Annotated in this window: 45 protein-coding genes and 3 pseudogenes; 23 read left to right on the plus strand and 25 right to left on the minus strand. The window is 41.7% G+C overall.

Annotated elements, in window-relative coordinates; translation table 11 throughout:
• Positions 1-25: 25 nt before the first annotated feature.
• Both WA1_RS38610 and tnpC read right to left on the minus strand, forming a co-directional pair.
• Positions 26-413: pseudogene (locus WA1_RS38610) on the minus strand (four helix bundle protein).
• Positions 410-1,913 (minus strand): annotated as a pseudogene (gene tnpC / locus WA1_RS53950) (IS66 family transposase). Before tnpC ends, WA1_RS38610 begins: the two co-directional pseudogenes overlap by 4 nt.
• Before the next feature lie 221 nt (positions 1,914-2,134).
• Here tnpC and WA1_RS38625 point away from each other — a divergent pair.
• The gene (locus tag WA1_RS38625) at positions 2,135-2,602 is read left to right on the plus strand and encodes an RNA-guided endonuclease InsQ/TnpB family protein (RefSeq protein WP_272819321.1); all 468 of its coding nucleotides are present in this window, start codon (positions 2,135-2,137) and stop codon (positions 2,600-2,602) included.
• Here the strand turns inward: WA1_RS38625 and WA1_RS58365 are convergent.
• On the minus strand, positions 2,561-2,710 hold the full coding sequence (locus tag WA1_RS58365) for a hypothetical protein (protein ID WP_169886881.1): 150 nt from the start codon (positions 2,708-2,710) through the stop codon (positions 2,561-2,563). The genes WA1_RS38625 and WA1_RS58365 overlap by 42 nt on opposite strands.
• A 208-nt stretch (positions 2,711-2,918) precedes the next feature.
• On the opposite strand from WA1_RS58365, the gene WA1_RS38630 reads away from it, so the two are divergent.
• From WA1_RS38630 to hisC, 3 genes are all read left to right on the plus strand, one after another.
• Positions 2,919-4,142 (plus strand): aminoglycoside phosphotransferase family protein, encoded by a 1,224-nt coding sequence (locus WA1_RS38630; RefSeq protein WP_026135361.1) that lies wholly within the window; start codon positions 2,919-2,921, stop codon positions 4,140-4,142.
• A gap of 109 nt (positions 4,143-4,251) precedes the next feature.
• The gene (locus tag WA1_RS38635) at positions 4,252-5,385 is read left to right on the plus strand and encodes an HAD family hydrolase (RefSeq protein ID WP_017749901.1); all 1,134 of its coding nucleotides are present in this window, start codon (positions 4,252-4,254) and stop codon (positions 5,383-5,385) included.
• Between the two features lie 12 nt (positions 5,386-5,397).
• A complete protein-coding gene (gene hisC / locus WA1_RS38640) occupies positions 5,398-6,489 on the plus strand; it encodes a histidinol-phosphate transaminase (protein WP_017749902.1) in 1,092 nt (363 codons plus the stop codon).
• Positions 6,490-6,536: 47 nt separating this feature from the next.
• Here the strand turns inward: hisC and WA1_RS38645 are convergent, their stop codons facing one another.
• Entirely contained in the window at positions 6,537-7,493 is a 957-nt protein-coding gene (locus tag WA1_RS38645) for a hypothetical protein (RefSeq protein WP_017749903.1), read from the minus strand.
• On the opposite strand from WA1_RS38645, the gene WA1_RS38650 reads away from it, so the two are divergent.
• Positions 7,407-7,718 carry a helix-turn-helix domain-containing protein gene (locus WA1_RS38650; protein WP_148662862.1) on the plus strand — a complete coding sequence of 104 codons (312 nt, stop codon included), beginning with the start codon at positions 7,407-7,409 and terminating at the stop codon, positions 7,716-7,718. The two genes, WA1_RS38645 and WA1_RS38650, sit on opposite strands and share 87 nt — an antisense overlap.
• A 177-nt stretch (positions 7,719-7,895) precedes the next feature.
• Here WA1_RS38650 and WA1_RS38655 read toward each other — a convergent pair whose 3' ends face one another.
• Positions 7,896-8,885, minus strand: coding sequence for an aspartate carbamoyltransferase catalytic subunit (locus WA1_RS38655; RefSeq protein ID WP_017749905.1), 990 nt, complete (start codon positions 8,883-8,885; stop codon positions 7,896-7,898).
• A gap of 241 nt (positions 8,886-9,126) precedes the next feature.
• Between WA1_RS38655 and WA1_RS38660 the strand changes: the two genes are divergently transcribed.
• On the plus strand, positions 9,127-10,134 hold the full coding sequence (locus tag WA1_RS38660; RefSeq protein WP_017749906.1) for a tetratricopeptide repeat protein: 1,008 nt from the start codon (positions 9,127-9,129) through the stop codon (positions 10,132-10,134).
• Positions 10,135-10,142: 8 nt separating this feature from the next.
• On the opposite strand, the gene WA1_RS38665 is transcribed toward WA1_RS38660, so the two are convergent.
• Both WA1_RS38665 and WA1_RS60725 read right to left on the minus strand, forming a co-directional pair.
• A complete protein-coding gene (locus WA1_RS38665) occupies positions 10,143-11,642 on the minus strand; it encodes a PPC domain-containing protein (RefSeq protein ID WP_066613167.1) in 1,500 nt (499 codons plus the stop codon).
• 137 nt (positions 11,643-11,779) lie between these two features.
• Positions 11,780-11,908: a hypothetical protein gene (locus WA1_RS60725; protein ID WP_017749908.1), complete on the minus strand. Its 129-nt coding sequence runs from the start codon at positions 11,906-11,908 to the stop codon at positions 11,780-11,782.
• Between the two features lie 257 nt (positions 11,909-12,165).
• Here WA1_RS60725 and WA1_RS38670 point away from each other — a divergent pair, with 257 nt between their 5' ends.
• On the plus strand, positions 12,166-14,175 hold the full coding sequence (locus WA1_RS38670) for a serine/threonine-protein kinase (RefSeq protein WP_026135363.1): 2,010 nt from the start codon (positions 12,166-12,168) through the stop codon (positions 14,173-14,175).
• 78 nt (positions 14,176-14,253) lie between these two features.
• Here WA1_RS38670 and WA1_RS38675 read toward each other — a convergent pair whose 3' ends face one another.
• The 3 genes from WA1_RS38675 to WA1_RS38685 all read right to left on the minus strand — a co-directional run bounded on the left by WA1_RS38675 (position 14,254) and on the right by WA1_RS38685 (position 21,079).
• Entirely contained in the window at positions 14,254-17,541 is a 3,288-nt protein-coding gene (locus WA1_RS38675; RefSeq protein WP_017749910.1) for a serine protease, read from the minus strand.
• Between the two features lie 107 nt (positions 17,542-17,648).
• Complete coding sequence (locus WA1_RS38680) at positions 17,649-18,167, minus strand: COP23 domain-containing protein (RefSeq protein ID WP_017749911.1); 519 nt, start codon at positions 18,165-18,167, stop codon at positions 17,649-17,651.
• Positions 18,168-18,427: 260 nt separating this feature from the next.
• Positions 18,428-21,079 carry a chloride channel protein gene (locus tag WA1_RS38685; protein WP_026135364.1) on the minus strand — a complete coding sequence of 884 codons (2,652 nt, stop codon included), beginning with the start codon at positions 21,077-21,079 and terminating at the stop codon, positions 18,428-18,430.
• A gap of 272 nt (positions 21,080-21,351) precedes the next feature.
• On the opposite strand from WA1_RS38685, the gene WA1_RS38690 reads away from it, so the two are divergent.
• On the plus strand, positions 21,352-22,269 hold the full coding sequence (locus WA1_RS38690; RefSeq protein WP_272819466.1) for an MFS transporter: 918 nt from the start codon (positions 21,352-21,354) through the stop codon (positions 22,267-22,269).
• Positions 22,270-22,372: 103 nt separating this feature from the next.
• Here WA1_RS38690 and WA1_RS38695 read toward each other — a convergent pair whose 3' ends face one another.
• The 3 genes from WA1_RS38695 to WA1_RS38705 all read right to left on the minus strand — a co-directional run bounded on the left by WA1_RS38695 (position 22,373) and on the right by WA1_RS38705 (position 26,658).
• Positions 22,373-23,683, minus strand: coding sequence for a TldD/PmbA family protein (locus WA1_RS38695; RefSeq protein ID WP_017749915.1), 1,311 nt, complete (start codon positions 23,681-23,683; stop codon positions 22,373-22,375).
• 136 nt (positions 23,684-23,819) lie between these two features.
• The gene (locus WA1_RS38700) at positions 23,820-24,683 is read right to left on the minus strand and encodes a Tab2/Atab2 family RNA-binding protein (RefSeq protein ID WP_017749916.1); all 864 of its coding nucleotides are present in this window, start codon (positions 24,681-24,683) and stop codon (positions 23,820-23,822) included.
• A 130-nt stretch (positions 24,684-24,813) separates the two neighbouring features.
• Complete coding sequence (locus WA1_RS38705) at positions 24,814-26,658, minus strand: sensor histidine kinase (protein ID WP_017749917.1); 1,845 nt, start codon at positions 26,656-26,658, stop codon at positions 24,814-24,816.
• Positions 26,659-27,243: 585 nt separating this feature from the next.
• Here WA1_RS38705 and WA1_RS38710 point away from each other — a divergent pair.
• Positions 27,244-28,878, plus strand: a complete 1,635-nt coding sequence (locus tag WA1_RS38710) for an iron uptake porin (RefSeq protein ID WP_026135365.1) — start codon at positions 27,244-27,246, stop codon at positions 28,876-28,878.
• A gap of 32 nt (positions 28,879-28,910) precedes the next feature.
• Here the strand turns inward: WA1_RS38710 and WA1_RS38715 are convergent, their stop codons facing one another.
• A complete protein-coding gene (locus WA1_RS38715; RefSeq protein WP_017749919.1) occupies positions 28,911-29,798 on the minus strand; it encodes a phosphate/phosphite/phosphonate ABC transporter substrate-binding protein in 888 nt (295 codons plus the stop codon).
• 50 nt (positions 29,799-29,848) lie between these two features.
• On the minus strand, positions 29,849-30,739 hold the full coding sequence (gene phnD, locus WA1_RS38720; protein WP_017749920.1) for a phosphate/phosphite/phosphonate ABC transporter substrate-binding protein: 891 nt from the start codon (positions 30,737-30,739) through the stop codon (positions 29,849-29,851).
• Between the two features lie 464 nt (positions 30,740-31,203).
• Here phnD and WA1_RS38725 point away from each other — a divergent pair, with 464 nt between their 5' ends.
• On the plus strand, positions 31,204-32,805 hold the full coding sequence (locus WA1_RS38725) for a tetratricopeptide repeat protein (RefSeq protein WP_017749921.1): 1,602 nt from the start codon (positions 31,204-31,206) through the stop codon (positions 32,803-32,805).
• Between the two features lie 150 nt (positions 32,806-32,955).
• Here the strand turns inward: WA1_RS38725 and WA1_RS38730 are convergent, their stop codons facing one another.
• Positions 32,956-33,960, minus strand: coding sequence for a PRC-barrel domain-containing protein (locus WA1_RS38730; protein WP_017749922.1), 1,005 nt, complete (start codon positions 33,958-33,960; stop codon positions 32,956-32,958).
• A gap of 57 nt (positions 33,961-34,017) precedes the next feature.
• Positions 34,018-37,698, minus strand: coding sequence for a chromosome segregation protein SMC (gene smc, locus WA1_RS38735; protein WP_017749923.1), 3,681 nt, complete (start codon positions 37,696-37,698; stop codon positions 34,018-34,020).
• Positions 37,699-38,383: 685 nt separating this feature from the next.
• Here smc and WA1_RS38740 point away from each other — a divergent pair.
• Positions 38,384-38,701: a hypothetical protein gene (locus WA1_RS38740; RefSeq protein WP_017749924.1), complete on the plus strand. Its 318-nt coding sequence runs from the start codon at positions 38,384-38,386 to the stop codon at positions 38,699-38,701.
• Positions 38,702-38,786: 85 nt separating this feature from the next.
• On the opposite strand, the gene WA1_RS38745 is transcribed toward WA1_RS38740, so the two are convergent.
• The gene (locus tag WA1_RS38745) at positions 38,787-39,428 is read right to left on the minus strand and encodes a hypothetical protein (protein ID WP_017749925.1); all 642 of its coding nucleotides are present in this window, start codon (positions 39,426-39,428) and stop codon (positions 38,787-38,789) included.
• A 290-nt stretch (positions 39,429-39,718) separates the two neighbouring features.
• Here WA1_RS38745 and WA1_RS38750 point away from each other — a divergent pair, with 290 nt between their 5' ends.
• Both WA1_RS38750 and WA1_RS53955 read left to right on the plus strand, forming a co-directional pair.
• Positions 39,719-40,006: a type II toxin-antitoxin system TacA family antitoxin gene (locus WA1_RS38750; protein ID WP_017749926.1), complete on the plus strand. Its 288-nt coding sequence runs from the start codon at positions 39,719-39,721 to the stop codon at positions 40,004-40,006.
• Between the two features lie 133 nt (positions 40,007-40,139).
• Positions 40,140-40,562, plus strand: coding sequence for a DUF433 domain-containing protein (locus WA1_RS53955; protein ID WP_081403024.1), 423 nt, complete (start codon positions 40,140-40,142; stop codon positions 40,560-40,562).
• Here WA1_RS53955 and WA1_RS38755 read toward each other — a convergent pair.
• Positions 40,471-40,785 (minus strand): annotated as a pseudogene (locus tag WA1_RS38755) (Uma2 family endonuclease); the annotation flags it as partial. The gene WA1_RS53955 and the pseudogene WA1_RS38755 sit on opposite strands and share 92 nt — an antisense overlap.
• A 126-nt stretch (positions 40,786-40,911) precedes the next feature.
• Between WA1_RS38755 and WA1_RS57615 the strand changes: the two are divergent.
• Positions 40,912-41,067, plus strand: a complete 156-nt coding sequence (locus WA1_RS57615; RefSeq protein WP_158516751.1) for a hypothetical protein — start codon at positions 40,912-40,914, stop codon at positions 41,065-41,067.
• Between the two features lie 392 nt (positions 41,068-41,459).
• Here WA1_RS57615 and tnpA read toward each other — a convergent pair whose 3' ends face one another.
• Positions 41,460-41,864, minus strand: coding sequence for an IS200/IS605 family transposase (gene tnpA / locus WA1_RS38760; RefSeq protein WP_017750192.1), 405 nt, complete (start codon positions 41,862-41,864; stop codon positions 41,460-41,462).
• Positions 41,865-41,947: 83 nt separating this feature from the next.
• Here tnpA and WA1_RS38765 point away from each other — a divergent pair, with 83 nt between their 5' ends.
• From WA1_RS38765 to WA1_RS38800, 8 genes are all read left to right on the plus strand, one after another.
• Positions 41,948-43,267: an RNA-guided endonuclease InsQ/TnpB family protein gene (locus tag WA1_RS38765; protein ID WP_017750191.1), complete on the plus strand. Its 1,320-nt coding sequence runs from the start codon at positions 41,948-41,950 to the stop codon at positions 43,265-43,267.
• Positions 43,268-43,350: 83 nt separating this feature from the next.
• Positions 43,351-43,701: a DUF433 domain-containing protein gene (locus WA1_RS38770; protein WP_017745980.1), complete on the plus strand. Its 351-nt coding sequence runs from the start codon at positions 43,351-43,353 to the stop codon at positions 43,699-43,701.
• Positions 43,679-44,041, plus strand: a complete 363-nt coding sequence (locus tag WA1_RS38775) for a DUF5615 family PIN-like protein (RefSeq protein ID WP_017745981.1) — start codon at positions 43,679-43,681, stop codon at positions 44,039-44,041. Before WA1_RS38770 ends, WA1_RS38775 begins: the two co-directional genes overlap by 23 nt.
• Before the next feature lie 641 nt (positions 44,042-44,682).
• The gene (pruA, locus tag WA1_RS38780) at positions 44,683-47,715 is read left to right on the plus strand and encodes an L-glutamate gamma-semialdehyde dehydrogenase (protein WP_017745982.1); all 3,033 of its coding nucleotides are present in this window, start codon (positions 44,683-44,685) and stop codon (positions 47,713-47,715) included.
• Between the two features lie 108 nt (positions 47,716-47,823).
• A complete protein-coding gene (locus WA1_RS38785) occupies positions 47,824-48,174 on the plus strand; it encodes a DUF433 domain-containing protein (protein WP_017745983.1) in 351 nt (116 codons plus the stop codon).
• Positions 48,152-48,532 (plus strand): DUF5615 family PIN-like protein, encoded by a 381-nt coding sequence (locus WA1_RS38790; protein ID WP_017745984.1) that lies wholly within the window; start codon positions 48,152-48,154, stop codon positions 48,530-48,532. The genes WA1_RS38785 and WA1_RS38790 overlap by 23 nt, the downstream gene beginning before the upstream one ends.
• A gap of 31 nt (positions 48,533-48,563) precedes the next feature.
• Positions 48,564-51,122: a phospholipid carrier-dependent glycosyltransferase gene (locus tag WA1_RS38795; protein ID WP_017745985.1), complete on the plus strand. Its 2,559-nt coding sequence runs from the start codon at positions 48,564-48,566 to the stop codon at positions 51,120-51,122.
• Between the two features lie 111 nt (positions 51,123-51,233).
• A complete protein-coding gene (locus WA1_RS38800) occupies positions 51,234-51,587 on the plus strand; it encodes a DUF6717 family protein (protein WP_017745986.1) in 354 nt (117 codons plus the stop codon).
• Between the two features lie 40 nt (positions 51,588-51,627).
• On the opposite strand, the gene WA1_RS38805 is transcribed toward WA1_RS38800, so the two are convergent.
• From WA1_RS38805 to WA1_RS38815, 3 genes are all read right to left on the minus strand, one after another.
• On the minus strand, positions 51,628-51,894 hold the full coding sequence (locus WA1_RS38805; RefSeq protein WP_017745987.1) for a hypothetical protein: 267 nt from the start codon (positions 51,892-51,894) through the stop codon (positions 51,628-51,630).
• Between the two features lie 22 nt (positions 51,895-51,916).
• Positions 51,917-52,240, minus strand: a complete 324-nt coding sequence (locus tag WA1_RS38810; RefSeq protein WP_017745988.1) for a hypothetical protein — start codon at positions 52,238-52,240, stop codon at positions 51,917-51,919.
• Positions 52,241-52,331: 91 nt separating this feature from the next.
• Complete coding sequence (locus WA1_RS38815; protein ID WP_017745989.1) at positions 52,332-54,944, minus strand: PAS domain S-box protein; 2,613 nt, start codon at positions 54,942-54,944, stop codon at positions 52,332-52,334.
• Positions 54,945-55,079: 135 nt separating this feature from the next.
• On the opposite strand from WA1_RS38815, the gene WA1_RS38820 reads away from it, so the two are divergent.
• Positions 55,080-56,009: a cobalamin-binding protein gene (locus tag WA1_RS38820; protein ID WP_017745990.1), complete on the plus strand. Its 930-nt coding sequence runs from the start codon at positions 55,080-55,082 to the stop codon at positions 56,007-56,009.
• Between the two features lie 150 nt (positions 56,010-56,159).
• On the opposite strand, the gene WA1_RS38825 is transcribed toward WA1_RS38820, so the two are convergent.
• Positions 56,160-56,447 carry a protealysin inhibitor emfourin gene (locus tag WA1_RS38825; RefSeq protein ID WP_026134947.1) on the minus strand — a complete coding sequence of 96 codons (288 nt, stop codon included), beginning with the start codon at positions 56,445-56,447 and terminating at the stop codon, positions 56,160-56,162.
• Between the two features lie 12 nt (positions 56,448-56,459).
• Positions 56,460-57,491, minus strand: coding sequence for a M4 family metallopeptidase (locus tag WA1_RS38830; RefSeq protein WP_051077085.1), 1,032 nt, complete (start codon positions 57,489-57,491; stop codon positions 56,460-56,462).
• Between the last annotated feature and the right edge of the window lie 180 nt (positions 57,492-57,671).

A 57,671-nucleotide genomic window follows, 5' to 3' on the forward strand; every position in this document is an offset into this window, starting at 1 on the left:
GGGATGCAGGGGATGCAGGGGGAGATTAATGATTTATTAACCAAGGGGATGGATTATTAATCATATTGACAAGACCAGATAAAACTTGATTGTAACGTCCAGAAAGTTCTCGTCCGGTTTCCACATCCATATAATTGCATTTAACAGCAAATTTAATCCAAGTCTGAGTTTCAGCCGCTTCGGCTTCACAGTCATTCAATGAACGCAACAAATGCTGCTTCATAACGACGTTTGCGCCAAGCTTCTGCCATGTTGGCACACACAGAACGTGAAGCACGACGAATTTGGTCGGTTAAAGAATATCGTTCCTCCACAGGAAATGTCTTTGAGATCTCAAAAATGCTCATTGCTACTTCAAAAGCTATTTTATAAATACCTAAGTCTTGATGGTCTTTGATGGCTTCTTTAGTCATTGTTTTGCCGAAAGGATTGAGATGTAAACTTGAGGAATTAATGAAGGGGTCTGCACGACTGGGTTAAACATCGCTTTTATAGCTTGAATAAAAAATTCAATTGACTTACGTCCTTGACGACGGCACGTTTGTATCACTGTCAATAAATTGGCGGTATCTTGAAACCGCTCCATAGAACGGGAACCGCCACTAACTTTTCTTTTTGTGACTGCTAAACGTAACGAACGTTGGTGCTAAATTATTATCAGGCGGGATCTCCGGATGGTTTAAGAAATACCACCATTGATGAGATTTATTTTGTAAGGAGCGTAAAAGTTTCCCGGCTTCCCCTCCAGCTTTATCAATCCACAAATCAATCGAAGATTCAACTATACGTCGAAACTCGTTAGCCCAACTCAAAAATTCATCAGTGTTTTGGCTTTGTTGGAATAAAGCATAGTGTTTAAAGGCTTCGTCTATCAGTTCGATAAATTTTGTGCCAATGTCTTGGTTATGTAAACCGGGAAGTTGGACGAGCTTTTTGAAATGACGGCGTAAATGTGCGCTCACATTTCTGTTGAGCTTTCACCGGATAACCATTATATGCACTATAGTCATCAGAACTCAGTACACCATCATAGTTTGAACCCAAAACAGATTCTAATTCGCTTCGAGAACGTGTATCAGCAGCATGAAACAGAGCATGCATCAGTATTGGCAAAAATCCACAACCATTCTTTTACTCCTTTGACTACCCAAGGCGTTTCATCCGAATGGATATTTGGCTGAGTTTGCTTTATCCAAAGTTTCACGCAAGTCAATACTTTGAGCCACTGCTCCATCTATTCGTTCATTCGTGGCTACTAAGGTTCCCACCCCGATTTCTATTTCACCGAGCTCCCACAATAGTTCTTGTTGTTTAGAGTAAGGTAAATGCCCGTAATTATTTATCCATCCCAAAAAAGCTTGCAGTCTGATTCCAATATCTTGTCCTGGTACTATCTCTGGTGACCAGTCTGCTGTTTGAGTTTCACCACATATGGTGCAAATGCACGTATATCTTTGATATTCTACTATTTCAATTGGCCGTTCCACTAGCTGTGCTACTTGTTGTGTTTCTATTTTTATGGGTTGGCTACCGAATTCCCTTTGCCCACAACATCTACACTCAAGTGGTCGTAATATCTCAAATCTATCGACTCTCCCAAATCCCTTTCTCGTTTTTCCCGGATGCCCTGGTTGTCCTCCTGGTTTCCGTTTCGCTGTCTCGCTTTCAACGGATTTATCAACTTGTTTGTTTTCGGTTTTTTTGAGGATGTCTCCTGACGGGGGTTTCGATGATATTGTGCTATCTAAATCTCTACTAACTTTCAGTTTCTCTATTTCCTGTTCCAGTTTTATGACTCTGGATTTTAGCTGCTCTATAGCTTTCGCTTGCTCAACAATTATCTCTACCAGCTGCGTTGTCCCCAACTGTTTCAACATATTACTGTCTATTTTTGGCGGCTGGTTTTTTTCCATACCTCTGATGCTCCCCCTTCTATGTCACACTTGTCAATACCCCCTGATCTGAATCTTGACGATTATTCATCCATCTCCAATGCTGATGAATCATTCATCTCCCCCTGCGTCCCCTGCATCCCCTGCTCCCCCTGCTTGCCTCTTTTTTTACACCTGAATCCTTACCCTCTGAGTACAGAGTGAATGAGAGGCTTCTCTTGGATTAAGCTAAATTAAGCCGATTGCAGTGGCTACATCGTAACAAGGTTAAGGGATCTGCGAATTGGAAGAAAGCAAATATGCAGATTGCGCGGTTACATAGAAAAATTGCCAATCTCCGAAAAGACTACTTGCATAAAATGACTACTTACATCGCCAAAAACCACAGCGAAGTAACGATAGAAGATCTGAATGTCAGCGGAATGATGGCAAATCACAAGCTAGCAGCTGCGGTGCAAGACCAAAGTTTCTATGAGTTCCGCAGACATTTAACCTACAAGTGTAAACTTGTCAATACAAAATTGGTAATTGCGGATAGATGGTATCCAAGTTCAAAGACCTGCTCAAAGTGCGGCACAGTAAAAAAAGAACTCAAATTAGATGATCGGATATTCCATTGTCATGCCTGTAATTTTACTTTGGACAGGGATCTGAATGCCGCAATTAACTTAAAATGCTATGCGTTCAACACCGAAAGCTCTTCGGAGTGAGCCTGTGGACTGGAGGGTGCCGACATCACCAGGACGAAGCAGGAAGAAAGCAGCAAAGAAGCGTGTTAGGTAAATAACGCAACCACCTAGTACTGAATAGCTTTGCATAGGTATTTCGGAGCGGATTCATTGATTTGTTCCCAGAACTTGAGAATGCGTTCTTCGGGGCTGCTGCCTCGCGTGGTAGTATCAAGACGGGAGGCGGAGCCTCCGTTAAGGCATTCCCAGGTAGAACCTGGGAACGAGAGTGTCAGAGGCTGGGAATGAGACAATGCTTCTTCCCTACTCCCTACTCCCTATTTTCAAGGAGGAAAATTTGTCAGACAAAAATTTGCAATATATTCAAACTCTCCAATTTTCTGATGTAAAGGCTGCAAACGCATTAATGCAAGAATTCCTTAATGCAATTCTGCCTTTTAAAATCAATGAAGTCACAATCCGACCATTAGCTGTCTCTCTTAATTCACTCAATGGATTTTTACTGGCAGATGATGGACGAAAACTATTTTTTAAAACCCATGTTGAGCCAAAAAGTATCATCAACGAGTACTATAACTCGACTATTTTAGCAGAAGCAGGTTATCCAGTTATTCAACCTATATTTAGTTCCAATGAATGGGGAAAGCAACTCCTGATTTACGAATATGTTGAATATCCGTCCCTGTTTGATACAATTCGGAATTTAGAACTAGATAACAAAAAAAATCCTGATTTTATTATTTCTCTGCAACAAAAATCTGATGACGATCTCTGGAAAATTTATTTAAAAACACTCCAGCCTTTAACAGCAGAGGAACATGAAAAAGCCCCGATTCACCAATTGTTTTCTCACAGGCTGACTGGCGGACGCTTTAAAACTTTCTACGAAAATACAGATATTGTTTTGCCCGGACACACCATTCATTTTGCTTCACTGGCAAAAATGAAATGGATTGTGAATGGAGTGGAATTTAAAGAAACTATTGATAGTCTTGTAGAGCAAGCCATAGAGGTATTAGACCCCTCTCGATGCGAAACTCCATCCATAGTTGGACATGGAGATGCTCACAATGGTAATGTGTTTGTCGATCGCGAAAATTCTTCCTTAATCTACTTCGATCCAGCTTTTGCAGGTCGTCATTCACCCTTTTTAGATTTAGCGAAACCACTGTTTCATAATGTTTTTGCTATTTGGATGTACTTTCCCAATGAGGTGGCAAAGACACTTTCTATTCATGTAGAAATTCAAGACAATACTATTATTGTAAAACATAACTTTGCACCTTCAGAAGTTAGACTAGCTTTATTACACTCAAAAATTCAAAGAGTTCTTACTCCTTTAGTAAAAGAACTGAAATCTAGAGAATGCCTGAATCCGCATTGGAAGAAGTATTTAAAGTTAGCTTTATTCTGTTGTCCTTTTCTAACAATGAATCTGAGCGATACTCAAAAGTTTCCTCCTGAAATTACGCTTTTAGGGTTAGCTATGGCGGTTGAAATGGGAAGCAATATTCAGGGAAAAACAAAAAGCTTAATAGATTCGGAATTAGATGCTGTCTGAAAAAATGTGAGAGAATGTCATGGGAACATCCCAGTTTCGTAACAATACCAAGCGAATAGAATTCGCGTCTATACAAACAAAGTCCGCCTGCGCGGACTAGTGGAAAACTATGTACCAGCAACTCACAACTCTCATCTTTGATTTGGATGGAGTTATTACTAGCGAAAAAAAGTATTGGAATACAGCCCGTCTCACTGTCTGGGATTTGATAACTAGTGACAGCTACCTTGGTTTGAAAAATTACTTTGATGAATGTGATGATTTTTTAAGTAGATTGCTCTTGGCTGGTGAAAAGGTTATATCCAGTCAGTTTGTTTATGAATTAAAAAGGCGGGCTGTTAACTCGAACTGGGACTTAACATTTTTTGTCATGTCTCTGCATTTGCTGGGAATTCTCACTGCAGTAAAAGCAAATTATCCTGAGACTTGGTCTAGTATTCTCAGCAATCCTCTCCTTGTCAAAGAGGAATTAGCAAGATTGAGAAATCTATTACAAAATAATAAGTATAACTCAGTAATGAGCAATGCTTTAATCGCGAGATTTTGGGAGGAAACTCAACTTATAGCAGGAACAGATGTTGTTGAATATGTCAGTTCGTTCTCAGAAAAAATTTTGGGAGCAAAGTTAAATTACCTTCAACCTAAAGGAGATTTGTGGTGGCTTTGCTATTATAACTTCCAAGAATGGTATGAAACAAAAGGTAGCGGAGTTCTTCCTGATGATGATACAGTCTTAGACTTAGGAAGTATTAGGTCAGTCCTGGAAAATCTACGCGATCGCTATAACTATACTTTAGGAATCGCAACAGGAAGACCGAGAAATGAAGTGATTCAGCCCATGTCCAAGCTAGGGTTACTCGAATACTTTGACCAAAAACGTATTGTTACATATGACGAAGTTTTAGAAGCTGAGGCAATTCTATCTCGTTCGGGTAACAGTCAGAAACTCGGCAAACCCCACCCGTTTGTCGTCCTTAAAGCACTTTATCCTGAGGAAAACGTTGAAGTTTTCTGTTCAAAAGAATTTCAATCTTTAGACCGTAAATATGCAGCTTATATTGGAGATGCGACGAGTGATGTTGTTGCTGCTAAACAAGCTGGATGTCTATCTATAGGGGTATTGACTGGCGTATTTGGGGATAAGATGGCAGACAAGCAGCAAAGTATGCTCAAAGATGTAGGATGTGATGTTATCTTAAACAGTGTACTGGAGTTACCAATGCTACTGGGGGATATCCCTTAAATATTTGAAACAATGGATTATCTAGTTAACGAACATATTAAGGGTATCGGTCAGAAAGAAGCTAGATTGGCGAAAGGGAGTGATGCTATTCGTTTGGATAAAGGTGAGTTACCTTACCCACCCTCACCTCATGTTATCGAAGCGATCGCAGATGCAGTGATGACAATCAATCGGTATCCAGAGATACTTGGAGGAAAGCTACGAGAAGCATTAGCCAAGTATACTGGTGCAAAGGAACAGCAAATTTTTATCGGTAATGGCTCGGACGATCTGATCGAACTGATTGCTAAAGTCTTTGTCAAGCCGGGAGAAGAAGTCATCATTCCAGTTCCAACCTTTTTTGTGTATTTTCTCAGTACGCAAGTTGTTAACGGAAATCCGATTGTAGTTCATAGAACTGCGGACTTTGGACTTGATGTTGAGACAATAGTGCAGAAAGTCACACCCAAAACGAAGGTTTTGTTTATTGCTAACCCCAACAATCCCACAGCTAACCTGATTTCACGAGAGATTATCCAAGAAATTCTGGAGCGTGTAGAGTGCATGGTGGTTGTGGATGAGTGTTACTATGAAATTTGCCAGGAAACTGTAGCCGATCTTGTCGATCGCTATCCGAATCTCATCATTTTACGCAGCTTATCGAAAAGTTTTGGATTGGCTGGACTTAGGGTGGGTTACGGAATTGCCAATGAGACTGTGGTGGATTATCTCTATCGAGCAGCCCAAATGTTTCCTGTAAATAAGTTAGCCATAGTAGGCGCGATCGCAGCACTAGAGGACATGGAGTATGTCCATTCTAATATTAAGCAAATTTGCCAAGATAGGGAGTACCTAGCTAGGGAACTGGAAAACCTTGAGTTTTTTGTTTGTCCTTCCGCCACCAACTTTCTTTTAGTCCATACAAAACCACTTGGAATTCCCTCAAGAGATTTGGTTCAAGCACTCCAAGCCAGAAATATTTTTGTACAGGATTTTGGTTTAAAACCAGGATTAGATGCTTACTATTTTAGAACATCTGTTGGTACTCCCGATGAAAATCAGGCATTACTGACACAGATAAAGGAAGCTGTCAACCCATTGCTAGATAAGTCTTTGCCATATTGAGAATAGTTTCTCCACCCACCAGTAATCAGCGATGAAACTTGCGCGACTCAAATCTTTCTTCCAAGGACTTCTAAAATTTCGGTCACCGAAGCTTTTTGTGCCTCTAGCTCCTGAATTTTGGTAAGGAGTCGCTTGGGAATATACTTGCTTTTTTTGGTAATGCGATCGCCTTCAATCCAAACTTCATAGTGATACCAAGGTTGGGAATAATCTTTACCATTGAGGGTAATGGTCTTCCATTGAAGAGAACCAGTGCCTAAGCCTTTGTTTCGCCGTGTTTTACTAGGGCTATTTTTACTGGTGGGTATTTGCTGTTCCTTGGTGTTACTAGGGCTGTTTTTACTGGTGGGTATGGGCTGTTCCCGGACGTTACGGGGGCTGTTTTTACTGGTAGATATGGGCTGTTCCTGGGCGTTACTAGGGCTATTTTTACTGTTAGATAAGAATTCTTGTCCAAGTTTACTAGGGCTGTTTTCCTTATCCACCAGTAAAGTTTCTTTTTTACTAGGGCTGTTTTCCTTACCCACCAGTAAAGTTTCTCCACTCAGTATTGCCAGAATTTCTATTACTGGGCGTTTCTGCTCCTCTGCCTGTTCAACCAGTTCTAGTAACTGTTTGGGAATGTACTTGCTTTTTTTTTGACCTTTCTCCTTCCAGTGATAGTAGGCTTGCGGGTACTCTTTTCCATTCTTGCTTATGGTGCGCCAGTGGATAGTACCGTTACCTTCGCCACGATTTCTGCGATTTTTACTGGATCTATCATTACTGGTGGGTATGTCATTACTAGGGTTGTTCTTACCAGAGTAAGAATTGGGCTGTTCAAGATTTTTACTAGGGCTATTTACAGTACCCCCCAGTAATGACTTACCAACACCGCAAGCATCCTCTGAATCTAACTGCTCGCTAACATCAGAAGAATGAAAAGTGGGTTGACCGCCAGGGAGATTTCTGAGGCGACAGGAGTCAACGAGAGTAGCCTCAGTCGATTTATGAATGGTAAGCAAGACCTAAGAGCTGGCGATTACTTTGCTGTATTAAATTTTCTTCCTGAGGAAGCTAAAAACCCTGCAAAATCTCGTCTTTCAATGGATTCCCCTGTGAGTCTAAAAATGCTCATTATGCAAGCAACAGACACGGAAAAGGCAGAAGTTTTGTTTGCGCTTGGGCATTTGTTTCTAAAAGAACATAAAAACACTGAAGCAGTAGACTTACTCCCTGCAGCGTCTTGAAGAAGGCAGAGGGATTAATGCCACACAAGACCTTTTGCGATCGATTCTGAGCACTTCCGAGCAAGAGTTACTCTTCCTTAGAAAGTCGCCTTAATTTTAAAAGAATGCCTGAAAGCTAGACAAGACAAAGTTTTACAGACTATCTTGCCTGATTTTACCAGGAGATCGGCTCAATGCCTAACTCTTCCCACTGCCTAATAAGTACAACAAAGCCATACGAATAGCAACACCACTACTGACTTGATTTTGAATAAGACTAAATTTAGGATCGTCCATCACTTCAGAACTAATTTCAACACCACGGTTGACAGGACCAGGATGTAAAATTTTGACATCTGGTTTGCAAAACTCCAATCTTGAATGTGTAATACCAAACATTTGATGGTACTCTCGCAAAGAGGGCAGTAAATGAGCGGTCATCCGTTCCTTTTGCAAGCGCAGAGTCATCACAAAATCGGCATCTTGTAAAGCAGGTTCTAACTCCCAGTGAAGAAACAATTTACCCGGTTGGTCTTCGCCGTAATCAGCAAATAGTTTCGGTAAAAGTGTGGGTGGTCCTGCGAGATGTACCCGAGCACCACTAGCGGTCAAGCTCCAAATATTTGAGCGGGCAACCCGTGAATGTACAATATCCCCAACAATGGCGATTTTTTTATTCTTGAGTAGTTCGATCTGGGGGTTGTCAACATCCAAGAGAGTACAAATAGTAAATAAGTCAAGCAGTGCTTGAGAAGGATGTTCGTGTTGACCGTCACCTGCATTGAGGACGTTGACTCGTACTCCCAGACGATCCATTTCAGCTGCGATCGCCTGCGGAACTCCTGCTTCCTTATGGCGGATCACCATAATATCAGTACCCATTGCCAGGTAAGTCTTTGCCGTATCGAGAATCGTTTCTCCTTTGGTTATAGAAGAAGTTGCTGAGGCAAAGTTGAGCGTATCGGCTGACAATCGCTTTGCAGCCAGTTCAAAACTACTGCGAGTCCGGGTAGAGGCTTCAAAAAATAAATTGGCCACCACCTGTCCTTGCAAAGTTGGTACTTTCTTTGTCCGGCGAGATAAGACTTCCACAAAACTAGCAGCCGTTTGTAACACAGTGTTATATTCATCGCTTGTGAAGTCAGAAAGAGAAAGGACGTGATGACGATTCCAAGTGGTACTAGGCATAAATAACTAACAAAGATAAAAGCGCTCTAGTTGTTGCAGTACAAACCTAATTTTATTCCTTTTGCTTAATAATTATTCACAATCATCTTCACAGGTTACTCATTTTTTCCACGTATTCTTGAAATCAATCTTGTAAGAAATCAAACAAAGGAAGCTTAACTGCAAGTGATTTTACTGATTTTTTACAAAACCTGACAACAGATAGCAAAAAATAACTGATAAGAATATGGTAAATTCCTTGATGCATAATCTAAACCAAGAACGCTACCACAGCTATCTCAAGCTGATTAAGGCACTGCTAAACTGTTCTAATGGCGAAAAAACAGAGATTTTAAAACTCAACCAACATTTGATAGATGCTGACCTGGTACAAATTGTACTCGATTTGATACAGACGACACAACAAAGCGCATCTATCCTGTCTGTGGAGGTTGATACAGAAGGCTTCGTCTGCGATCGCCTAATGAAACTGGTTCGTCAGTTAATAGGGATATATGCCGAGACACCCTTACAAGGGGTATCAGCAGAATTTGTTATTGGAAATTTTTACTTGGAAACAAAGCAGTTTTGTAAGGCGAAAGAGTCCTACGAGCAAGCTTTGGAAATTTTTAGGAAGCAAGGCGATCGCATAGGAGAAGCGAATGCGCTTGCACTTATAGGAGACACTTTATATCACCAAGATAATTTTGCCTTATCGCTAGAGTTCTATACACTATCTCGCACCATACTGTTAGAAACAAACGCAAAACGTAGTGAAGCAATGCTGCTTCAGCAAATGATATCCTCTTGTTATTTTATGAGTAAATATGCTCAAGCTGTAGAATTAGCCGAGCGACGTTTGGCAATTGCGCGAGAGATGCGATTGCGTTCAATGGAAGCTCATACTCTATACGACCTAGCAACTTATTATGAAGCTATAGGCTGCATGACAGAAGCAGGAGATTGCCACTGGAAGTGTTGGGAAATTGCTCAAGAAATAGGTGCTAGCAAGTTAGAAGTCCAAAGCCTAAAAGGTTTGGGAGACTTTTATCTGAACGAGAGTTTGATTGAGGAAGCACTAGATATTTATGCAGAATGCTTGGACATGGCGGTTCAAATGGGTTACATCCAAGTAGAAGCGAGTTGTTTGCAATCTTTATCAAAGACTTACCTTTGCTTGGGGGATACAGAAATGGCAAGAGCATACAATCAACAGAGCTTAAAAACCAAACAAGCCCTGGGTATATGCTTGGTCGAACAAATGTTTTAAAACCGCAACTACCACATTGTTAATCTGTATCTACCGTTTTCTTGCGGAACAGCTGAAATCACCACGACATAGTAAGTACCATCCTCAGGTAACTTTGCTCTATCAATAAGAGCACTGTATTTGCGATCTTTGTCTAGATCGGAAGCAACCACTTGCCCTTTAGAATTCATCAAGACTACGTAAGGAACAAACTCTTCATAAACACTCTCTACACGTACACTTACGCGCTGGTCTCTTTTCCCTTGAAACTTAGAAACATCATAAGAGTTTCTATTTTTTTTCAAAGTTAAACTTTCATCTAATTTGGCTGCTTCATCTAAAAGGTAGCCGGATGTGTCGTTTCTGAGAGCTAAATTATAGCGACCTATATCCTTAGGATCTCGGCTTGTGACAGCAATAGTATACTTACCTGCTACAGGCAATCGTGCAAATATATATGCATCCTTGTTTTTTTGTGTAGTGCCCCTACTAGCAAGGACGTTATTATCGGGATCGAGAAGAAGGACAAATGGCTCTAAAGCCAAGTTATTAGTACGGCGGTTATCTGCACTCCCGGTTAACCTGATTTGAATATGTTGGTTTTCTTGCCCGTCAAACTGATAAAAATGATAACTCCTCCCTTTGTATTGATAATCGCCAGGAGCCAGAATACCGAGTGCAAAGTCTACAAAATTAATCTCTTTGAAAGCTAGCCCATTAGATGAGTTAATAGGCGAATTTCCAGTCCTTTGTCTATTAGGTTGTCTTGAACTTACAGCAGCAGTACGCTCAACTCTTGGCTGAGGATTTGAAGTGGGAACCGTCGCCGTATTAGCACTTGGAGCACGTCCTCCTTGTTGTGGAATAGTATTTTGTGCGGGTACAGTCGCCGTACTCGGACTTGGAGTGGTTTCTACTTGTGGTTTGGGTTTGGGTGCAGGTGCTGTAGCTGTATTGGCATTTTCTGGCTTGGGTTTGGGTGCGGGTGCAGTCGCCGTGCTCGGACTTGGAGTGGTTTCTACTTGTGGCTTGGGTTTGGGTGCGGGTGCTGTAGCTGTATTGGCACTTTGTGGCTTGGGTTTGGGCGCGGGTGCAGTCGCCGTACTCGGACTTGGAGTGGTCTCTACTTGTGGCTTGGGTTTGGGTGCGGGTGCAGTCGCCGTACTCGGACTTGGAGTGGTCTCTACTTGTGGCTTGGGTTTGGGTGCGGGTGCAGTCGCCGTACTCGGACTTGGAGTGGTCTCTACTTGTGGCTTGGGTTTGGGTGCGAGAGGAGATTCAATAGCTTGTTTTGGAGTGGTTTGACTCGCAGGCATTTGGGGAGTCTCTACTTGCTCAACAAGTTTACTGACTGCTTCTTGTTCTCTTTCGTCTGGGAGTTTAGCAATTATGTAGGGGTTGTCTTGCTGAGCCTCTCTGAAAGCTTTCACAGGCATAACATAGCCAGAAATCAGCAAGCTACTACAGATGCAACAACTAAGAACGAATTTGGCTCTGTATATGTACTTATTTTCGCTGTTTGTTGACATAATCCTACTCCTACAAAATAAAAGTATACGATTCCGTAAATATAAAATATTTTTATAGTTATTTTTATACGATCTCTACTCATTGCTCTACTCTCATTGGGTAGATATCAGGCTTTTGTGTGACAATAATGCCAAACTTACACGGTAGGCACAGAAGCAATCTGTTGAGCCAACCAAGCTGCAACATGGGTGTTTGCTTCTTTTCTAGTGCGCTCTAGAGCTTGTAGAGAGTAGGGAGTAGGAAGTAGGGATAAGAAATTTTTCATTACCTCGTTGTGAGCAATTGCCGATGAATGACTACTCCCTTTCCGGTCTAAGATTACCTATCTTCTTTTTCTTCTTCCTTCGTGCTCTTTGCGTCTTTGCGGTTCATTAAATTAAGTATTCTTCTAGCGGTTCGGGAGTAACTTGAAAATGGGGCATTGGGCATTGGGCATAGTTAAGAAATAGCAAAAGATAAATTTGGTAAAGAAAATTTGGCGATGTAATATCATAGATGGCAGCACAGTCACCTTGTTAGATGATGCTCTGCTGCCTAAACCCTGATTGCCCAAATCCTCTCAATCCTGATGGGATACATTATTGCCAGAGTTGCAGCACGCCACTGGTACAACTTCTTCGAGGTCATTATCGCGTTACCAATGTCCTTTCCGATGAAGGCGGATTTGGTAAAACTTATTTAGCGGAAGATGTAGACAAACTCAACGAACTCTGTGTTGTGAAGCAATTGGCCCCAAAAATCCAGGGAACATGGGCTGTTAAGAAGGCGATTGAATCATTTCAACAAGAAGCACAGCGACTTCAAGAACTAGGTAAACATCAGCAAATTCCTACCTTGCTAGCTTACTTTGAGGAGGAGCACTATCTGTATTTGGTACAAGAATTTATTGATGGACAAAATTTGTTGAGGGAGTTGCAACAAAGGGGAGTCTATAGCGAAATCGCCATTCGGAAACTGTTGCTCAATTTGCTCCCCGTTCTTCAGTTTATCCACGAACACGGGGTGATTCATCGGGATATTAAGCCACCAAATATTATGCGGCGAGCGCCCTTTTATCAACCCAACCAGCAGAAAATAAAAAATTTTTCATCCCTCTTAGGAGCGATAGAAGGAGAACTCGTACTGATTGATTTTGGTGCTTCAAAACAACTCAGCGAAACTGTCAAGACAAAACCGGGAACGACGATTGGTACTCGTGGTTACAGCCCTCTAGAACAAATGCAAGATGGAGAAGCCCATCCTGCGAGCGATTTATTTAGTTTAGGTGCTACCTGTTTTCACTTAATGACTGGAGTGGCACCATCTGGTTTGTGGACAGAAAATGGTTATAGTTGGGTGACCTCTTGGCGACAGTACATAAAAAGCCCAATTAGTCATAGTCTAGGTAAGATTATCGATAAACTTTTGAAAAAAGATATTAGAGAACGTTATCAATCAGCCAATGAAGTTTTACAAGATTTATCGGGTCATTTATCGGTTCCGCCATCATCCTCACAATCATCCCTACTGCAAAGAGGTCTTTTACTAGGTACTACCTTGCTATTTTTAGGGTTTGGAGGAATTTGGTATGCGAAAGATTCCCCTCTTCTCAACCCTTTGGCAGAAAATCAGTCTTCCCCACTCAAAACCCTTAACGGTCATTCTAACTTAGTCACTGCTGTCGCTGTCAGTGGCAATTCTCAGAGTGTAATGCTAGCGAGTAGCAGTTTTGATACAACAGTGAAACTGTGGAATTTAGTCACTAAAAAGGAAATCGCCACATTAGAGGCTTATGCTGCTTCAGTTCATTCCGTTGCCATCAGTCCTGATGGTCAGATCGTAGCCAGTGGCAATGGTGACAATACCATCAAGTTATGGAACCCATTAACTAAAAAAGAAATCCGTACCCTCTACGGTCATTCTAGTTCTGTTGAAGTTGTGACCATCAGTCCAGACAATAAAATTCTTGCTAGTGGGAGTTTTGACGGCACTATAAAACTATGGGAACTAGCAACAGGAAAGGAAATTGCAACGCTCAAAGAACATACCAGCTCAGTAAAATCCTTTGCTTTCACTTCCTCCCCGCAGGGATTTGGGCAAACTCTTGCGAGTGGTAGTGAGGATTCTACCATAAAACTATGGAATCTTAAAAACCAACAAGTCATCATAACTCTTAAAGGGCATTCCGAACCCGTTCGATCTGTTGCTATCAGTCCCATCTCTCCCAATCTCGAATTCGGAGGAATTCTTGCTAGTAGCAGCGCTGATGACACCATCAAGCTGTGGAACTTAAGTACTGGAGAAGAAATTTATACCTTTGAAGGTCACGAACATCCAGTAAATTCTGTGGCTTTCACTTCAGATGGCAAAACCCTCGCTAGCGGTAGTAGTGACCACACTATCAAACTATGGGATATAAAAACTAAGAGAGAAATTCGCACTTTTAAGAGTCTTTCTAAAGAAGTCACTTCTGTTGCTTTCAGCCCCGATAACAAAACTCTGATTGCTGGTAGTGCAGATGGAAGTATTAATATTTGGGAAGTAAAATTGTAACCGCAGACGCACGCGGATGGACAGAGATAAAAGACAAGAACATCTGCGTTCGTCTGCATCCATCTGCGGTTAATCATATTAATTTTTTTGCAAAGGACGAGCAAAACCTTGGTCTTTGTAAGCGTCAACTAATTCTGGCTTCAAACGAACCGCTTGGTTGAAATCCTCAATTGCTCCTTTATCATCTTTGCGAGCGGAACGCACAAAAGCACGGCTGATATAGAGTAAAGCATTTTTAGGATGGAGCTGGATTGCCTGGTTGTAATCAGCAAGTGCTCCTTCATAATCCTTCTGAGCATAACGGGCAAAACCTCGGTTATTATAAGCAAGGGCAAAATCTGGCTTATAGCGAATTGCTTCGGTGAAATCAGCGATCGCACGCTCGTAATCTTTCTGCGTTCCGCCTGATTGTTTTGAATTAATGTACAGCCCCGATGAAACAGATGCGATCGCCCCTGGCGCAAGCCGTACCCTGCTTATCGCACCATTTTCATCCCAAGCAACACGCGCCAGTCCCCGGTTGTTGTAGGCTAGAGCAAAGTTTGGTTTGAGACTAAGTGCTTCATTATAGTCTGATATCGCTCCTTTGTAGTCTTTCTGTTCCTGTCGAGCGTTACCGCGCAACATATAATACAGATATCCAAGTTGGGGAAACAGAGCGATCGCCTTACTATAGTCCTCCATTCCCCCTTGGGAATCTTTTAAAATAAACCGAGCATCTCCCCGGTAGCTGTACAACCAAGCATTATCTGGCTGTAAACTCAAAGCTTGATTAAAGTCCTCAAGCATTCCCAGATGGTTTCCGACTCTAGCACGGGCAATTCCCCGCCCAACATAAGCAGGAGTATAGTTTGGTTGCAAGCGTATTGCTTCGGTATAATTTTTGCTAGCTGCCTCAAAATCTTTCTGTGCCGTTCTGACATCACCCAGCTTTTTGTAATAGATATGAGCTGATTCTGGCGCAAAGCCAATCGCTGTAGTGTAATCTTCAATGGCTTCCTTAAAATCTTGGAGATGATAGCGAGCAAGACCCCGTTTACTATAGATAGAGGCAGAGTCAGGTTCAAGGCGCGTAGCTTTGTTAAAATCTTCTATAAATGCCAACCTATTGCCCATTTGAGCATAGACCACTCCTCGCTCCCCATAGGCATAGGCATTGTCAGGGTGAAGACTTATCGCTTTATTTAAATCTGCAAGTGCTCCTTGATAATTTCCTTCTTGAGACTTTGCTACACCTTTTTGTTGATATGCAAAGGGGTTATCGGGCTGAAGGCGCAAAGCTGTGTCGAAATTCTTAATGGCTTCTTGAATATCTCCCATGTTTCTATGGATTTCACCCCGAAGAATATACTGCAACGGTTGGGGATTAATTTTGATAGTTCGATCGCAAGCTTTAATGGCTTGTGCGTAATTTCCTAATTCACCCAAAACGTTACACAGTCCTCGATAAGCCATAAACTCATCTGGCTTGAGTTCAACCACTTTTTCTAGAGCTAGACGTGCTTCTTCGTATCGATTTAAAGCAAAAAGGGTATCCCCCAGTTCGCGCCATGCTGGATCGTATGTGGGATTGTATGAGGTTGCTTGATTAAAAGATACCAATGCTTCTTTATATCTCCGTTGCAAACGTTGCGCTCTTCCCTTTGCATACCAAGCTTGATAAAAGTCTGGCTTGATATGTATTGCTCGCTCAAAAGCAGTAGATGCTTTTTCGTATTTTTGCGATCGCAGTAGTTTGTTACCATAACTGAGCCAATCAAATTCATCCGAGCCGCTTCCTGGTGGTTCTAAATTAAAAGAAGATGTCATCATTTCATCTAATTGTGGAGCGCTCAGTCGCGGTGGTAGAGAAGTCTGTATTTTAAAGCTAATCTGTTGTTTGTCCTGTTGCATTAATGCCAGAAACGTGCGGATGGGTACACCCAAACTGTATCCCAATTGGATTTCTCGTTCTTCACCTGTTTTCTGTTTAATTAAAGTTGGGTCTCCTTCTGCTGCTGTGTGAATGCCAATGACTCGACCCAAGCTGTCCAACACGGGGCTACCGCTCATGCCTTTGCTAGTGGAATTGGTATAAATTAAATCATATCCAAAAGCAAAAGAACGAGCATCCTTGGCGCGTTCGATTCCCCCTCCGTACAACAATCCCACGCTAAACTGACGGTTTGATTGTTCCACAGTCTTTTTTGATACAGGTGTCCCAGAGACAAAAACGACTCTATCTTCATTACCCAAGTCGTAGTCAGCCAGAACACCCACTTGATAAGTGTTATTACTAATAAACTGTAACAGAGCTAGATCTGTCCCTTCCCAGGTTTTCACTGCCTTCATGTCTACAGAGTATTGCTTTTGGTCGTGAGTGACAACTTTTAGTTCGTTCCTACCACGAACCACATGTCCTGCCGTGAGGACGTAGTATTTATTACCTTCTTTTGCAGCAATAACTCCCGCTCCATGGCTATTTTGCCAAGCGATCTGCACTGTAATTTCTTTGGCAAGATTGTCAACTAGACTTGTAGCAGGAGGTATGGGTTTGGTTGTCGCTCTCCTACCTCTTGGCTGATTTTGCAAATGCTTTGGTGTCATCATGGGTGGTTCTAGCCGAGCTAGTGTCTCAATAGGCACTCCCCAACTCGATCTTCTCATGCGATCGCGTAAAGCATCATTGGGCTGAGAGCCATCTTCATATACGTAAGGATCGCCCCATAGGGGTTGAGCGTGGATACCATTGATACCAACAACTCTCCCCGCACTATTGAGCATCGGTCCTCCACTCATACCCTTGTCAATTTCATTGGTATACCCAACTCGGTAACCTCCTTTCAAAGGACGTCGTAAAAGCAGAGAGACGCGTCCCGTCCTGAACACCAACCGTTTTACCTGAGACGAATGACCCTCAACAGGAAAACCAGCAGAAAATACTTCATCTCCTTCTTTCAAAGTCAATGAATTGCCTATAGGAGCTGTGATATAGTTTTTAGTTGAACGAAACCGTAATAAAATTAAATCCAGATGATTGTAATTTACCCCTTTCACCAACTCAGCAGGGTAGCTTTGACCATCGTTGGTATAAATTAGATGAGCTTTTCCCGCATCTACAACGTGCTGACTGGTTAAAACTGTATACAGATCCCCTTCTTTCTGAATCAGAATTCCAGATCCGCCTCTTTCTCCGGAGACAATGCTGATTGTGATAGATTGAGCCAGCTTTTGCAGTTGTCTTGAGGACAACCTGGAAGATTGCTGTATGGCAAAAACTGTAGGGGTAGAAACACTTAAGTAACAATCCTGTACTGGTAACATCAACAATGTACTTATCCAGATGCGGAAAGTCAGAAAACGATGATTTGTTTGCTCGTGTCCCATAACTCTAGCCTCGTCTCTAATAAAAATGTGGGAAAATAGGGTTCTCTTTATGATTCCCCTATCTCCTGGTTGGGAACTACGCAAAAATATTAGGAAACAAAAATACTTTACTCAATATGAGACAGTTGTTCCCGTAAGAGCTGATTCATATCAATATAGATATGGGGAGACACTTCCTCTGATTGTACGATTGGACCACTGGCTGTATATCCCATTTGTCTCAGGTTTTCAATAACTAGGCTGGCATTGTCCTCTGGTCTTAGGGTAAGAAGTAAGTGGCTACAGGTATCGCCATATCGGCTAGCAGCACACAAAACTGTTTGACCATTCATAAATCCAGTCGTGAGATAATTGAGCACGCCATCTTGAGAGGCATGTTGGAACCGAGCGGAAACTAACTCACACCGGGCTTTAGCAGAATATGTATGACTCCAGGTTCTCTTCCAACTAATGAGTGCAATTTTCTTTCCTGTTGCGGTTCGAGCATATGTGGTGGGGACGCCATCCTTATTGGACGCACAAAAGTATGTTGTCGTTTGAGCACGGATAGGTCGAGCCATGGTTACAGTGCTACCGAGTGCGATCGCACTTGCAGCTAGAATCTTGGCAAACATTTTAGCTTTCATAGTGATGCTATGCTTCCTGGGTTTTAAGAAGTGATATTAACTCCGTCACGTACAAAGATCGATCCTGGGCTCAAAGGGGAATCAAAACATATTACTAGAGCATATTATACTGCATTACGATTTTAATATTTCATTCAACAAAAAAAGATAATTGTGATTTTTAATACCTATCTTTCTCTTGAGAACAATACAGATATATAAGTGCAAAACATCTAATTATACCAAGAATTGATTGAAAAATAAAGTATTCAAAAACTTGCTTAATTTGTAAGTGCTCCCCTTACCAAAATGACTGTAATATCCACACCAGAAGCAATTGCTTCTGGAATATTGCCGTTAATAGCATGCTGTAGCATCCCTTCACGAGAAGCACCTAAAATAACAACATCATAATGTTCTTTTTTGACTAAGCTAATAACTCCTTCAGAAACAGACTCAGCTTTCACTGGAGTAGCAATTACGGTACTTGCTAATTTGCGACGGCGGATAAGTTGGCGGATTGCTTCTTCTAAAACGGTCATATCTGGTGCTTCTTCTGATGGCTTAAACACCCGTGTGAGACGAATTTTTGGGTTATTCCCCAATGTGACTAAAGCAGGTAGCAATTTAATTGCAACCCATGCATTAGGACCACCAGCCATTGGGACTAACCAGCGATTGAAGGGAGTAGGGAGTGGGGAGTGGGGAGTGGGGAGTGGGAGTTGATGACCGTTAACTATTGACTCTTGAGTTGTCCCTAACTTTACTACCATAACTTCGCAGGTTGCTTGACGAACTATAGTATCTACAACGTTGCCAAAAATACGACCTGGGGTGGAAGTGTTACCCTTCCACCCCATTAAAATTAGGTCGATATGTCTTTCTTTAATTGTCTCTAGAATTGCATGGGCTATATCGTGGGTAACCCGGATTTGTGTATGTATGGGAATTTTGCGTTTTTTCCCCATAGCCTCTGCTAAGCGCAGGAGACGACGGCTTTTTGTTGTTTTTACAGGTGTTTCGGTGGTAGAACTGTGACGGGAAACCAGCATGACTTGTACGCATTCTATTTCATAATGGCGATCGCAGGCGATGGCTGCTGCCATTTCCAAGAGTGTACCGGCGGTTTCTGGATTGGCAATTGGGACTAATAACCTACCGCTACCAGTACTGGGCGATCGTGTTTGATACACAACATAAGAAGGTTCCAATCGCGGTCCTGACTGCTTATTTTCGGCATTGAGATACTTTGCTTCTGCCCGAATAATGTCAGCACGGGTAATGATACCAATAAGTCTGCGCCCTTCAACAACTGGTAAACGACTAATTTGGTAGCGATCTAGTAAGTACAGTACATTACTGAGGTTATGAGTGGGATTCACCGTCAACGGATCGCCTGTCATAATATCCCTTAAAGGAGAATCCTTTGGCTTGTCGCGCATTTTCAGTAAATCGCTTTGAGTAATAATACCCACTAGTTTGCTGTCTTCCACCACTGGAAAACCTCGATGATGAGAACGGGAGAAAATCTCTGCCACTTCTTCTAGAGTCATTTCTGCCTCAAGAGTTTCTACCCGTTGTTGCATCACGTCTTTTGCTGTCAGTTTTGTTAAGACTTCCTCAATAGGGGCTTGTTTTTGGATATTGATACCATTTAGCTGTAAAAGTCTGTCATACAAAGATCCTGGCAAGATTTTTTCAGCCACTAGGTAAGAAGTCACTGAACCAATCATCAACGGCAGAACTAAATTAAAATCTGTTGTCATCTCAAACACAATCACAATTGCTGTGATTGGTACTTTAGAGACAGCGCTAAAAAATGCTCCCATTCCCGCTAGTGCGTAAGTCGTAGCATCCCCTCTTCCCAAAACGTATGACTGAAAAACACCAATGATGTAGCCCAAACAAGAACCTAGAATTAGACTAGGAGCAAACAATCCTCCAGGCGCGCCCGAACCAAATGCGACTAAAGTTAGGATGAATTGAGCCACAAAAGCCAGCACTGCTATGAGAGGATCGACTCCACCTGTAATCACAAACTCCCGCAATCCAGTATTATTCCGGAAAGGAACGGGTAGCATTGCAACTACCAAACCTGATATCAAACCTGCTAAAGCGACCCTCAAAGGTAAACTGATATGAAGTTTACGGTATACACTGATACTTGCAATTAACCCCCGATTAAACAAACCTGCGAGCAATCCTGCTAAAATTCCCAAAATCAGGTAAAAAGGTATTTCTGGCAGAGAAAAGCTGCTAGAAGATTTAGCTAACTCCAGGCTCAGTTCCAAACTTCGTCCACCCAACAACCGCGAGACGACCCCACCAATAAACGAAGCAATAATAGCCGTTCCTAAAGTCAGTCCTGATAAATCTTGGAGCAATTCCTCTACGATAAACAATACTCCTGCAATGGGAGCATTAAAAGCTGCAGCCAATCCCGCACCAGCACCAGCTGCGATCATTTGTCGTCGATGATCGGGAGAAGTCGGAACCCAGCGACTCATCCCCGCAGCTAACGCCGCCCCAACATGAACGGTAGGACCTTGACGACCGAGGGTTAAACCCGACCCTAAAGCAATGGTTGCACTGACAAGCTTCACAGCAGCAACACGCCACGATAGTGTTACAGGTACGTTAGCAAGCGACGCTTTTACTTGAGGAATACCGCCTCCGGATGCTTCGGGTGCTAACCTTTCTACCAATAACCCAGCAAGATACCCAAAGCTCACACCAATGATGGGTAAAACCAACCAAGCTGGAAGAATATGGGAACTTTGGACTCGCCAAGTCCCCAACCATCCCGATCCCACTTTGAAGAAGACTGCGGATAAAGCTGCAACCAAACCAATCACTGACGCTTCTGCAATTGCTAAACCTCTTCTTGGTTGCCAAAATGCACGGAAGGATTTAGTAAGTAAAGGAGGCGACATAAAAATTTACATACAGGCAGGATTAGGAATATACCCATTTTCTACTACCAAAGTCATTTTCATCAAATTAAGTAGATTGGGGAGTGGGGAGTGGGGAGTGGAGATTGGGATTAAACCGGGCGATTAGAAATCACGGCTATACAAACGCTCGTCCGCCGACGCGGACTAAATCATACGCAAGTGCGTGAAGATTTCTCCTTACAGTTTTTTGGAAGTGGTCAGTAGTTAGGTGGGAAAAAACCGAACTATGTAAATTCGCTAAAACTCTTACAATTGCTTGGCGCTTAGTTCAGGGTGCAGGTGCAGGTGCGGGTATGGTTATGACGCTAGCGATTGTCCGGGATTTATTTGAAGGAGCAGCAGCACGCGCCCAACTATCTTATGTCAACCTCATCATGAGTGTAGCGCCAACGATCGCACCGACAATTGGTGGGTTAGTGATAGCGATCGCAAATTGGCGGGCGATTTATGGAACGCTGGCTGTGGGAGGGTTTTTGCTCTTGCTGTCCGTTGCCTTTGGACTGGGCGAGTCGCTGGCTCACCGCGATCTAAATGCCATCCAGCCATCTCGGCTCATTAAAAATTACGGGCGTATTCTCAGCAATCCCATTTGTCTCGGCTATGCCCTTGTCAATGCCCTGTATTTTGGGTGTATGTTTGCCTACGTAGCGGGATCGCCATTGGTGATGCTCGATGTCTTTGGTGTCTCAACCACAACTTACGGTTGGCTATTTGCATCAACTGCTTTTGGCATTATGGTGGGATCGTTCCTCAACGGACGCTTGAGTATCCGTGGTGTGTCGCCTACAAAGTTGCTAACTATGGGGTTGGTGATTGGTACTGCGTCGGCTGTAGCACTGGTGATTGTTTCGGTGAGTGGTGTCGCACAAGTGACTACACTCATCCCCCTACTCATACTCAATACCTTCTGTCGCGGGATCGTATCACCAAACGCGATACACAGTGCCATCCAGCCAGTGCCAGAAAGTGCTGGAGTCGCCAGTGCTGTAGTTGGATTTCTGCAAATGCTGAGTGGCGCACTCGCAAGTGGACTGGTTGCTTTCCTTTATGATGGGCACACTGCCATCGCTATGTCCAGTGTCATGGCATTGTTTGCGATCGCTTCTTACGCCGCCTATGCCGGACTTGCACGCCCTGCTGAGCGTCGTCTCACCAGGCAGGAAAAATGATTTGTAGTTCTGAGTTAACGTGGGTTTTCAGCCTACCTTCCTTATTTTCAATCATAGCGGAAAACACGGCACTGGTCACTGGTCACTGGTCACTGGTCACTGGTCACTGTTTCCCCGTGATAGAAAGTTCTTCTACTATTAGAGATGGTGTGTAACAAGAACCATTCCAATCGGCATCGCTGCCCAATTTAACGAGTTGTTTGAGAACTGTATAAACGTTGCCAGCGACCATTGTATCCTTGATACGTCCGATCGCTTCACCATCTTGAACAAGGTAGCCTAAATCAACATTAATAGAAAAGTCTCCTGACATCTCAGTATTTCCACCTAGCATTTGATCCACGATCAATCCTCGGTCTAAATGTTGAATCAACTCTTGTAAAGTTCCAGAACCGGGTTGGATGAGAAAATTAAATAAGCCAGGGGTGGGGTAGCTATTTAACCCAGGACGAAAACTATTACCAGTAGATGGAATGCCTAATTGACGCCCAGTTGTGCGATCGCTGTAAAAATGCTGTAGAATACCATTTTCAATAAAGACTAAAGGCTGAGTTGGAGTCCCTTCATCATCAAACGGACAGCTATAGGGTCCTGCTTGGGGGTCTTGATACAGGGTTAAAGTTGGAGAAACCACGAATTTTCCAATGCGTTCTGCCCAGGGGGAAGCTTTTTCCAAGACTCTTTTGCCATTTAAAGCTGCTTGCACGGTACTCCAAAGCATATCTGCTGCTTTAGACGTGAATAGAACTGGAACGCGACCGTTAGGGGATGCTACATTTTCTTTTGCCCACGCCAACCGTTGTAAAATTTGCTGAGCGACTTTTTCAGGCTGTAGGTCATTGCGTTCTGTTTCACCATCAGCAACGCTTAAGAAATCATCACCGCGTACCCATTCTGCTTCTATATAGCAACTGAGAGTTGTATCAGTGTAGTGACAATCTAAACCTCTAGTGTTGATAAGTCTAGTCGTTTCCACATCGCATTCCCAGTCACCAGTACAAATTACATCTGGGTAAACCTCGCGAACGAGTGCGATCGCTTCTTTACCCCATTCTACCAACTTTTCTACAGGCACACTTTTCCCCAAATCTGGGTAGAAAGGCTTGGAGTTCCCATTTAATTCTACTATTTCTTGTTGATTCAATTGACTTAGGGCTAAAGCACGTTCTACCAATGCTTGTGGTTCCACCGGACCGTAAGCTACGGCTAACCCTGGACGCCCGTTTTGCCACAACCGCAATGCTGTACCTTCTGATTGACTGGTTTCTAACTGCTTAAGGCGATTGGCTTCAAAAAACACGGGTCGAGACAGCGAGAGTGATTGATACACTTCGGCTGCTTCTGCTCCAGATTTTACCGAAAGTTCAAGCAATTGCTCTGCTAGTGAATATTGAGGTAATTTTTGAGGCTCCATGTTTTTTGCTAGCTTGCATTAGGCATTGGGCATTGGGCATTGGGCATTGGGCATTGGGCATTGGGCATTGTAGATAAGTTTTACCTATTCTCTATGCCCAATACGCTATGCCCCATTACCTGTTTCCCAAATAAATTTACGGCAGATTGACCTCTTGTAAAAGCCAAAATCCAGCAAAAGATTCTTCTTGCGGATTGGACTGCACTGCTATAAAATGCACTCCGTTGGCTTTCTGCTTTGCTTCTTCAAAACCTTTAGCTTCTGCCAGAGTTTTGGCATTTTTGATATTTGCCAAAATCCAGCTTTCAGTAGCACCAGTTTCTAAGATTAATCTTGCTCCTTGACTGTTATCAAATTTCAACCACGCCAACTCCAAACCAGACATCCAAGCCGCTAGAGGTAATGCTCTGGGTGAGAAAATCAAAATACCGGGAATGCGGGTTTCAGGGGAAACTTGCACGAGATCTAAAGGAAATGCTTCGCTAAAACCAATTTCCCACTCGTGCATCTCAGCAAAATCCGTACCCTGTAAGGTAACAAATGACCACTGCTGTCCTTCTAAAGCGTCTGGTAACCGTTGGGGTAAGGGATTTTCCAAACGCACTGAGGGATTAGTTCCTGCTTGATACCCTGCTTCCTGGGGATAGACGTCTTCCATCCTGTGTTGCAGCCATTGGTTCAGCAGCAAAGTCCGGCGACTTTGTTGTGCGGGAATACCAAGGTCTTTGCAGGCTTTTGTAATCATATTGTTCATTTGGCGACGGAAAAAGCGAATTCTCCTTGGAGAAGCACCTGCTTTCTCAATGGCTTCTTCTACAGCCGTCCGCAACCATACTGAATTGACTTCAGTACTGGGGCAATACTTGGCAAAGCGAAAAACAGAATCTACTTTGGTGCTCGTATCTAACGGGCTTTCGCATACCAAGACTTCCCAAAGTTTTTTTTGATTTTCGTCCACTATTGGACGTGAGTAAAAATCTAGTTCCCAAATACTGCCCATGTTATGCCGTTGAGATTTGGCTACTTTTCTATATTTTCATGATACGAGCAATTGGGGACTGGGGATAGTGACCAGTGACCAGTGACCAGTGACCAGTGACCACTAACAACTAACAACTAACAACTAACAACTACTTAATCGGTAACGTCAGTATAAATTCGGTTCCTTTACCAAGATCTGAAACCACTTCAATGTTGCCCTTGTGCTTTTCAATAATTTTGTAACAAATACTTAATCCTAAACCAGTCCCTTTTCCGACTGGTTTAGTTGTAAAAAACGGATCGAAAAGCTTATTTTTAATTTCAGAAGGAATTCCAGGTCCATTATCCTTTATTACTATTTTTACTTGATTATTATTTAACTTTGATGTCTCGATCGCAATCTGTTTGTTGCTACTTACATTTTCATCTATCAGTGCATCTATCGCGTTACTTAAAATATTCATAAACACTTGATTGAGTTGTGCTGGATAGCACTCAACTAAAGGCAAGTTTCCATATTTTTTTATAATTTCAATCTCCTGCTTAATTCGATGATTGAGAATTAATAATGTATTGTCTATGCCTTCATGAATATCAACTTCTTTCATCTCAGCTTCATCTAGCCGAGAGAAGTTTCGCAAAGATAACACTATTTCTCGAATGCGCTGTGCGCCTATTTTCATGGAAGAAAGCATTTTAAATAAATCATTGCTGAGAAACTCAAATTCAATTTCTTGAATTTTCTCTTCAATAATTTTGTTCTGGTTGGGATATTGCTGCTGATATAAATGTATTAAATCAAGTAAGTCTTGAAAATAACAACTAGCACATTCAATATTGCCATAAATAAAGTTAACAGGGTTATTAATTTCATGGGCAACTCCTGCTACCATTTGACCAAGGGAAGACATTTTTTCTGTTTGAATGAGTTGACCCTGGGTTTCTTGCAGATCTTGCAATGCAAGTTTCAGTTCTTGAGTTCGTTCTTCTACTCGTTGTTCTAAAGTTTGGCGAGAAACTTCTAGTTCATGGGTGTAATCTCCTACCCATTGCACCAATTGATTGAGGGAGGTTGCAAGCGTACCTACTTCATCGGTACTCGTGACAGGGGATCTGAGATCAAAATCTTGTTCTTGAGTAATTTTTCTAGCAACATCAGTTACTGCAAGTAGAGGACGGGCGATTCCCCCACTAGTGTAGAGTGCTAATGCTGCGGCGATGGCAACTGACAGAAGCATGCTTCCAAAGATAGTTTGCAATCGCAGTGCTTGAGCATGACTAAAGCTGGTATTTGCGTGCTGTTTTTGAGTTTTAGCTCGGATTAAAATTCGACTTAACTCTTCTGAAATCAATTCAAAGGTAACATTGATGCGAGCAGCTTCCTTCCCCTTCATAATAACCATAAATTCACTCTGGTTACTTGATGTCTTTTTCATCTCTAATTTATTAGAGTCTATTTTTTCCCAAAAAGACTTTATTAAAGTACTATAAGATTCTGTATTTTTTTGATATTTTTGTAAAATATTTGTTAAATATTCATATTCTACTGCTAAATGATTGGGATTTTTTTTGATAAAAAACTCAAGTTCCGATAAAAATATCTTAACTTGCTCCACATGAGCTAAAAATTTATTTTTTTCAAATTCTAACCAAACAGAATCTTCTATAACTGTTACTAAGCGCTGAGGATGTAATCGTGTTGTCATCACTGCATTTTCTAAATTTCTTAACATATCCTCTTGCTGATAAGCTAGCTCTAACTGTATCTGAGCTTGTTTTTCGTAGTAATCAGCGATGACTAGCCCGCTCGTTGTGCCTAAAATAGCAAGACCAATTGACACAGAATATCCGTAACCAATTTTTTTAGCAATACTTAGACTATTAATGAAGTAATTGATTTTTATTTTACCAAAGAAAGATTTTAAGCCTAACTGTTTCTCTTTAGCTTTGCTTTCTAGGTTTTCCGAAGCAGAACTAGAACTGCGAAATAGCATTTTTTTAACTCTTGCTAAATAAGCAATCAAGAGAGTTACAAGAAGTATTAATGATGTTTTTACCTACACATAAGACCAAAACCCTGCTTTTTAAAATTCAGAATTTTGCTGTATATGTAGGAATCCAGTTTGATTTTTAAAATCTCAGTAGGCAGGCGCTCTCACCTCTTACCTCTGTGTACTCTGCGTCTCGGCGGTTAAATAAATTATTTTTAAACCGCAGAGGGCGCAGAGGAAAAAGATGAGGAATTGCCGCCTGAATCAAAATTTTATGAGCCGCCTTGACAGGGCTAGCATTGCTCACCCTACATGACTTAAAATTTTTCATGAATAATTTAGGATCTTATATATTATTCATGTTATTTGGTAATTCCATATTAAGACAGCAGTAAGATTACGGAATTTCCTAAAAAAGAGTGTTTTCATCTATTAGTCTTAATTTCTTGAAATTCAATTCATAAAATCTTTTCTTTTGTACGTAAGTAGTTGAAAGCAGATGTCAAAAATATAAGTAGATATTCGGTTTGCATTGTAACAGTTAATTCCTAAATTATATATCTATTCTTTTGGATTACGTGTGAGCAAGTGATATCAAGAATTTGGCTAAATTCTTTGCTGCTCAGCCCCACTGTTACGATCGCAACCTTGGTTGTCTCACTTTCAACAGTTACAGCTGAAGTATCAGTCCCCAAGCAAAATCGACCATATAGCATAGCGGACTTTTCTCAAAACAATCAACTGCAAGTCACCTCCGTTTCTCAGTTATCTGACGTGCAAGCTACAGATTGGGCTTTTGTTGCACTACAATCTCTAATAGAACGGTATGGTTGTATTGCTGGCTATCCTAACGGTACTTATCGCGGTAACCGGGTAATAACACGATACGAATTTGCGGCAGGGTTAAATGCTTGTTTAGATCGGGTCAATGAACTTGTTACGACTACAAGCGCCGATCTAGTCACTAAAGAAGATTTAGCCACACTTCAAAAGCTGCAAGAAGAGTTTGTCGCAGAACTTGCTCAGCTGGGCGATGCTGCAAAGCAGCCGCTTCGCGAACGCATAAATGTGTTAGAATCTAGCACGGATGAAGCTCAAAAGAATCAGTTTTCAACCACCACAAAACTCACTGGTGAAGCTATCTTTGCTGTGAGTGGTGTTTTTGGTAATGATGCAGCCGATAGAGACAGCAATTCAAATAACAACTCAGATTTGCAAAATAATATTATATTTAGCGACCGCCTGCGACTCAATTTTGATACTAGTTTTATTGGCAAAGACCTTTTAAGAGTCCGCTTACAAGCCAGAAATGGGACTGAGTTTCAAGGTAGTGTCACAGGTACTAGAATGACTCGTTTGGGATTTGATGGAGATGAGGATAACAAAGTCGGGCTAGATGATTTGTACTATTACTTTCCCATAGGTAATAAAGTTAAAGTTACCCTTGTTGCTGTTGAAGGTAAATTGAATGATTTTGTTGAAACCTTCAATCCCTTAGAAAGTTCTGGGAACGGTGGGATTTCTCGTTTTGGACGGTTTAACCCTATTTATCGAGCTTCTGATGGTGCAGGGTTAGGTATTAACTACGAGTTCAGCAAGTCTACTAACCTCTCTTTAGCCTATCTCGCTAGTGATGCCAAAGATTCTGCTGATAAAAATGGACTTTTTAATGGTAACTATGGTGCTTTGGCACAATTCTCCTTTAAGCCAATCAAAAATTTAGATATAGGATTAACTTACGTTCACTCTTACTATGCAGGAGGTGGTAATAGTGGTGTCAACCTTACAGGTAACACGGGTAGCGCTAATGCTAGGAGACCCTTTGGTAACGTCGCAACGTCAGCAGATTCTTTTGGCTTACAAACAAGCATACGTATAAACCCTAAATTTACTGTCTCTGGTTGGGTAGGCTACTCATTTGTAGAGTCAGAAGTGAGTAGCGATCGCGCAGATATTTTGAACTATGCTGTAACTTTAGCTTTACGAGACTTGGGAGGAAAAGGCAATCTTGCTGGTCTTGTTTTTGGTATACCACCAAAAGTTGTAGAAAGCAGCCAGGTATCAGATCCAGGGACTTCTTTGCACATAGAAGGTTTTTATCGGTTACAAGTTACAGATAAAATCTCCATTACCCCTGGCTTATTTGTGATTACGAATCCAGAACATAACAACAACAATGATAGTATTTTTGTGGGAGTTATTCGGACAACTTTCAAGTTTTAACAGCCCACTCCCCACTCCCTACTCCCTACTCCCTAAAAAAATGTACCTTGTCCGATCGCTCGATAAACTTCACGAATCATATTATAATCAGCATCATTAACAGGAACCAGTTGGGATTGTTTGTATTTTTTGTTTTTGCGTCCAAGTCTCAGAGCGTGAATAAGTTTTTCTTGACTCTTTAATATGCGCGATCTAATCTGCTCCACAACAGCAGGCTCAAATTTGCTATTGAGAATAAAAACATCGTTGGGTAAGAGCGGGCTTTGCGCTACAATTGAAAACTCACTCTCTGCTTTTTTTTCTACAACTTCTCGCTCGTATGTATTGTTTGACAGTGCTGATGCATGAACTTCACCTTTTTTTAAACTCATCAAGCGCTCTTTTTCTCCCAAGTTAAAAATTTCAACATCAGACTTAGGATTTAATCCAGCATCTATCAGCATCTTCAAAGGACTAATATGGCTACCTGCTGCTCCTAAATCCCCCAAAGCAATTTTTTTTCCTTTTAACTGTGCTAGTGACTTAATGCCACTTTTGCGAGAAACAATGATGAGTGAGTGATAATTTGGACGCGTAATAGCAGTCAGAGGAATAGCTTTAGTTCTTGCACGTATAATCACATACTCAGATGGACCAACTAAAACAAGATCGACCCGATCCAACTGTAAAGCAGTTGCAGCAGCAACGTAATTTTCAACTGGAACAAACTCTACCGTTGTTTCTAATACCTGTTCGAGTGCTGTTTTAAAATCACCAAAACTCTGCTGTATTTCTTCTAATTTTTTGTCGTCTGTCACTGTAAATCTTAGCTTTTTAGGCAAAGTTACGGGAGATATTTGAGAAGAATTATTATAAGTATTGACTGTCGTACAACCAACAAGAAATAGTAAAAAATTGTCAATAAAATTTCGTCTTTTCATTAAAACATTACTAATAACAACTAACAATTAACAACTAACAACTAACCGACTTAATTAATAAACTCACCTTCCCCTATTGCTTTATAAACTTCACGAATCATATTGTAATCAGCATCAACAGCCGTCATCATTTTTGAGCCTTGAAACTGCTCGTTAGCTGGGGATACCAAGATAGATTGAAGTAATTTATCTTGATATTTGAGCATCAAATTTCCTATGTGTTCCCTGAAAGCTGGATCGATATGGTTACTGACAACAAACACATCGCTAGGCAAATGCGGTCCACTCGCTATCACTGGAAATTCTGTTTCAGATAAACCTGCGTCTCTCAAAGCTTTTTCGTATCCTGAAAAAGAGCGTGCTAAAGCATCAACTTCTCCTTTTTTCAAAGCTTCCATTCCCTTGTCTCCTAGAAAGAGAATTTTAACATCAGATTTTGGATCTAACCCAGCATCAAGAAGAAGCTTTGTAGGATAAATATGCCCAGCAGTTCCAGCCTTTGCTCGCATAGCAATTTTTTTGCCTTTTAATTGAGATATTGATTTGATACCACTGTCAGCACGAACAGCAATGACTGAGTGGTATTTTGGTCTTGTAATGGCAACTATAGGAACTGCTTTTGCTCTAGCATTTAAAATGACATATTCTGATGGACCGGCAAGCACTATATCCACTTGACCTAACTGTAAAGCAGGTGCTGCTGCTATGAAACTTTCTACAGGAAAAAATTCAATTTTTATATTTAATATCTCCTCTAATACAGTCCGAAAGGCTCCATAATCTTGCTGTAGTTCTTTAAAACCTTTAACATCTGTTACCGTAAATCTTAGTTTTGTAGGTAAATTTACAACTGATTTCTTAGAAATATCATTCAGATTATTGGCCACCGTACAACCACTACTAAAAAGGAGAGAATACCAAAGAAATTTACGTCTTTTCATATATTAAAAATCTGTTTTGTACGGAGTTATAAAATTATTTTTAACTCATAATTAATGATATAATCGTCACATAATAATGTGCTTTACTCAAAAAAAATACAGTAAGATCACTGATATTGTTAGAGCAATCCTAATTGAATTCTGAGAAAATGCGTAGTAAACTTGTATAAGATTTAATTCATAATTCAACTCTAGTGATTGGAAATCGCGGCTATAGAGATCAACCCTGCGGAGGTAGGTTGTTTGAATAAAGTCCACGCAGGTGGACTTTGTTTGTATAGTCGTAAATTATATTCGCAGGATCGGTTAAATTGAATACAGTAAAGACAATCGCTCATGGGCGAACGCGCTCACAACGAGGGAATAAAAATGTCTTATCCCCTACTCCCTATCGTCAAGACGGTTTACACCAATTTGTTATTTATGTAAAATAACTCGTTAATTAAGGATTCGCAAAACAATAAATGGACTGGATTATCCTACTGCGATCGCTGCAGTCAGATTTTATCAAAAGATTCACATCTGGTCGTTTGCTGCATTGTGAAACAGAAGGTCAACATAGCGAATTGACAGTTATTTCTGGCGAGAGATTAAAGGCACTGCGAGAGTTTTGCTGGCAAATGGCTGAGAAATACAAACGTACTTCTCCGGTTCGTGATGTTTTTATCAGCAATCTCAAAGGAAAGTTAGGTGAAGAACTTGTTAAAGAACGTTTGGCAGATTTTATTACAGAAGTTGATTATGACAAACGCTTTGGTGGCGATGGCAAAGTGGATTTTACACTGACTTTTGACTCCTCGGTTGGCATTGCAGTCAAATCTCGTCATGGCAGTCTTGACAAAGCTAGATGGTCTATTAGTATAGAAGAAGTGCAAAAAAATGCAGTTGTTGTTTGCATTTTGATTCAAGAAGAGGTGAATGAAGCACAACCAGAATATCATCTCTTGTTAGCTGGCTTTCTTCCGACCCAAATGATTAAGCTTAGGACAGGCAAAGTTACATTTGGGATGGAACAATTAATGTACGGGGGTGGATTGCGTTGCTATTTAGAACAGTTACAAACTTTTACAGATGATAACTTTCCCCGACAACAAGCTCCTATTTACAGAGATCTTCCTAAACGAGAAATTCCAGAGGTGCAACCCAAACCTCAGTTGATTAAGCCCAACTTCTATCGTGAAGAAAATAGCTATTCTCCCTCCCGGAATGAAGAATTAGGTCAGCTTTATATAAAACTGGGTGATGAATACTTTGAAAAAGGAAAGTATAGTGATGCGATCGCAGCTTACAATGAAGTTTTGCAACTCAATCCTAAAGATGTCATTATTTATTACAAACGCGGTTTAGCCCGCTATCATTTGGGAGATTATGAAGGTGCGATCGCTGATTACTCTCAAGCTATTAGAATAAATCCTTATTACGGTAAAGTTTATATCAGAAGCGGTTTAGCTCGGTATCACTTGGGAGACTATGAAGGTGCGATCGCTGATTACTCTCAAGCTATTAGGATAAATCCCAATGACGCCTTTGCTTACAAAAACCGTGCTGATGTGCGTTCTCATATAGGCGATCGTCAAGGCGCATTAGAAGATTATACTCAAGCAATGAAAATGAATCCAAGCTTGCTAAAAGATAAGCAAGGATTTTCCCAAGTTGTTGAAGTTCAGCCCACCGATGCAGACAGTTATAAAAAGCGGGGTCACTCTCGTCACGATCTGGGGGATTATAAAGGAGCGATTGAGGATTACACTCAAGCAATTAAGAAAAATCCTCAAGATATTAAGATTCTTTACCACCGTGCTAATGCTCGTTACGATCTAGCAGATTACGAAGAAGCTATTAAGGATTACACTAAAGTTATTCACAATAATTCTCATGATGCTGATGCTTATTTCAACCGAGGTCATGCTCATTTGAATTTGGGAAATAAGCAAGAAGCCCTAGAAGATTTTCAGAGAGCCGCAGATTTTTATCGCAAAGAAGGTAAACTAGAAGAGCACAAAAATGCACGGGAAAGAGTTCTCGATCTAGAAATAGAAGACTCATTAGATATTTTAAATTTTTAGCCCAGTCTCATAGAATTCGCGGCTATACAGACAAAACCCACCTACGTGGGTTTTTTTATCTTATATAGTCCGCGTAGGCGGACTTCGTTTGTGTAGTAGCGAATTCCATTCGCCCACTACCTTTGAAAGATAGCTACAACGCTAAATCAATTAATACCCGCCTTCTTCTTCGTACTCTGGCTGTCTTTCCTTAACCTTCTTAGGAATATTCACGGGTTTTGGTGGTTCGTCATCAGCCCAAGCATCGCGATCTAAATCGTCGTCATAATCGTCATACTCAGTGCTGTATGGCTTGGGGTTTTTGGGCTTTGATTCGTACTTTGCTTGTGCCTTGTACTTATCTTGACCCGTTGCTTCACTCCAATTATCTTCTTCCTCTTCTTCTTCGTACTGAACGGATTCGTACTGCCGTGCTTCCATCACCCGACGCTGAGGACGTTCTTCTTCATAATAATCCTCATCCCATTGCTCCTCCATGACAGGTTCGGGTGCGCGGGTAATTTTTGGCTTTGGTTGCTCTAATGGAACGCCTGGTGGTAATTGATTGCTTGGTGCTATGGTGCGGGAAGCATAGCCTGTACCATATTCTTCCGCTTCTTCACGGTCCCAAGGTGCTCTCCCAATACCCAAACGCTCTAACAAACCAACTGTCAGCTGGGTGACTCGTTCTTCTGCGCCTTCAAATACAATCAGTCGATTTGGTCCCGTGCTGACAATTTCGTCTACCGAAATCTCGTAAGTGCTCAGAAATTGGTCGGGGATTTGCGGTAGCCCTAAAGACGCAATTGTGATGGCGTAAATCTTTCCTGTTTCCCCGTTGAACTTGAAGCCCCGGACTTTACCCAACACGTCTCCTGTTTCTGTGATGACTTCCCAGGTGACTATGTTGCTGTAAGATTCGACTTCAATATCCTCTATGACATCTTCATTATCAACCAAGATGACATCGCCAATCTGGTTGATGTTATTAAGATACATATAACGTGGCACGCCAGAAATAGAGATCAGGCTGTCTCGCAAGCTTAGAGCCACAACCTCTCGCTGATCGACATCAACCCAAACTTGGCTGATAATGCCAAGCCGTTTGCCGTTATCGCGGGTGATTACCTGGGTGTTTAAAATATCGGAACGTCTAATAATTTGTTCAGAGGTCATTATATACCGAGTCCTGATCTCGAATCCGGTTGTCTATACACTATTATTATCAAAAACTCAAGCATTTGTATGGTTGGATTGTAACTTGATACCCAAAACTTGGGTGTACGCTCCTCTAGCTTGAGTCACGCCGATTGTACGTTCGGCTGATTCTATCATCGGTCGGCGCAAACTGACAACAATAAATTGTGCTTGTTGTGCCTGTTGCTTAATCATTTTAGCTAATCGTTCTACGTTTGCCCCATCTAAAAACATATCAACTTCATCAAAAGCGTAAAATGGTGATGGACGGTAGCGTTGGAGCGCAAAAATAAAGCTTAAAGCTGTCAGGGATTTTTCCCCTCCGGACATAGAAGCCAGTCGCTGTACTGGTTTGCCTTTGGGGTGTGCAACTAGGTTCAATCCACTGTTAAATGGGTCTTCTGGATTGTCGAGTTGCAAGTGACCGTCGCCTTCGGAAAGGGTAGCGAAGATGGATTGAAAATTTTCATTCACCGCATCGAAAGCTTCTTTGAATGCGCGTTGGCGTAAGGTGGTAAAGTTTTCAATTCGCAACAAAAGTTCGGTGCGTTCTCCTTCTAAAGTCTGGAGTTTTTCGCTGAGTCCTTCTAAGCGCTTTTGGGTACGCTCGTACTGTTCCAACGCTAGCATATTGACGGGTTCCATTCCCTGTAGGCGTTTGGCTAGCGATCGCAATTCTTTTTGCAGGTCTTCTAAATCTACTTTATCTGGAACTTCTGGCAATGGGCTGGGTAATTCTGCTCCTACTGTACGCAATTGCTCTTGCAATGTCGCAAACTCAGATCGCCTTGTTTGTTGGGTTTCTTGCAGCTTTTGCTGTTCCCATTCCAACTGTTGCTCTCTGGTAACTTGCGATCGCAATTCTTGTTCTGTGCGATCGCGTTGTTGTTTTTCTTCTCCTAAATTCTGTTCCATTTCACTCAAATTTGCCCGAATTTCTGCAATTTGAGTGTTGATTTCTCTGACTTGTGTAGATACGCGCTGTAGAGCTTCTGTTGATGATGTTTGTTGCTCTTGATATTCTTGGATGCGGTTTGAGCTTTCTTGAATTTTCTCTTGCAAACGCTGCTGCTGGTTTTCTAAATTTTTCAGTCTTTGCTCGGATTCTCGTAAGGCTCCTTCCCTTTGTTGTAATTGTTGCTCTTGAATTTTGATAGTCGCTTGAATTTGTTGCCATTCTTGAGGAGTTTGGGACTGTTCTAACTCTGTCAAAGCTTGTCTTAACTGTTGCAATTGTTGCTCTTGTCCTGGTAATTCCCGATCTAAGACTTCCAAGCGAGATTGAGCCTGTGCTAACTTTTCCTGGTTTTGAGTTAATTGCGATCGCGTTCCTTCTAACTGCGCTGTCAAACTCTTAATGTCTTTCTGTAGCTGTTCCAACTGTAACTGCTGTTCTCGCCGCGACTGTCTGGCTTCGGTGAGTTCTTGTGTCAGTTGTTTTGTTCTGACTGACAGAGAACTTATTGCTTCACCACAACGCTCTAAAACCTTTTCAATATCCGATAATCGACTCTTCAAACTGGCAACTTCCTCAGATTCCGTTGCTTCCACCGTACCAAACCGCAACGCCGAACGCTGAGTTGTACTACCACCAGTCATGGCTCCACTGGTTTCTAACAATTCTCCATCTAACGTTACTATTCTATACAATCCCAAGTGCTGACGTGCTTGATGTAAACTTTCAAACACCACCGTATTGCCAAAAACGTAAGCAAACACATCTTTGTAACGGCGATCGCATTCAATCAAGTTAACAGCATAATTGACAAAGCCGTTAGCATAACGCAAGGTGAAATCTTGCGTCAATTTTGGAGCTTGAATTTTCGTCAGTGGGAGAAAAGTTGCCCTACCAGCACGTTTTTGCTTGAGCAATTCAATTCCAGCTGATGCTATGCTGTCATCTTCCACAACTATATGCCCCAAACGCGCACCTGCAGAAATTTCCAAAGCCAAATGATAGCGGGGTTCCACGCGTCCCAACTGTACAACCATTCCGCAGACTCCAGGCATACCCGATTGCAAAATGACTTTGCTGGCTTGGGTTCCTTGGACTTCTTGCTGGGCTGCTTGTTGTGCTTCTAGCTTATCCAAGGAGCGTTGTTTATCCCTCTGTTCTTGCAAGAGACGCTTTTGGGTATCTTGTTGGATTTGCAGTTCTTGTTCTGTAGCTTTTAAAGTTTCGGCGAGTTGTTCAACCTGTGGTAGAGAAGCGCTATGGCTAGTCCCGACATCAACGAATTGCGCTTGTTTTTCTGCTAGCTGGGGTTCTAAAGTTTGAATCAGTTCCGTTTGTTCTTGGATCAGCTGCTGTAATTGGTTATTGCGCTCTCTTAACTGGGCTTGTTCCGTGCGTTGGGGATCGACGGTTTGCTGTACGGCTTCTACTTGACGGTTGAGGGTTGTTTGTTGCTGTACCCAAGCTTCTGAGGCGGAAGCAATTTCTGCGGCTATCTCACGAGATTTTTCTAATTCTTGTTGTGCTTCATCTCGTTGGATTTGTCTTGATGAGATGTACTGGGTTTGTTCAATCTCATTTTGTGCGAGTTGTTCTAAGGTTTGCTGGTGCTGTTGAATTTCCTGCTGTGTTTGTTGCTGGCGTTTGATGGTTTCTTGGATTGCTGTTTCTAGTTCCGTTTGTTGACGTTGAAGTTGCTTGCGTTCTGCTTCTTGGGTGGCTAGAGTGGATTGTACTGCTAAAAGTTGCTCTTCTCCCAATGCTTTGACATGGGCGTTGAGTTGTTCGAGTACGTTGGTTTTTTGGGCGATTTCTGATTTTAGGGTTGCAAGTTGGTTGGTGAGTTCGCTCTTTGTGCGATCGCCTTCAGCGATTTGTGTCGCTAACTTTTCTTGCTGGGCTTGTAGGGAACGCCATGATAAAACGGTTTCCCATAGTTGTTTTTCTTGATACTCAGTACGAAGTTTTTGGTATTTTTCTGCTTTAGCACGATCTTGGGAGAGGCGATCGCGTTGTGCGGTTAACTCTGTCTCCACAATGCGACAGCTATCTTCCTTTTCTTTAACTTCATCTAAAGTTCCTTTGGCTTGGATAATTTTACGGTCAAATGCTGCTACTCCTGCTAGTTCATCAATAATTTCCCGTCTCTCGCGAGAGTTCATGGAAATAATGCTGGTGACATCCCCTTGGAGTACGACATTGTAACCTTCAGGGTGAATCCGCAGTTTCTCTAGTTCTTCGTGTAGTTCTGTGAGGGTGCAGGAAACACCGTTGATGTAATAATTTGAGGTGTAGGTTCCTTGGCTTGTGACTCTCAGCCTTCTGGTGACGCTCCATTCCACACCAGATTTTGCTTGAATTTTAGTTTTACGATATTTTTCCTCTTCGCTTTCTTCCTGGCGATCAGTTTCCTCAGAAGTTGTTAAATCTGTAACATCGGGTTCTTCATCTATTACCACATCTGGGACTTGGTGTACGTCATCCACAACTAAGTCTGACAAATCAAATGTCACCGTAACGCTAGCTTCAATGCTGGCTTTTCCCTTTGCAGTTTGATTATTGTTGACCAAATCGGGTAGGCGATCGGCTCGCATTCCTTTTGAACTGGCTAGCCCAAGGCAAAAAAGCAGGGCGTCGAGAATATTGGATTTCCCGGAACCGTTGGGTCCAGAAATGACAGTAAACTCTGACAGCAAGGGGACAGAGGTTGTACCGCCGAAGGATTTGAAGTTTGTGAGTTCTACCCGTTTTATATGCACCATAGGTGGTTGCTAACTGGGGGAATGAAGTTCAAGTGTACCAACAAAGTTCTCAATAGGTTAGGGAGTTTGGATGATGGAACCGCAGAGGCGCAGAGGACGCTGAGAATGAGAGGAGTTTAAGGTTAGTTTATCAAGAGAATTGTGAGACGGGGAAAAGCTGCTCCAAGATCCCTAACTTTTTGTACGGAGATAGTTTGCTGAGAATTTCAACTTCTACAATGCAGTGTAGACACGGTGTTCAAGATTGTAAAGAAAGATAGGTACACAGGCTTGTCAAAGGGAATTGGGGACTGGCTATTTGCATTTGACTTTTGCGTTAGCAGTGGATGTGGTGAAGTATTAGCCAGCATGAAAATATGTGTACTCAGTAATATTCAATTCTAACCAGTCTAAAGGAGTAAAGTGCGATCGCTTAATGTCGCACTATATAAAAAAATTTTACCAGTATCGCGATATCTTCACTTCCACTGTCATGTAACAGCATCGAAGCTATTTTTCAGCTTCGAGAGAAGGTAATTAATAATGTCGCAATCCCAGTCATTAACTTATTGCTTGCCTGGGATTGCACTTTGTTTTTGGTTGGGATCGGCTAACGCCTAGAGGTTTAGAGGAATGGGGGATAGATACTCCCGCTTCGGAAGCTAACGCTTTAAACAATTGAAGAAAACTATTGGAGATAAACGAAATGAAAAATCCTGAGTTTTTAATTAATACTAGTAAATATCCTGGTATCCCCGTTGGGCGTCTATTCATACCCAATTCTCACTTAAATCAACCAAAATTTGCACATTGGCGTGAGTCTGTAAAGGTTCTTGATACTACTACCTATCCTAATAGCGAAGTAATTTGGTTTGTAGCTGATACCTTTGAGTATCGCCGTCTTGCATCCTGTTATCCACATCCCCGACACTTTGCTTATACTGAGTATCTTCTAAAATCAGCTTCTACATTCTTTAGTAGCCTGAAACCACCGTACCTTCCTGATTATGAGTACTTCAACTAATCTTAGTTACCCCTCTATCTTCTAGTAAAGTAGAAGTCAACAGACGAAAAAATTCTCAACTTTGCAGAGTCAGGAATTTGACTCCCTAATTTTCTAGTTTGCAAATTGCTTTCAAAACCTGTACTAGCTGAATACTGTCCTCAGATTGAATTAGGTTCAGTAATGGCATTAACTGATAGGTAGGGGGATTTCCTCGTTCGAGACGGACAAACTGGTAACGATGACCGTTTGTTGCTAGTCCCCAAACGGATGATTGCTTTTCTAAGCTTTTAAAAGCGTAAGTCAGCAGTTGGGGTAAACCTTCGGAAACGTCTACCGAACTGTTTTTTGTTTCTATTACCAAAATCCAAAACGTATTCGCTGTCTTTGCTTGAGTGTTGCTCACTGCTAAAATGTCCATCCGTCCTGTGATCTTTGTGTCCTCGTCTTCAATGGAGATAGCGATCGCATCTTCCATTGTCAAGCGAATAGGAACATCATAAAATCCAGATAATCGCAACAGAGGTGCGATCGCTAAAAATTTAACTAAACCTTCAGAAACTTTTCCAGCGTTAAAGTAACGTTCAAAGTCGTTACTAATGCGTGATAAATCCTGCTGTTCCAACTCCGTCAAAGGCTCTAAAGTTAAGTATTCTGTAAACGATGAACCATTGGGCGTTTTTTGCAGTTTCAACAAGCGATGAACGTCATTGAGAGATAAAGTACTGGCTTCTAGAGTAATTGGCATAGGTTTTCACCACGTTTTCTAGTACTAATGAACATACTGCACTATGAAAGGCAAGAATTTCCATAGAGTAGCTCTAAAAAGTCACATTTGATACCTCTTTTTAGCAATTCTTGTCTAGCTATGCTATAATTACCAGTCTAAAAAACTATAGGCTTGCTAGCCCATGAGCAATATTTGTCAGTTGACTGTCCGTTTCGAGAAGTTGGGGGTCTTAGACTTCTTTGATTACTAGCTATACGGTATCGCAATCCTATAGTTTATCTTGGTAGTAGAGCAAAGCGATCGTACCTATGTCAACATCAAGTGAAGTAAAAACTACTCAAATCGAAATTACACTTAATGAAGAACAGAAGCAAACTCTGGAAAAAGCTGCTGCTATGAGGTGTTTAACCTTGAGTGAGTATCTAGTTGAATTGGCTATAAATGCAGCAACAGAAGAAATACCAGAACCAGAGTCTATGGTTCTTTCTGAACAGGATTGGGAAATTTTTGTATCAGCTATAGAAAACCCTCCAGAACTCAATCCAAGGTTGAAAGCAGCTATCCAAAAATATAAGAATGAATCCGAAAAGAAATAAGTGATGGAATGGACTTTTTACAGGTGTTAAATGGAAAAATTATTGAACCGCACCAGAACGCAGAGAGCACAGAGGAATGGATAGAGAGTAAATGTTTGTATATTAAGATAATTGTTATGGAATGAGGTGAGTTATGCAATTAGAAGATTACTTCGATTTTCAGCGTCCTGATGATATTCGGTTGAAAGGTACAAGAGTAGGAATTGAAACTGTTCTTTACGAGTACATTTATCGTGCTCGGACTCCTGAGGAAATTGCAAATATTTATACATCACTTACACTGGAACAGGTTTATGCAACAATTCTCTATTACTTGCATAATAAAGAAGCAGTTAGCACGTATATAGCTGACTGGTTGGAATGGAGCCACAGAATGCGAGAAGAACAGCGACGGAATCCGCCACCAGTTGTAGTCAAATTAATGAAACTGAAAGCTGAAAGAGAAGCAATGAAGAAGGTAAATCTAAGGACTCGTTCTGAATGTAGTAGCTACTGTCTGGCTCTCCTCCCTTCTCCAAGTCATCTCGTGTTAAAGTCAGCGAGCCAGTGCGGCTAATTTCCAAGCCCAGTTCTTCACATAACACTACAATAAAACCTTCAATTAAGCGGTTGGGGTTTTCATGTGCCTTATGTGGAGACATAATTTCTACTATTCCATTGTCATAAGCAAGTCTGGTGTTACGCTCCGATCCCATGTCAGCCAGCATACTTTTAAACGTTTGCCAGCTAATGTTTTCAAGTATGGTTCTGGTTTCTGCGGGTGTTATGGTTGTGACCATAATAAAAGTCTCCCATCTAAATTGTCATTTGATATGGACTTTGTTGCTAAGTTCATTTTCTATACGGATACCATTTCACCGGGTAAAACCTAGTAACAGACAATAAGCGTTCACCCAACTACAAATATGCAAAAAGCTAATTACAAGTCACGGCGAGTGACTCTGAGTTATCCATCTGTCGAGAAAATTCAGCAAATGTACTCACCGCCCCTGGATACCAGTACTCATGAGATCGCGAGCTATTTAGAAAAATTAGTGTTCGAGACGCAAGTTCCCAATTGATAAGGGTGAACGGAAAATTAAGGATTTTAAACATAAATTTTCATCCTGATTTCAACCATTTGATTCCTAACTCGACTTGTGTGTACATCGTAGCCTTTCTAAGGGGGGTAAATTCGACTTTTGTGTACACCGTAGTGAGGTCTGTCGAACTCACGTTACATTATAAGGAAAACGGCTGAAAACCCTTGAAGATGTAGCTCGGAGCGTGGCGGAGAGATACATCTGTGCTTTAGACAAGGGCTGGAATTGGGCAAGAAAAATGGGGAAACCCTATTTATGGATATCCTGCACTACCTCTAGACAGTTAAGGGGTTTGAGGGTTTCCCCATTTTTTAAGAGCTTGGTCTCCCGGATGAAAGCCGCAAGCACCCTTTAGGGTGCAGGTACTTTCGCTATTCTCTCTGTTGTGCAATATACCGCTTCACGGTTTCCGTACAAATATTACCAGCAGTTGAAACAAAATAGCTGGGAGTCCATAAAGTAGGGAGTTTAAGTAATTCAGGAAACTCTTTACGCAAGAAATGAGATGCTCTTCCTTTAACACGATTCATAATCAAGGACGGGTTGTCGGTAGGTTTAGCATTAATAAATAGATGCACGTGGTCAGGCATAATTTCCATTGCCACAATCTTCCATCGGTTTTCGTTGCAAACATCACAAATAATTTCTTGTAGTCTTTCAGCTATACGACCAACTAATACTTTTTTTCTACGCTTAGGAATGAAAACGAAATGGTAGTTGAGTAGTGAGACTGCATTCCCTTCGTGTCTGTACTCGTCAGGAGAAAATTTAGCCATATATCCGGAATTCAAGGTTGCGTTGTTGTATACAGCTATTGTATAATAAAACAATTGTGCCAACAATAAAGGAGATTTAATTTTTGGCAGAACTCATACAAACTCAACTCATTCGCATTAAACTACCCCAGTTTGAGACAAACATTCTGGAATTTATCTGTAAGCGTTCCAACAGTCTCTGGAATCAAGCTATCTATTACATTAATCAGAACCACAAGCTAACTCATCCTGGCAACTTACCAAGCGTGCCTTATGAGCAAATGGCGCATGATTTGAAGGAAGAGCTTAACTATAAACTGCTCTATTCTCAGTCAGCACAACAAACATTAAAATCTGTCGCTGAAGGATTTAAAAGCTTCAAAGAACTGCTTCCTATGTGGCGTAGAGGGGAATTGCCGCATTTAAATTCAGAGCCAAAACCGCCTAGCTATAGGAAAAAAGGAGGGCTGTTTCAAGTCTCATACCCAAAGCAAGCACTTACTTTTGATTTAGGAATTTCGTTTGTTCGTATTCCTTTAGGGGCTGAATTGAAAACCTTGGAAGGAATAAGCGAACTGTTTCTTCCTACTCCGACAAACATTGACCCAGAACAAATTAGAGAACTAACTATTGTTCCCAGAAACGGGGAGTTCTACGCTGCCTACTCCTATGCGGCAAAGTCTCCAGATGCCGTTAAGCTCGACAAAATGAAAGCGCTGGGTATTGACCACGGTAAAAATAACTGGCTAACCTGTGTGTCTAATATTGGGACTTCGTTCATTGTTGACGGGTTGCATATCAAATCGCTTAATCAATGGTTTAATAAACAGGTTGCAACTTTGAAAGAAGGTAAACCTCAAGGTTTTTGGAGTAAACATCTTGCGAGCATCACCGAGAAACGCAACCGACAAATGCGAGATGCGGTTAACAAAGCATCTCGTATTGTGATTGACCATTGCTTAAAACAAAGCATTGGGACAATTGTATTTGGGTGGAACCCAGGACAAAAACAGAGAGTTGATATGGGCAAGAAAGGCAATCAGTCTTTTGTCCAAATACCCACGGCTAAATTGAAAGATCGGATTGAACAGCTGTGCAAACTGCACGGTATTGATTTTGTAGAAACTGAAGAAGCGTACACTTCAAAATCTTCATTCTTTGATGGTGACGAATTGCCGAAACATGGTGAGAAACCCATAGGCTATAAACCATCTGGGAAAAGAGTGAAGCGGGGATTGTACCGTACTGGAAATAAAAATTGGTATATCAACGCAGATTGTAACGGTGCTGCTAATATTCTGCGTAAAGTAAACACGATGTTGGGTATAAACCTTGACGGAGTGTGTAGGGAGACTTTGACGGCTCCAGTCAGGCTACATCTTTGGCACGTTGCGAGTAAGCAGCCTCTGCCAAAGACGGCTTGAGCGAAAAGAATCCCCTCGCCTTCAGGCAGGGGAGGCGTCAATGCTTATAGGTTTAAGATAGTTGTTATGGAATGAGGTGAGTTATGCAATTAGAAGATTACTTCGATTTTCAACGTCCTGATGATATTCGTCTGAAAGGTACTAGAGTAGGTATTGAAACTGTCCTTTATGATTTTATACATCGTTGTCGGACTCCAGAGGAAATTGTCGAAAGCTATCCATCGGTCACTTTAGAACAGGTCTATGCTACTATCCTCTATTACCTACATAATAAAGAAGCAGTTAGTGCCTACATGAGTAATTGGTTGGAATGGAGCCATAGAATGCGAGAAGAACAACGTCGCAATCCTTCGCCAGTTGTTGTTAAGCTTATGAAACTTAAAGCCGAACGAGAGGCAAAGAAGAAAACACATGGCTCTCAAATATCTTCTTGATGAAAATGTTGATAAGGTTTATCAACGTCAATTTTTGCGGAGAAGTTTAAACCTTGTCATGTGGGTGGTTGGAGATCCGGGTGCTCCTCCGAGAGGCACATTAGACCCGGAAATATTAGATTGGTGTGAGGAGCATAATTTCTTATTGGTAACTAATAATCGTACATCTATGCCCGTACATTTGGCTGACCACATTGCTCAAGGTCGTCACATCCCTGGAATTTTTATATTAAATGATAAATTAACTATTGGTGAAACTGTTGATGAGTTAATCTTAATTGCAGAGGGATCTTTTGAAGGTGAGTATCAAGACCAAATTGTTCATTTGCCGTTGCCTTAAGGGAATATCAAAAGTTTAACTTAGAGTGAAAGTTTAGGTTTGAAGCATTTATGAGACGATCGCGGAGAAATAACTAGTACTATTAAAGCTAACTGCTGCTACATTATACATATCACTCGATAAACAAATTTTTGTAACTTATATAGTAAATCTCCCCATTTCAGGATAGATACGTGGTAGAATCTAATGTTTTTGTTTGGGCTTTATTTATCCATCGCTTGCTACTAGAACATTTTGCGTACAAGAAAAGTTCAACAAAATACTGGTAGTGAGACTCATCTTCTTTTCCCCTTCCTTCGCGCTCTTTGCGTCTTTGCGGTTTTTTTATCACTCCTCAAAATCAATGTGACAGACCACTATTAATACTACAAGGGCTGAGAATTTTTGTGGGTTGGGAAAACCCTTGGAGAAACTCAACAAATGTCTGTAAATGTTGGGTTTCGTTCCTCAACCCAACCTACGTATTTTCGGATTTTTCCGCAAAACCTACGGAGTATTGAGACCACTATGAATCACATGAGCGATCTAAAAGCCCAAATTCGTTTGCTTTTTAGAGTGGTGGTAGCACATTCCACAAGCCAAAATAGAAGACACAGGCTTTATAATACATAGCCTTTTCTTTTAAATGGAGTTTGTTATCAGTGGTCTTACAAGTAAAAACCAGTACTTACGAAGCTAAAACCCAAGAAATCGCCAAGCAACTGCTAGCAGCAACCCAGGAAAGCCGTTCGTTCTTTGCTGCATTGCGAGACCAGATGCGCTGGGATGACAAGTTACTGGCTTGGGCGATGAGCAATCCTGGGTTACGGGTGCAGTTATTCCGCTTTATTGATACTCTTCCTGCTTTACGCAGCAAACCAGAAATTGCAGCCCACTTACAAGAATATCTAGGTGATGAGTCAGTAGAACTACCATCCGCCCTCAAGGGAATGCTCAACTTTGCTAACCCTGACTCTGTACCGGGACAAGTAGCTGCGACTACTGTTGCAACAGCAACAGAAACATTAGCTCATAAATATATTTCTGGAGAAAATATTAAACAGGCGCTCAAAACTATCGAGCGACTGCGGAAGGAAAAAATGGCTTTCACAGTCGATTTGCTGGGTGAAGCAGTCATTACGGAAGCAGAAGCACAGTCTTACTTGGAACGGTATCTGGACTTGATGCAACAACTGGTGGAAGCATCTAAGAGTTGGTCACCAGTTCCCGCAATTGATTTAGCGGATGGAGAATCTTTGCCAAAAGTCCAGGTTTCTGTCAAACTCACAGCGTTTTACTCTCAGTTTGACCCTCTTGATGCGAAAGGTAGTGAAGAACGAGTCAGCGATCGCATCCGCATTCTCTTGCGTCGTTCTCAAGAACTGGGTGCTGCGGTTCACTTTGATATGGAACAGTACGCCTACAAGGACTTAACTCTCAGCATCCTGAAAAAAATATTACTGGAAGAGGAATTTAGGAATCGAACCGATATTGGCGTAACAATTCAAGCCTACCTGCGCGATAGCGAGCAAGACGTGCAAGACTTGATTGCATGGGCTAAGCAGCGCGGTTACCCAGTGACCATCCGCTTGGTGAAAGGCGCATACTGGGACCAGGAAACTATCAAAGCCTCTCAAAAACACTGGAAACAACCTGTATATAACGACAAAGCAGCCACAGATGCTAACTTCGAGCAACTAACTGAATTATTGCTACAAAATCACCAATATGTGTATTCTGCAATTGGCAGTCATAACGTGCGCTCTCAAGCACGAGCTATAGCGATCGCAGAAACCTTAAACGTCCCCCGTCGTTGCTTTGAAATGCAAGTTCTCTACGGTATGGGTGACAAAATAGCTAAGGCTTTGGTTGATAAAGGATATCGGGTGAGAGTTTATTGTCCCTATGGAGAACTTTTACCGGGAATGGCGTATTTGATTCGTCGTTTGTTGGAAAACACGGCTAATAGTTCTTTCTTGCGGCAAAATATGGAGAACCGTCCGGTGGAAGAATTGATAGCACCCCCTGTTGTTACAGAAGAAAGTAACCGCAGACGAACGCAGCCCGTAGCAGATGATGAATCTATTATCCGCGTCCATCAGCGTTCATCTGCGGTTAATAATCAATTATTCACTGGTGCGGCTGATATTGATTTTTCCAAGGAGGAGGAAAGAAGGGAAGTGAGTGAAGCTTTTCAATCTGTGCGCGAGCAACTTGGTAAAACTTATTTACCTTTGATTAATGGCGAGTATGTCAGCACTCAACAGGTGATAGATTCTGTTAACCCTTCTAATTTTAGTGAGGTGGTTGGTCAGATTGGATTGATGAGTGTTGAACAAGCCGAACAAGCAATGCAAGCTGCAAAGGCTGCTTTTCCTGCTTGGCGCAAAACGCCTGCGAAGGAACGGGCTAATATCTTGCGGAAAGCCGCCGATTTAATGGAACAACGCCGTGCGGAACTTTCTGCTTGGATTGTTTTGGAAGTTGGGAAACCAGTGCGGGAAGCTGATGGTGAGGTTTCTGAGGCGATTGATTTTTTTCGCTATTATGCTCTGGAAATGGAACGGTTAGATGAGGGTTATAATTACGATGTTTCTGGGGAAACAAATCGTTATATTTATCAGCCTCGGGGAATTGTTGTGGTGATTTCTCCTTGGAATTTCCCATTGGCGATCGCAACGGGTATGACGGTTGCTGCTCTGGTTGCTGGTAATTGTACTCTCCTCAAACCTGCGGAAACATCTTCTGTCATTGCGGCGAAACTGACGGAAATTTTGGTGGAGGCTGGAATCCCTAAGGGTGTCTATCAATATGTACCAGGAAAGGGTTCTCAAGTGGGTGCTTATTTGGTGAATCATCCGGCTACTCATGTGATTGCTTTTACTGGTTCTCAAGAGGTTGGTTGTAGAATATACGCAGAAGCCGCAGTTCTTAAGCCCGGTCAAAAGCATATGAAACGAGTGATTGCTGAGATGGGTGGGAAGAATGGTATTATTGTGGATGAAAGTGCTGATTTAGACCAGGCTGTGGTTGGGGCTGTACAGTCGGCGTTTGGTTATAGCGGACAAAAGTGTTCTGCCTGTTCGCGGGTGGTGGTGCTGGAATCGGTGTATGATACGTTTGTACAGAGGTTTGTAGAAGCAACGAAATCTCTGAATATTGGTGCAGCGGAGCACCCGATCACGCAAGTTGGACCTGTGATTGATGCTAATGCTCGCGATCGCATCCGGGAATATATTGAAAAAGGTAAGGCTGAGGCAAAGATTGCTTTGGAATTGTCTGCACCGGATAATGGGTACTTTATTGGTCCTGTGATTTTTGCGGATGTTTCTCCAAATGCTATCATCGCTCAACAGGAAATTTTTGGTCCGGTTGTAGCGGTGATTAAGGTGAAGAATTTTCAGGAGGCGTTGGCTGTTGCTAATGGGACTAATTATGCCTTGACTGGTGGGCTTTATTCTAGAACTCCTTCGCACATTCAATTGGCTCAGGAAGAGTATGAGGTGGGAAATTTGTACATTAACCGCACGATTACGGGTGCTATTGTGGCTCGACAGCCGTTTGGCGGGTTTAAGCTTTCTGGTGTTGGCTCTAAGGCGGGGGGTCCTGATTATTTGCTGCAGTTTCTGGAACCGCGTACTGTGACGGAGAATATCCAGCGTCAGGGTTTTGCTCCTATTGAAGGGGCTGAATAATATTGTAGGATTGCAAATGGCTCATGGCTAATGGTAGAAACACAATTAGCTATTAGCCATTTGCTAAAGTGATGGTATCCTTATCCTCATTTTTCTATTTAATGACCTATGCAACTAGAAGACTATTTTGAGTTCTTTTCGCCTAACGATATTCGTCTGAAAGGTACTAGAGTAGGTATTGAAACTATCCTTTATGATTTCATTCATCGTGCTCGTACTCCAGAAGAGATTACTCAAACTTATCCATCTCTCACCTTAGAGCAGGTATACGCTACGATTCTCTATTACTTACATAATAAAGAATTTGCGAGCAAGTATGTAGCTGACTGGTTAGAGTGGAATCACGAGCAACTTTTAGCGCAACATCTTAATCCTTCACCCGCTGCAATTCGTATGCGGAAACTGAGAGCAGAACAGAAAGAAAAAAATCAAGTCAATGACACTCAATTATCTGCTTGACGAAAATGTAGACCCTAACTATAAAACTCAACTCACGCGACTTAATGCCAATTTAATAGTTTGGATAGTTGGTGAACCAAGTACTCCTGCAAAAGGAACATTAGATCCAGAAATCTTACTTTGGTGTGAAAAATATGGCTTTGTCTTAGTGACTAATAATCGTACATCAATGCCTGTTCATCTTGCCGAACACATTGCCCAAAATCGTCATGTTCCTGGCATTTTTATTCTCAATCCTAAATTAAGTATGGGGCAAAATATTGATGAATTGATTTTTATTGCTGAAGCAGCGTTAGAAAATGAGTATCAAGACCAAATTGTTCATTTACCCCATACCTACACCTTAGGAACCGTGTAAAAATAAGATGCCAAGGGCGCTAAGAGAGTCAATGAGCTTACGACACAAGAAGTTTAGAAGTTTCGCGATACTCGGCTTAATTTGGGTGTTGGGGATGGTGTGCGATCGCATTTGGTTTGCTTTGGATCGTTCTATTCCTGCTTGGGATCAGGCGGATTATTTAACGGGTACGTTAAATTATTGGCAAGCTTTGCAGCATCCGCAGTGGTGGAATCGGGATTGGTGGCAGAGTTTATGGTTATTGTCTTCTAAGATACCGCCTTTGACGTACATACTTACGGCTGGTGTTCAGAATATTTTTGGCATTGGACCGGATGAGGCGACTCTGGTTATGCTTTTGTTTAGTGGGGTTTTACTGGGGTCGGTTTATGGTTTGGGGAAGGTGTTGTTTGATGAGTCTGTAGGTTTGTGGGCGGCTTTCTTGTGTCAAGTTTTACCTGCTCTTTATCGATTACGTCTGGATTTTCTGCTGGATTATCCTTTGGCGGCGGTTGTGACTTTGAGTTTCTTTTGCTTGAGTGTGTGGAGAAGTTTTGGAACCGCAGAGGCGCAGAGGGCGCTGAGAAAGAGGAGGTTTGTTGAGTGGTTGTGGGCGCTTGCTTTTGGTTTGTCGTTTGGGTTGGCTTTGTTGGTTAAGCAAACGGCTTTGATTTTTCTTTTGGTACCAATAGTATGGCTTGGGGTGGGGGCTTTACGCGATCGCCGTTGGGGACGTTTGGCTCAATTAGTGGGTGGTTTGTGTTTGTCGGTGTTGGTGTTTGGTCCTTGGTATCGCACAAATTGGTTGATTGTTCTGACTTCTGGGAAACGGGCGACTGTAGATTCTGCGATCGCTGAAGGTGAGGCTCCTCTTAATACATTACAGGCATGGATTTATTACTGGCAACAATTACCGAATCAAGTTTCTCTTCCATTGTTATTAGTGCCTATTGTTGCTCTGTTGTTTTATTGGGGTCGGTTAGGATTTAAAAATAAGGACAAGGGGATCGGGGGACAAGGAGGAGAACTTCCCCCACTCTCCCACTCTTCATTCAAATGGTTGACGGTATTTCTCGTGAGTGCATATTTACTGTCATCTTTGAATATTAATAAAGATAGTCGCTACGCGTTACCATATTTACCAACATTAACCGTATTTTTAGCATATGGATTGACACGGTTTTCTCATCTTTGGGGAAAGCGGATTCGATGGGGTACTGCGTCTTTGGCAGTTCTGCTGATGTTGTGTAACTTGTTCCCTGTTGGGGGTGTTATCGGTAGTTGGGTGACACGGGCTTTGAGTCCAAATCAGCATTATCCTTATATGGCAGAGGAATTGCCTCACAAGCAGGCGATCGCTCATATTGTTCAAACAGAACCATTATTACGCTCTACTTTAGGAGTTTTGCCATCAACAGCAGCAATTAATCAACACAATTTTAATTACTATGGGGCGCTGCAGAATTTTCAAGTTTACGGGCGTCAGGTGGGGACGAGAAAAAAATTTATAGATAGGGATGTGCGATCGCTAGAATGGTTTCTTACCAAAACGGGCGACCAGGGATCGGTTGGAGAAACTCAAGCGAGTATTGTACAAGCTGTGGAGCAAAGCGGAAATTTTCAACTCAACAAGTCTTGGAATTTGTCCGATGGTAGCCTGATAAAGCTTTACCACAAACAAACACCAGCAATAGAGGTAAAACCAATCAGTGTGACTGGTGTCTCGCCCGATCGCCTAACTTTATCTCAAGTCGCAGTACCAGAAAAAGCTCCACCAGGAGTCCCAGTACCTGTAACTTACGAATGGTCTGGTTCATGGGAACAACTACAACATGGCTTAGTCCTGCTAACTTGGAAAACCAAGACTCCCCACTCCCTACTCCCCACTCCCTACTCCCCAACCTCGTGGATACACGATCGCGCTATAGCAATGGGGGCTTTGCATTCCGGAACCAAAAAACCGGAAGGTACATTCAGGGCGATCGAAAGAATTGCAATGCTTCCTCCTGCTGATGTAACACCGGGAATTTACTCGTTAGAGGCAATTTATCTCAACAGGTTCTCAGGAGAAAGTTACCCCATTCAAGTGCCAAATGTCACATTACAAATCGACCCTCAAGCCCCTCCTATACCAGCACCAGAGTTGGATTTAGTGACTCAATTAAGAATTTTAGGTACAAATTTGCCTAAAGGAACGGAGGCATTAAGTCAAGTATTTGATGAAGTTGGACGTATTAATCAATACGACCCGATACAGGATTACTTGGTACAAGCGCGGCTAACTTTGGAATATCGCTTGCAACAAATTCCCTCAAATCGAGATTGGGCGTATGCTTTGGCTTTAGCAAATGTTTTACAGCGACGGGTAGATGGTGCTATTGCTGCTTTACAAAAAGTTACTCAGCTAGATTCAGAAAATCCCTATTCCCACGCTTACCTGGCATTTGTCCAACTGTATAATTGGCAACCTGTTGCCGCACAAAAGTCCCTTGAACCCAGTTTAGCGAAAAACCCAAACATACCTGAAATCAAAGCTCTTTCTGGCGCGGCTGCTTTAATGCAAGGTAATTTAATTAAGGCATGGCAAATTTTGAAAGAGGTTAATGGTTAGTTGTTAGTTGTTAGTTGTTAGTGTGTGGGTAGTCGGATCGCAAACTCAGTACCCTGTCCTACTTCCGAATTTAGATAAGAAACTAGCTTGTAGCTCAAACTTCTTAAAAGTATGTCAAATTTTTTAATGGCAATTTTTCCCTATCGATATGAAGATACATGGGTTTTTGACGATAAAGCTGTTGGATTAGAGAGGGAGCCATTTGTGTGTGGGGTATCCCAGATGATTGACAATCTTGTGGAAAATATTCCTAATGCTGATATGGGGTTCAAACTTATATTCTCACAGAATCCCTTCCCAGGATATCAGGCAGAGCTGATTCACTCACGGGAGGAATATGGCGGACACTGGTATTGCTGGCAAGAGAAAGAAAAAGAAGGATGGCTGTGTCCAGCTTTATTTAGATACTTCGATTTAGTACCAAATAAAATTTATTGCAAAGCTGAAAAATTTAGCTGGAAATAACATTAATAATGCCAAAGATAATAATGAATTTTAATCACTTTTACTCTTGGACATTATCATTAATCAAAACTTCATAAAATCGTTCACTAAGTTTTGCATCAACTTGACTAACATCCTGCCATTCTTGACTGAAGTGAACCAATCTTTTCGCTTCATCTAAAGAGATTTTTTTAACTTCTTTCAGTATAACAATCGACTGAGTTTTTGAACATCCATGTTTTCTTAAAAAGCTAAGGATCAACTCTAAATCTTTACCTTCTGTTAGCATCTGCTGAGAAGATTCAACCAATAGTTCTGTACTTTCCATCAAAATCCTCCTAATTGGATTTTTAGATTTTTGTTAGATTAATATCTATGTTCACATTTTTTCCCAAATTAGCCCCACTGACTCGTTTCCCAGTAATTTGTAATCTTTCAAACCCAGCAGCTTTTGCCTCTTGTACTAATTGATTTTTCAACTCTAGTACTTCTCTAGTTGATAATTCAAACCTCCAAACATCTTTTGGAAAGATAGATATATTTTTAAGCTTAAGTGTTTTTCCTTCAATACTTACCTCAGCCGCTACTTCCAGAGAACCTTTAGAAGTTGAAAATTCCTTTAAAAGAACTTCTTCATCCCCAAAACCACTAAAACTACTAGGATTGTTCAGCATTATGTACCAGGATACCTGCAATAAAATTTATAACAGGCAATTTGCCAAAACGAGATGCTCCCCCTACCAACTACTAACAACTAACCACTAACTAAGTCAAATACCTCATAAGTACTGATTCTAGTTGAACAATACCGATGGGTTTGCTGAGACAGTCGCTAGCACCTACTTGTTTTACCCGATCGCGATCGCAAGTTACAACCAATGGTGTCATCATAACAACTGGCAAATCTTGTAAATCGGTTTGTTCTCTCACCTGTATCAGCAAATCCCACCCACTGACATCTCCCAACTCTACATCTAACAAAATTAAATCGGGCTGTTGCGATCGCACCAGTTCTAAAAATCTATTGCCGTGATTGAGTCGTTCAACCTGATAACCTATTGTCTGAAGATAATCTTGCAGCAATATGGCGGTATGTTCTTCATGTTCCACAAGTAAAATACGTTTTTTCTTGGATGAGAGTGAGGAGGAAATAGGGGAAAGAGAGGCGAAAGGATCGCTATCCACACTTTGAGGTTGATCGTCGGGCAAAAATAAGGTAAAGCGGCTTCCCTGTCCCAATGTTGATTCTACCGTCACATCTCCACCATGCAGCCGCGCTAACTTACGTGTTAGTGCTAGACCTAAACCAGTCCCTTCGTACTGACGGCTGAGGCGACCATCAAGTTGTTTAAAAGGTTCAAATAAAAATTGAAACTGGCTCTTATCGATACCAATACCTGTATCTATCACTATAAATGCAATGCCTTGTGGTAATTTTCTGACTTCTAACGATACCTGACCTTTATTGGTAAATTTGATAGCATTCGTTAGAAGATTCAGCAACATTTGTTTCATGCGACGGTCATCAGCAACACAAATGCTGGCTTGTTCGTCAATTTCTACTGTCAGGAGCAGTCCCTTTTCTATGGCGCGTTCGCTGACTGTTGATATAACATAATTACAGATTTCATCTACATATAGGGTTGATAAAAAAAGCTCTTCTTTACCCGCTTCTACTTTAGATAAATCGAGAATATCATTAATCAATGCTAGCAGGTGTTCTCCACTACTGTAAATACAGTTGATATATTCCTTTTGCTTGTCATTTAAAGAACCAACTATTTCTTGTTGCAATAACTGAGATAACCCCATGATTGCATTTAAAGGTGTTCGCAATTCGTGACTCATTGTTGCCAAAAATTCACTTTTTGCTTTACTACCTGCTTCTGCTGCATCTTTAGTTTCAAGGAGTTTTAATTCTGTTTGTTTGCGGTCTGTAATGTCCTCCATCATGACTAGGTAAAATTTAGGTTCACCATTTGTGCCAGGAATCAGAGATATACTTAAATGCACCCATATAAGCCGACCATCTCTATGCAGAATACGCCTTTCCATGTCTAAGCGTTTCCTAACTTTTGATAGCAATTCTTGGTAAAGTTCTAAATCATCTGCATGATTGAAAATATAATCCGTGAAATTCTTACCGCATAGCTCTTGTTGAGAATATCCCAACATTTGACACAACGCCGGATTGATATCCGCAATTCTTCCGTGCATCTCAACAAGTGCAATCCCCATTGAAGAATTTTCAACAATAGCTCTGAACCATGCTTCACTTTGCTGTAGGGCTTCTTGTGCTGCATTGCGAGCGCTAACTTCTACTGCTAAGGCTACAAAATCTGCGATCGCACCTGCAAAAGTCTCTTCTTCTAATGTCCACTGACGGATACTTCCTGTATGTTCGTGACACACAACTCCGATGGGACGATCCCCCAACCAAATTGATGCATCTAATAGAGATGTAATGCCGAATGTGGAAAGATAAGATTCAGATAATTCTTGGGTTCGCTTATCTTCAAGTGCGTCATTAGATGCTATAATACGCTGCTCTTCTAAAGCTTGAAAATAAGTAAGATAATTGGCTTTTATCAGTGACATACCTCTGGTATGACGCTTTGTTGTTGAACTATATAAATCTATACATTCAACTTTTGAGCCATCTCGATTATATAACCATACACTAACGCGTGCCACCTCTAAAGTTCGGGCAGCCGCTTCTGTTATTTCCTTTAGCGCCGCGTTGAGATCCCCTTGCTGAAAAGTTTGACTTCGAGCAAGTTGTACCAAGGTCTGGCTTTGCTTTCGCAGACGATTTTCTCTTTCTCGCCAAACATCTTCTGCTTGCTTTTGGGCTGTGATATCTCGAATCGCGACCACCTGCATTTGCTGTCCTTGGTAAGGAACTACCTTACCTTGTAGTTCAACCGGAAAAGTAACACCGGATTTCTTAACTACAACTCCTTCATAGGGTTTTTCATATCCGGAAAAAATATTTTTTTTGACTAATTCTTGTGAATCAGGAGTAAACAGCGCAAAAGCACTTTTGTCAATCAATTCAGAGACTTCATAGCCACTCATGTTTACTAAAACACTGTTGACATCAATTATGATGCCATTCTCATGTATGATTAACCCTTCAAAACCAGCTTCAGACAGATATTTAAACCGGGCTTCTCCATCTGACAAAGGTTTTTTGTCCTTCTGCTGAAAGTTTTCGTTAGGTATTGGCACATCAATTTGGTAGCTTTGAGCAGTCGTTACCTGAGGTTGATTGTTCTCTAAAGGTTGACACTGCTGCTGTTCGCTTGCACATAGTACGATTGGCTGCAACCGTTGAGAGATTCTCGCTCTATTTATTAAAAAGTCTGGTGTGCTCATAATGAAATTAATTCTTTTCCCATGCCCAATACCCCTACTACCCACTCCCTATTCCCAACCATTGACCTATAGAAAGATTCGCGGATTGGCTAAGTTCTGTAAGAATTGATTATATGTCCTAGTAGAGGTGGAGCAATGGCGGATGATGGCGTAAGAATTGTCTCCCTAATTCCTGGGGGCACGGAAATCTTGGCGGTACTGGGGTTAACTGATGCAATTGTGGGTCGATCTCATGAATGTGACTATCCTCCAGAAATTAAAGATCGCCCTGCTTGTACGCAAGCGCGTATGAACACCAATGCCTCTAGCAATGAAATTCATGATAAAGTCAATAATTTGTTACAATCTGCCCTTAGTATTTATCAAATTAAAATAGATCTTTTGGAAAAGTTACAGCCTACTCACATTGTTACACAAGACCAATGTGATGTCTGTGCTGTTAGCTTAAAAGATGTAGAAGAAGCAGTTGCGACTCTTACCAATATCGCGCCCCAGATCGTTTCTTTACGACCAAATGTTCTTCAAGATGTTTGGGTAGACATTGAGAGAATAGGCAAAGTTTTTGGCATAGACTCCCGACCTATACTAGAAAACTTAGAAGCTCGGGTAAAGATAGTAGAGCAAAAAACACAAGGTTTGTCCCAAACAGAACATTTGCCAACAGTTGCTTGTATTGAATGGACTGACCCTTTAATGGTGGCTGCTAATTGGATTCCTGAATTGGTTACGTTAGCCGGAGGACAACCTCTTTTTAGCGTTGCAGGCCAACCTTCTCCTCCTTTGTCTTGGGATGCGCTTATTGCCAGCAATCCAGATATCGTTATTTTTATGCCCTGCGGCTTTGATTTAGATCGAACCCGTCAGGAATCCCAGTTGGTATGCAAGCACCCAGAATGGGAAAAACTCCATGCTGTTCAAAGTGGCAGAGTCTATATTACTGATGGGAATTCTTACTTTAATCGTCCGGGACCGCGATTGGTGGATTCATTAGAAATATTGGCAGAAGTTTTGCATCCAGAAATTTTCCAGTATGGCTATAAAGGACAAGCTTGGGAGCTTGTATGAAGTATGAAGTAGAAGAATAGGATTCGATTTTTGAAATATACGTAGGGTGGGCTATGCCGCACACAAGTTTCACGTGGTGGGCATTGCCCACTCTACGGTATTTTTAGGAAATATGAAAAGATTAATATTTTATCCTTCATACTTCACACTTCATCCTTGTTCAAGCCATTCAATAAGCGGTCTTAATGTACCTGGTAGCGCTGCTTCACTAATAGTAACAGTGTGTTTTTTTCCATTATCTTCTACTGTTAATTTATATTGAAAGCGGTCGGGTTGAGTGGGGGAGGCTGTTATTTGTGCTGGTAAATTGAAGAAATTGGCTGCTTCTACTAATTGAGGGAGTTGCTTTGCTTTGTCTTGAGAAAGGTTGGCTGTGTCAACAGTTTTTTTCTTAGTGATTCCAGCAAAACCACCCATTCTTTCACACGATACTCGCATAATCAATAAATTTTAGAAAACGCCTACCTTTTGCCACGCATTCTGCACCGCTTTTTGCTCTTTACTTGCTTGACCGTAGAGTTCTCCGGCGACTTGAACGGTCACGTTTGCAGCACGTTTAAAATTGGCTCCGGAACGCAAGCGATCGCGTAAAGTTACATACCATATCTTACCGGCTTTCTCCCAAGCATAGCCACCAATTTCTGTTGCTGCTAAATAAAAAGCATGGTTGGGAATTCCTGAGTTTATATGAACTCCTCCATTGTCATCACTACTCGTGTAGATATCTTTAACAGAACCTGGTTGGGGGTCTTTGCCCATGATAGGATCGTCATAAGCAGTTCCTGGTGCTTTCATAGAACGAATAGCCACACCCTTAACGCTTGAGGTAAATAAGCCTTCCCCAATCAGCCAATTGGACTGTTCGGCGGTCTGATTTTGAACTCGTTGTTTTACCAAAATACCAAAAACATCAGAAAATGATTCATTCAGTGCTCCCGCTTCTCCATAGTATTTTAGATTTGCTTCATGCTGGGTGACACCATGAGTCAATTCGTGTGCGATGACATCAATGGCTTTGGTAAAGCGGTGAAAAATTTCTCCATCGCCATCGCCGTAGACCATTTGGTCACCGTTCCAAAAAGCGTTATCATAATTCACACTATAATGCACGGTAGAGTCCAAACGCAGTCCCTTATCATCAATAGAATTTCGCTCATACACCTGATAAAATAAGTCATAGGTTGCGCCTGCCGCATCATAGGCTTCATTAACTGCTGGGTCTTTGCTGGGAGGATCGCCTTCAGAACGTACAAGTTGACCGGGGAGATCTTCACTATTTTTAGCATCGAAGACAGTTCGGCGCTTTTGACCCGGAGAGACGGCAAAATTGACAGCACCTACAACGTTTCGCCGTCCGCGAAATTGCGCTGAAACATTTAATGTGCGAAATGCCCATTCACGTTGTTGGGAATTGCCATTGACTACCAGGTTTTCCAGCATATGAGGTGGAACGATACACAAGATCGAACACCTAGCGTTCATTTGATGCGAGCTTCCATTGCCAACAGATTTTTTCTTTCTTCGAGAGTGCAAAAGATTTTCTCCTTTCAAAAATTATAAGAAAAATAAAGAATAAAGGCATTCCGCGTGGGAATGTAAGAGAATGTCTCAGATTACGTGAGTTCGACGAAGCACTCATCAGACCTCACCCCAAATCCCTCT

This window comes from Scytonema hofmannii PCC 7110 (genome assembly GCF_000346485.2).
Classification (GTDB): Bacteria; Cyanobacteriota; Cyanobacteriia; order Cyanobacteriales; family Nostocaceae; genus Scytonema; species Scytonema hofmannii.

Coding starts and splice junctions, on each gene's coding strand:
- WA1_RS58365 (WP_169886881.1), bottom strand. CDS start 2,710: ATGCAAAGCTATTCAGTACTAGGTGGTTGCGTTATTTACCTAACACGC.
- WA1_RS38635 (WP_017749901.1), top strand. CDS start 4,252: ATGTACCAGCAACTCACAACTCTCATCTTTGATTTGGATGGAGTTATT.
- hisC (WP_017749902.1), top strand. CDS start 5,398: ATGGATTATCTAGTTAACGAACATATTAAGGGTATCGGTCAGAAAGAA.
- WA1_RS38650 (WP_148662862.1), top strand. CDS start 7,407: ATGAAAAGTGGGTTGACCGCCAGGGAGATTTCTGAGGCGACAGGAGTC.
- WA1_RS38655 (WP_017749905.1), bottom strand. CDS start 8,885: ATGCCTAGTACCACTTGGAATCGTCATCACGTCCTTTCTCTTTCTGAC.
- WA1_RS38660 (WP_017749906.1), top strand. CDS start 9,127: ATGCATAATCTAAACCAAGAACGCTACCACAGCTATCTCAAGCTGATT.
- WA1_RS38665 (WP_066613167.1), bottom strand. CDS start 11,642: ATGTCAACAAACAGCGAAAATAAGTACATATACAGAGCCAAATTCGTT.
- WA1_RS60725 (WP_017749908.1), bottom strand. CDS start 11,908: ATGAAAAATTTCTTATCCCTACTTCCTACTCCCTACTCTCTACAAGCT.
- WA1_RS38670 (WP_026135363.1), top strand. CDS start 12,166: ATGCTCTGCTGCCTAAACCCTGATTGCCCAAATCCTCTCAATCCTGAT.
- WA1_RS38675 (WP_017749910.1), bottom strand. CDS start 17,541: ATGGGACACGAGCAAACAAATCATCGTTTTCTGACTTTCCGCATCTGG.
- WA1_RS38680 (WP_017749911.1), bottom strand. CDS start 18,167: ATGAAAGCTAAAATGTTTGCCAAGATTCTAGCTGCAAGTGCGATCGCA.
- WA1_RS38685 (WP_026135364.1), bottom strand. CDS start 21,079: ATGTCGCCTCCTTTACTTACTAAATCCTTCCGTGCATTTTGGCAACCA.
- WA1_RS38695 (WP_017749915.1), bottom strand. CDS start 23,683: ATGGAGCCTCAAAAATTACCTCAATATTCACTAGCAGAGCAATTGCTT.
- WA1_RS38700 (WP_017749916.1), bottom strand. CDS start 24,683: ATGGGCAGTATTTGGGAACTAGATTTTTACTCACGTCCAATAGTGGAC.
- WA1_RS38705 (WP_017749917.1), bottom strand. CDS start 26,658: ATGCTATTTCGCAGTTCTAGTTCTGCTTCGGAAAACCTAGAAAGCAAA.
- WA1_RS38715 (WP_017749919.1), bottom strand. CDS start 29,798: ATGAAAAGACGAAATTTTATTGACAATTTTTTACTATTTCTTGTTGGT.
- phnD (WP_017749920.1), bottom strand. CDS start 30,739: ATGAAAAGACGTAAATTTCTTTGGTATTCTCTCCTTTTTAGTAGTGGT.
- WA1_RS38725 (WP_017749921.1), top strand. CDS start 31,204: ATGGACTGGATTATCCTACTGCGATCGCTGCAGTCAGATTTTATCAAA.
- WA1_RS38730 (WP_017749922.1), bottom strand. CDS start 33,960: ATGACCTCTGAACAAATTATTAGACGTTCCGATATTTTAAACACCCAG.
- smc (WP_017749923.1), bottom strand. CDS start 37,698: ATGGTGCATATAAAACGGGTAGAACTCACAAACTTCAAATCCTTCGGC.
- WA1_RS38740 (WP_017749924.1), top strand. CDS start 38,384: ATGAAAAATCCTGAGTTTTTAATTAATACTAGTAAATATCCTGGTATC.
- WA1_RS38745 (WP_017749925.1), bottom strand. CDS start 39,428: ATGCCAATTACTCTAGAAGCCAGTACTTTATCTCTCAATGACGTTCAT.
- WA1_RS38750 (WP_017749926.1), top strand. CDS start 39,719: ATGTCAACATCAAGTGAAGTAAAAACTACTCAAATCGAAATTACACTT.
- WA1_RS53955 (WP_081403024.1), top strand. CDS start 40,140: ATGCAATTAGAAGATTACTTCGATTTTCAGCGTCCTGATGATATTCGG.
- WA1_RS57615 (WP_158516751.1), top strand. CDS start 40,912: ATGCAAAAAGCTAATTACAAGTCACGGCGAGTGACTCTGAGTTATCCA.
- tnpA (WP_017750192.1), bottom strand. CDS start 41,864: ATGGCTAAATTTTCTCCTGACGAGTACAGACACGAAGGGAATGCAGTC.
- WA1_RS38770 (WP_017745980.1), top strand. CDS start 43,351: ATGCAATTAGAAGATTACTTCGATTTTCAACGTCCTGATGATATTCGT.
- WA1_RS38775 (WP_017745981.1), top strand. CDS start 43,679: ATGGCTCTCAAATATCTTCTTGATGAAAATGTTGATAAGGTTTATCAA.
- WA1_RS38785 (WP_017745983.1), top strand. CDS start 47,824: ATGCAACTAGAAGACTATTTTGAGTTCTTTTCGCCTAACGATATTCGT.
- WA1_RS38790 (WP_017745984.1), top strand. CDS start 48,152: ATGACACTCAATTATCTGCTTGACGAAAATGTAGACCCTAACTATAAA.
- WA1_RS38795 (WP_017745985.1), top strand. CDS start 48,564: ATGAGCTTACGACACAAGAAGTTTAGAAGTTTCGCGATACTCGGCTTA.
- WA1_RS38800 (WP_017745986.1), top strand. CDS start 51,234: ATGTCAAATTTTTTAATGGCAATTTTTCCCTATCGATATGAAGATACA.
- WA1_RS38805 (WP_017745987.1), bottom strand. CDS start 51,894: ATGGAAAGTACAGAACTATTGGTTGAATCTTCTCAGCAGATGCTAACA.
- WA1_RS38810 (WP_017745988.1), bottom strand. CDS start 52,240: ATGCTGAACAATCCTAGTAGTTTTAGTGGTTTTGGGGATGAAGAAGTT.
- WA1_RS38815 (WP_017745989.1), bottom strand. CDS start 54,944: ATGAGCACACCAGACTTTTTAATAAATAGAGCGAGAATCTCTCAACGG.
- WA1_RS38820 (WP_017745990.1), top strand. CDS start 55,080: ATGGCGGATGATGGCGTAAGAATTGTCTCCCTAATTCCTGGGGGCACG.
- WA1_RS38825 (WP_026134947.1), bottom strand. CDS start 56,447: ATGCGAGTATCGTGTGAAAGAATGGGTGGTTTTGCTGGAATCACTAAG.
- WA1_RS38830 (WP_051077085.1), bottom strand. CDS start 57,491: ATGAACGCTAGGTGTTCGATCTTGTGTATCGTTCCACCTCATATGCTG.